Annotated in this window: 55 protein-coding genes, 1 tRNA gene and 5 pseudogenes (1 of these 61 running past the window's edge); 43 read left to right on the top strand and 18 right to left on the bottom strand. The window is 57.2% G+C overall.

The annotated features are described in order from the left end of the window. The 3 genes in view from rplV to rplP are tightly spaced (at most 12 nt apart) and all read left to right on the top strand, a layout consistent with a single transcriptional unit that may run on beyond the window. A protein-coding gene (gene rplV, locus D3P04_RS19970) for a 50S ribosomal protein L22 (protein WP_119751636.1) crosses the window boundary here: on the top strand, window positions 1–108 show its final stretch. The gene continues 273 nt to the left of window position 1, outside the view; only the last 108 of its 381 coding nucleotides appear in the window; the start codon falls outside the window, past its left edge; it ends in the stop codon at window positions 106–108. Then, window positions 108–812 carry a 30S ribosomal protein S3 gene (rpsC, locus tag D3P04_RS19965; RefSeq protein WP_119751635.1) on the top strand — a complete coding sequence of 235 codons (705 nt, stop codon included), beginning with the start codon at window positions 108–110 and terminating at the stop codon, window positions 810–812. Before rplV ends, rpsC begins: the two co-directional genes overlap by 1 nt. 12 nt (window positions 813–824) lie before the next feature. Beyond that, window positions 825–1,238 carry a 50S ribosomal protein L16 gene (rplP, locus tag D3P04_RS19960; RefSeq protein ID WP_119751634.1) on the top strand — a complete coding sequence of 138 codons (414 nt, stop codon included), beginning with the start codon at window positions 825–827 and terminating at the stop codon, window positions 1,236–1,238. 129 nt (window positions 1,239–1,367) lie between these two features. Here the strand turns inward: rplP and phaZ are convergent, their stop codons facing one another. Further along, complete coding sequence (gene phaZ, locus D3P04_RS19955; protein WP_408634411.1) at window positions 1,368–2,714, bottom strand: polyhydroxyalkanoate depolymerase; 1,347 nt, start codon at window positions 2,712–2,714, stop codon at window positions 1,368–1,370. A gap of 113 nt (window positions 2,715–2,827) precedes the next feature. Further along, window positions 2,828–3,118, bottom strand: coding sequence for a hypothetical protein (locus D3P04_RS23795; RefSeq protein WP_232845098.1), 291 nt, complete (start codon window positions 3,116–3,118; stop codon window positions 2,828–2,830). Window positions 3,119–3,218: 100 nt separating this feature from the next. Between D3P04_RS23795 and phaC the strand changes: the two genes are divergently transcribed. The 6 genes from phaC (at window position 3,219) to D3P04_RS19925 (ending at window position 11,051) form a co-directional block, all read left to right on the top strand. Then, on the top strand, window positions 3,219–4,988 hold the full coding sequence (phaC, locus tag D3P04_RS19950; protein ID WP_232845097.1) for a class I poly(R)-hydroxyalkanoic acid synthase: 1,770 nt from the start codon (window positions 3,219–3,221) through the stop codon (window positions 4,986–4,988). A gap of 190 nt (window positions 4,989–5,178) precedes the next feature. After that, the gene (locus D3P04_RS19945) at window positions 5,179–5,631 is read left to right on the top strand and encodes a Phasin (RefSeq protein ID WP_119751632.1); all 453 of its coding nucleotides are present in this window, start codon (window positions 5,179–5,181) and stop codon (window positions 5,629–5,631) included. A 153-nt stretch (window positions 5,632–5,784) separates the two neighbouring features. Further along, window positions 5,785–6,372 carry a polyhydroxyalkanoate synthesis repressor PhaR gene (phaR, locus tag D3P04_RS19940; RefSeq protein WP_119751631.1) on the top strand — a complete coding sequence of 196 codons (588 nt, stop codon included), beginning with the start codon at window positions 5,785–5,787 and terminating at the stop codon, window positions 6,370–6,372. A gap of 39 nt (window positions 6,373–6,411) precedes the next feature. Further along, window positions 6,412–6,501, top strand: a tRNA-Ser gene (locus tag D3P04_RS19935). A gap of 941 nt (window positions 6,502–7,442) precedes the next feature. Continuing rightward, window positions 7,443–9,563, top strand: coding sequence for a hypothetical protein (locus D3P04_RS19930; RefSeq protein ID WP_119751630.1), 2,121 nt, complete (start codon window positions 7,443–7,445; stop codon window positions 9,561–9,563). 459 nt (window positions 9,564–10,022) lie between these two features. Beyond that, window positions 10,023–11,051 carry a hypothetical protein gene (locus tag D3P04_RS19925; RefSeq protein WP_119751629.1) on the top strand — a complete coding sequence of 343 codons (1,029 nt, stop codon included), beginning with the start codon at window positions 10,023–10,025 and terminating at the stop codon, window positions 11,049–11,051. Window positions 11,052–11,099: 48 nt separating this feature from the next. Here the strand turns inward: D3P04_RS19925 and D3P04_RS23790 are convergent. Continuing rightward, a pseudogene (locus tag D3P04_RS23790) lies at window positions 11,100–12,242 on the bottom strand (IS66 family transposase); the annotation flags it as partial. 66 nt (window positions 12,243–12,308) lie between these two features. Here D3P04_RS23790 and D3P04_RS19910 point away from each other — a divergent pair. After that, a pseudogene (locus D3P04_RS19910) lies at window positions 12,309–13,268 on the top strand (recombinase family protein); the annotation flags it as partial. Further along, complete coding sequence (locus D3P04_RS19905; protein ID WP_119751627.1) at window positions 13,265–13,657, top strand: hypothetical protein; 393 nt, start codon at window positions 13,265–13,267, stop codon at window positions 13,655–13,657. The pseudogene D3P04_RS19910 and the gene D3P04_RS19905, both read left to right, overlap by 4 nt. 524 nt (window positions 13,658–14,181) lie before the next feature. Here D3P04_RS19905 and D3P04_RS19900 read toward each other — a convergent pair. After that, window positions 14,182–14,958: pseudogene (locus tag D3P04_RS19900) on the bottom strand (recombinase family protein); the annotation flags it as partial. 372 nt (window positions 14,959–15,330) lie between these two features. Here D3P04_RS19900 and D3P04_RS19895 point away from each other — a divergent pair. The 8 genes from D3P04_RS19895 (at window position 15,331) to D3P04_RS23175 (ending at window position 20,474) form a co-directional block, all read left to right on the top strand. Beyond that, the gene (locus D3P04_RS19895; RefSeq protein ID WP_119751626.1) at window positions 15,331–15,642 is read left to right on the top strand and encodes an XRE family transcriptional regulator; all 312 of its coding nucleotides are present in this window, start codon (window positions 15,331–15,333) and stop codon (window positions 15,640–15,642) included. Between the two features lie 98 nt (window positions 15,643–15,740). Beyond that, entirely contained in the window at window positions 15,741–15,995 is a 255-nt protein-coding gene (locus tag D3P04_RS19890) for a ribbon-helix-helix domain-containing protein (RefSeq protein WP_119751625.1), read from the top strand. A gap of 4 nt (window positions 15,996–15,999) precedes the next feature. After that, the gene (locus tag D3P04_RS19885; RefSeq protein ID WP_119751624.1) at window positions 16,000–16,311 is read left to right on the top strand and encodes a type II toxin-antitoxin system RelE/ParE family toxin; all 312 of its coding nucleotides are present in this window, start codon (window positions 16,000–16,002) and stop codon (window positions 16,309–16,311) included. 286 nt (window positions 16,312–16,597) lie between these two features. Further along, window positions 16,598–17,617, top strand: a complete 1,020-nt coding sequence (locus D3P04_RS19880) for a DUF4123 domain-containing protein (RefSeq protein ID WP_119751623.1) — start codon at window positions 16,598–16,600, stop codon at window positions 17,615–17,617. Further along, window positions 17,614–19,410 carry a hypothetical protein gene (locus D3P04_RS19875; protein WP_119751622.1) on the top strand — a complete coding sequence of 599 codons (1,797 nt, stop codon included), beginning with the start codon at window positions 17,614–17,616 and terminating at the stop codon, window positions 19,408–19,410. The genes D3P04_RS19880 and D3P04_RS19875 overlap by 4 nt, the downstream gene beginning before the upstream one ends. Before the next feature lie 16 nt (window positions 19,411–19,426). Further along, entirely contained in the window at window positions 19,427–19,711 is a 285-nt protein-coding gene (locus D3P04_RS19870) for a hypothetical protein (protein ID WP_182912943.1), read from the top strand. Between the two features lie 9 nt (window positions 19,712–19,720). Beyond that, the gene (locus D3P04_RS23180; protein WP_147391968.1) at window positions 19,721–20,053 is read left to right on the top strand and encodes a hypothetical protein; all 333 of its coding nucleotides are present in this window, start codon (window positions 19,721–19,723) and stop codon (window positions 20,051–20,053) included. A gap of 118 nt (window positions 20,054–20,171) precedes the next feature. Next, entirely contained in the window at window positions 20,172–20,474 is a 303-nt protein-coding gene (locus tag D3P04_RS23175) for a hypothetical protein (RefSeq protein WP_147391967.1), read from the top strand. 144 nt (window positions 20,475–20,618) lie between these two features. On the opposite strand, the gene D3P04_RS19865 is transcribed toward D3P04_RS23175, so the two are convergent. Next, window positions 20,619–21,119: a hypothetical protein gene (locus tag D3P04_RS19865; RefSeq protein ID WP_220475380.1), complete on the bottom strand. Its 501-nt coding sequence runs from the start codon at window positions 21,117–21,119 to the stop codon at window positions 20,619–20,621. Between the two features lie 53 nt (window positions 21,120–21,172). Here D3P04_RS19865 and D3P04_RS23895 point away from each other — a divergent pair, with 53 nt between their 5' ends. From D3P04_RS23895 to D3P04_RS19830, 8 genes are all read left to right on the top strand, one after another. Then, the gene (locus D3P04_RS23895) at window positions 21,173–21,298 is read left to right on the top strand and encodes a hypothetical protein (RefSeq protein WP_119751620.1); all 126 of its coding nucleotides are present in this window, start codon (window positions 21,173–21,175) and stop codon (window positions 21,296–21,298) included. Between the two features lie 199 nt (window positions 21,299–21,497). Next, on the top strand, window positions 21,498–21,887 hold the full coding sequence (locus D3P04_RS19855) for an MbcA/ParS/Xre antitoxin family protein (RefSeq protein WP_119751619.1): 390 nt from the start codon (window positions 21,498–21,500) through the stop codon (window positions 21,885–21,887). After that, window positions 21,884–22,585: an RES family NAD+ phosphorylase gene (locus tag D3P04_RS19850; protein WP_119751618.1), complete on the top strand. Its 702-nt coding sequence runs from the start codon at window positions 21,884–21,886 to the stop codon at window positions 22,583–22,585. The genes D3P04_RS19855 and D3P04_RS19850 overlap by 4 nt, the downstream gene beginning before the upstream one ends. 240 nt (window positions 22,586–22,825) lie before the next feature. Then, window positions 22,826–23,593, top strand: a complete 768-nt coding sequence (locus tag D3P04_RS19845; RefSeq protein ID WP_119751617.1) for a GntR family transcriptional regulator — start codon at window positions 22,826–22,828, stop codon at window positions 23,591–23,593. Window positions 23,594–23,890: 297 nt separating this feature from the next. Next, on the top strand, window positions 23,891–25,465 hold the full coding sequence (gene ggt / locus D3P04_RS19840) for a gamma-glutamyltransferase (protein ID WP_119751616.1): 1,575 nt from the start codon (window positions 23,891–23,893) through the stop codon (window positions 25,463–25,465). 37 nt (window positions 25,466–25,502) lie between these two features. Next, entirely contained in the window at window positions 25,503–27,137 is a 1,635-nt protein-coding gene (locus D3P04_RS19835; RefSeq protein ID WP_182912942.1) for an L-lactate permease, read from the top strand. An 11-nt stretch (window positions 27,138–27,148) separates the two neighbouring features. Further along, window positions 27,149–27,319 (top strand): hypothetical protein, encoded by a 171-nt coding sequence (locus tag D3P04_RS23460; protein WP_182912941.1) that lies wholly within the window; start codon window positions 27,149–27,151, stop codon window positions 27,317–27,319. 214 nt (window positions 27,320–27,533) lie between these two features. Next, window positions 27,534–30,995: an ExeM/NucH family extracellular endonuclease gene (locus tag D3P04_RS19830; RefSeq protein ID WP_119751614.1), complete on the top strand. Its 3,462-nt coding sequence runs from the start codon at window positions 27,534–27,536 to the stop codon at window positions 30,993–30,995. Window positions 30,996–31,424: 429 nt separating this feature from the next. On the opposite strand, the gene D3P04_RS19825 is transcribed toward D3P04_RS19830, so the two are convergent. From D3P04_RS19825 to D3P04_RS19815, 3 genes are read right to left on the bottom strand one after another with little or no spacing between them, the layout of a single operon-like run. After that, window positions 31,425–32,969: an ABC transporter transmembrane domain-containing protein gene (locus D3P04_RS19825; RefSeq protein WP_119751613.1), complete on the bottom strand. Its 1,545-nt coding sequence runs from the start codon at window positions 32,967–32,969 to the stop codon at window positions 31,425–31,427. Beyond that, window positions 32,969–34,021, bottom strand: coding sequence for a P-loop NTPase family protein (locus D3P04_RS19820; RefSeq protein WP_119751612.1), 1,053 nt, complete (start codon window positions 34,019–34,021; stop codon window positions 32,969–32,971). The genes D3P04_RS19825 and D3P04_RS19820 overlap by 1 nt, the downstream gene beginning before the upstream one ends. Before the next feature lie 35 nt (window positions 34,022–34,056). Beyond that, window positions 34,057–34,899 (bottom strand): alpha/beta fold hydrolase, encoded by an 843-nt coding sequence (locus tag D3P04_RS19815; RefSeq protein ID WP_119751611.1) that lies wholly within the window; start codon window positions 34,897–34,899, stop codon window positions 34,057–34,059. On the opposite strand from D3P04_RS19815, the pseudogene D3P04_RS19810 reads away from it, so the two are divergent. Next, window positions 34,808–35,596 (top strand): annotated as a pseudogene (locus tag D3P04_RS19810) (HTTM domain-containing protein). The gene D3P04_RS19815 and the pseudogene D3P04_RS19810 sit on opposite strands and share 92 nt — an antisense overlap. A gap of 107 nt (window positions 35,597–35,703) precedes the next feature. On the opposite strand, the gene D3P04_RS19800 reads toward D3P04_RS19810, so the two are convergent. Then, window positions 35,704–36,153: a hypothetical protein gene (locus tag D3P04_RS19800; protein WP_119751610.1), complete on the bottom strand. Its 450-nt coding sequence runs from the start codon at window positions 36,151–36,153 to the stop codon at window positions 35,704–35,706. Window positions 36,154–36,248: 95 nt separating this feature from the next. Between D3P04_RS19800 and D3P04_RS19795 the strand changes: the two genes are divergently transcribed. Next, the gene (locus tag D3P04_RS19795) at window positions 36,249–37,220 is read left to right on the top strand and encodes a LysR family transcriptional regulator (RefSeq protein WP_119751609.1); all 972 of its coding nucleotides are present in this window, start codon (window positions 36,249–36,251) and stop codon (window positions 37,218–37,220) included. Window positions 37,221–37,497: 277 nt separating this feature from the next. Further along, on the top strand, window positions 37,498–37,806 hold the full coding sequence (locus D3P04_RS23165; protein WP_147391965.1) for a hypothetical protein: 309 nt from the start codon (window positions 37,498–37,500) through the stop codon (window positions 37,804–37,806). 127 nt (window positions 37,807–37,933) lie between these two features. On the opposite strand, the gene D3P04_RS19780 is transcribed toward D3P04_RS23165, so the two are convergent. Further along, complete coding sequence (locus D3P04_RS19780) at window positions 37,934–39,301, bottom strand: serine hydrolase domain-containing protein (RefSeq protein WP_119751606.1); 1,368 nt, start codon at window positions 39,299–39,301, stop codon at window positions 37,934–37,936. Between the two features lie 239 nt (window positions 39,302–39,540). On the opposite strand from D3P04_RS19780, the gene D3P04_RS19775 reads away from it, so the two are divergent. The 3 genes from D3P04_RS19775 to D3P04_RS19765 are packed head-to-tail and all read left to right on the top strand — an operon-like array spanning window position 39,541 to window position 41,089. Then, complete coding sequence (locus tag D3P04_RS19775; RefSeq protein WP_119751680.1) at window positions 39,541–40,158, top strand: DUF5671 domain-containing protein; 618 nt, start codon at window positions 39,541–39,543, stop codon at window positions 40,156–40,158. After that, a complete protein-coding gene (locus tag D3P04_RS19770; RefSeq protein WP_119751605.1) occupies window positions 40,151–40,558 on the top strand; it encodes a hypothetical protein in 408 nt (135 codons plus the stop codon). Before D3P04_RS19775 ends, D3P04_RS19770 begins: the two co-directional genes overlap by 8 nt. 27 nt (window positions 40,559–40,585) lie before the next feature. After that, on the top strand, window positions 40,586–41,089 hold the full coding sequence (locus D3P04_RS19765; protein WP_119751604.1) for an anthrone oxygenase family protein: 504 nt from the start codon (window positions 40,586–40,588) through the stop codon (window positions 41,087–41,089). A 51-nt stretch (window positions 41,090–41,140) separates the two neighbouring features. Here D3P04_RS19765 and D3P04_RS19760 read toward each other — a convergent pair whose 3' ends face one another. Continuing rightward, the gene (locus tag D3P04_RS19760; RefSeq protein WP_119751603.1) at window positions 41,141–41,350 is read right to left on the bottom strand and encodes a hypothetical protein; all 210 of its coding nucleotides are present in this window, start codon (window positions 41,348–41,350) and stop codon (window positions 41,141–41,143) included. Between the two features lie 238 nt (window positions 41,351–41,588). Continuing rightward, window positions 41,589–42,518 carry a LysR family transcriptional regulator gene (locus tag D3P04_RS19755; protein WP_220475378.1) on the bottom strand — a complete coding sequence of 310 codons (930 nt, stop codon included), beginning with the start codon at window positions 42,516–42,518 and terminating at the stop codon, window positions 41,589–41,591. 244 nt (window positions 42,519–42,762) lie between these two features. Here D3P04_RS19755 and D3P04_RS19750 point away from each other — a divergent pair, with 244 nt between their 5' ends. The 3 genes and pseudogenes from D3P04_RS19750 to D3P04_RS19740 all read left to right on the top strand — a co-directional run bounded on the left by D3P04_RS19750 (window position 42,763) and on the right by D3P04_RS19740 (window position 44,663). Beyond that, window positions 42,763–43,545 (top strand): NAD(P)H-dependent oxidoreductase, encoded by a 783-nt coding sequence (locus D3P04_RS19750; RefSeq protein ID WP_119751601.1) that lies wholly within the window; start codon window positions 42,763–42,765, stop codon window positions 43,543–43,545. A 12-nt stretch (window positions 43,546–43,557) separates the two neighbouring features. Further along, a pseudogene (locus tag D3P04_RS23780) lies at window positions 43,558–44,231 on the top strand (MFS transporter). Window positions 44,232–44,276: 45 nt separating this feature from the next. Then, window positions 44,277–44,663: a hypothetical protein gene (locus tag D3P04_RS19740; protein WP_119751600.1), complete on the top strand. Its 387-nt coding sequence runs from the start codon at window positions 44,277–44,279 to the stop codon at window positions 44,661–44,663. Window positions 44,664–44,808: 145 nt separating this feature from the next. On the opposite strand, the gene D3P04_RS19735 is transcribed toward D3P04_RS19740, so the two are convergent. Both D3P04_RS19735 and D3P04_RS19730 read right to left on the bottom strand, forming a co-directional pair. Continuing rightward, on the bottom strand, window positions 44,809–45,486 hold the full coding sequence (locus D3P04_RS19735) for a GntR family transcriptional regulator (RefSeq protein ID WP_119751599.1): 678 nt from the start codon (window positions 45,484–45,486) through the stop codon (window positions 44,809–44,811). Between the two features lie 78 nt (window positions 45,487–45,564). After that, complete coding sequence (locus D3P04_RS19730) at window positions 45,565–46,503, bottom strand: 2-hydroxyacid dehydrogenase (protein WP_119751598.1); 939 nt, start codon at window positions 46,501–46,503, stop codon at window positions 45,565–45,567. 111 nt (window positions 46,504–46,614) lie between these two features. Between D3P04_RS19730 and D3P04_RS19725 the strand changes: the two genes are divergently transcribed. From D3P04_RS19725 to D3P04_RS19695, 7 genes are all read left to right on the top strand, one after another. Next, a complete protein-coding gene (locus tag D3P04_RS19725; RefSeq protein ID WP_119751597.1) occupies window positions 46,615–47,583 on the top strand; it encodes a Bug family tripartite tricarboxylate transporter substrate binding protein in 969 nt (322 codons plus the stop codon). A gap of 75 nt (window positions 47,584–47,658) precedes the next feature. Beyond that, window positions 47,659–48,414: an HpcH/HpaI aldolase family protein gene (locus D3P04_RS19720; protein ID WP_119751596.1), complete on the top strand. Its 756-nt coding sequence runs from the start codon at window positions 47,659–47,661 to the stop codon at window positions 48,412–48,414. Between the two features lie 64 nt (window positions 48,415–48,478). After that, the gene (locus D3P04_RS19715) at window positions 48,479–48,985 is read left to right on the top strand and encodes a tripartite tricarboxylate transporter TctB family protein (protein WP_119751595.1); all 507 of its coding nucleotides are present in this window, start codon (window positions 48,479–48,481) and stop codon (window positions 48,983–48,985) included. Window position 48,986: 1 nt separating this feature from the next. Beyond that, window positions 48,987–50,498 carry a tripartite tricarboxylate transporter permease gene (locus D3P04_RS19710; protein WP_119751594.1) on the top strand — a complete coding sequence of 504 codons (1,512 nt, stop codon included), beginning with the start codon at window positions 48,987–48,989 and terminating at the stop codon, window positions 50,496–50,498. A gap of 78 nt (window positions 50,499–50,576) precedes the next feature. Further along, window positions 50,577–51,341 (top strand): SDR family oxidoreductase, encoded by a 765-nt coding sequence (locus tag D3P04_RS19705; RefSeq protein ID WP_119751593.1) that lies wholly within the window; start codon window positions 50,577–50,579, stop codon window positions 51,339–51,341. Next, entirely contained in the window at window positions 51,338–51,901 is a 564-nt protein-coding gene (locus tag D3P04_RS24005; RefSeq protein ID WP_119751592.1) for a gluconokinase, read from the top strand. The genes D3P04_RS19705 and D3P04_RS24005 overlap by 4 nt, the downstream gene beginning before the upstream one ends. 369 nt (window positions 51,902–52,270) lie before the next feature. After that, on the top strand, window positions 52,271–52,693 hold the full coding sequence (locus tag D3P04_RS19695) for a hypothetical protein (RefSeq protein ID WP_232845095.1): 423 nt from the start codon (window positions 52,271–52,273) through the stop codon (window positions 52,691–52,693). 158 nt (window positions 52,694–52,851) lie between these two features. On the opposite strand, the gene D3P04_RS19690 is transcribed toward D3P04_RS19695, so the two are convergent. The 4 genes from D3P04_RS19690 to D3P04_RS19675 form a co-directional block, all read right to left on the bottom strand. After that, a complete protein-coding gene (locus tag D3P04_RS19690; protein WP_119751591.1) occupies window positions 52,852–53,421 on the bottom strand; it encodes a hypothetical protein in 570 nt (189 codons plus the stop codon). A gap of 59 nt (window positions 53,422–53,480) precedes the next feature. After that, window positions 53,481–54,776 (bottom strand): hypothetical protein, encoded by a 1,296-nt coding sequence (locus tag D3P04_RS19685; protein WP_119751590.1) that lies wholly within the window; start codon window positions 54,774–54,776, stop codon window positions 53,481–53,483. Continuing rightward, complete coding sequence (locus D3P04_RS19680; RefSeq protein WP_119751589.1) at window positions 54,776–55,876, bottom strand: DUF4123 domain-containing protein; 1,101 nt, start codon at window positions 55,874–55,876, stop codon at window positions 54,776–54,778. Before D3P04_RS19680 ends, D3P04_RS19685 begins: the two co-directional genes overlap by 1 nt. A 157-nt stretch (window positions 55,877–56,033) precedes the next feature. Then, a partial coding sequence (locus tag D3P04_RS19675; RefSeq protein WP_147391964.1) for a transposase occupies window positions 56,034–56,261 on the bottom strand: 228 nt, incomplete at its 5' end.

Below are 56,261 nucleotides of genomic sequence, written 5' to 3'. Positions count from 1 at the left end.
CTGGTGATGAAGCGCGGTCGTCCGCGGGCGCGTGGCCGGTATGGCCGGATCATGAAGCCGTTTTCGGAAATCACCATCAAGGTGCGCGCAGTCGAGGAGCAAGCATAATGGGTCAGAAGGTTAACCCCATCGGGATGCGCCTCCAGGTCAACCGCACCTGGGACAGCCGCTGGTATGCGGATGACAAGGAATATGGCGATCTGTTGCTTGAAGACCTGAAAATCCGGGACTTCATCAAGAAAGAGGCCAAACAGGCCGGTATCAGCCGCGTCATCATCGAGCGTCCGCACAAGAAATGCCGCGTGACGATTCATGCGGCGCGTCCGGGCGTGATCATCGGCAAAAAAGGCGCCGATATCGAAGAACTGCGCAAGAAGCTGGCGAATTACACCAGCAGCGAGTTGCACCTGAACATCGTCGAAGTCCGTAAACCGGAAGTTGACGCTGCTCTGGTCGCGGAATCGATCGCGCAGCAGCTTGAGCGTCGGGTATCGTTCCGCCGTGCCATGAAACGCTCGGTGCAGAACGCGATGCGCATGGGTGCCTTGGGTATCCGGGTGAATGTCGCGGGCCGTCTTGGCGGTGCCGAGATTGCACGGACCGAATGGTATCGCGAAGGCCGTGTGCCGCTGCACACGCTGCGTGCCGATATCGATTACGCGTTGGCCGAGGCTTCGACCCCTTACGGGATCATCGGCGTCAAGGTGTGGATCTTCAAGGGCGAGATCATGGAACATGATCCGCAAGCCCGCGATCGTCGCGCTGCTGAGGCTCAGGAAGGGCCGTCGCCGCGCGGTCCGCGTGGCCGGTAAGGAGAACAGGAAATGCTGCAACCGAAACGGACGAAGTTCCGCAAACAGCACAAGGGCCGGATTCACGGTCAGGCCAAAGGCGGCTATGACCTGAATTTCGGTTCTCATGGTCTGAAAGCCGATCAGCCCGAGCGTATCACCGCCCGCCAGATCGAAGCGGCCCGCCGCGCGATCACCCGTCACATGAAGCGTCAGGGCCGGGTCTGGATCCGGGTCTTCCCGGATGTGCCGGTTTCCTCGAAGCCGACGGAAGTGCGGATGGGTAAAGGTAAAGGCTCGGTCGATTTCTGGGCCGCCCGCGTGCATCCCGGCCGCATCATGTTCGAGATCGATGGCGTCTCGGATGAGATCGCGAAAGAGGCGCTGCGCCTTGGTGCGATGAAATTGCCGATCAAGACCCGCGTCATCGCGCGTCAGGACTGGTAAATTAGGGCTGGGTGGTCCCGTACCACCCGCCACAAGATCATTTGAAAAGCCCCGGTCAATTTGTCCGGGGCTTTTATTATATTCGAGATTGATGCCCGGCCGCGACGGGCGATCCCCGGGGTCAGGCAATCAGACGGGGATCTTGCGGCTGTCGCCGACCGGATCGTTGATCCCGCAATCGGATGTTTTATCGTTCGACTTGCGACGCTTGTGCCGGGGCTCTTTGGGCAGCGCGGAATGTTCGTCCATGAAGTCCAGTACGAGTGGGCGGATATTCAGGCGCCAGGACTTGCCTGCGAAGATGCCGTAATGACCCGCACCCTCTTCAAGATGCTGGGCCTTTTTCTCGTCGGGCACGCCGGAGCATAGATCCAGTGCGGCAACGCATTGACCGGGGGCAGAGATATCGTCATTCCCACCCTCGACCGTCATGATGGCGACATCGGTGATTTTGCCGATATCCACCGGTTTTCCATTCACCGTGAAGCGGTTTTGCGCAATTTCGAGTTTCTTGAAGATTCGTTCCACCGTGGACAGGTAAAACTCGGCAGTCATGTCCATGACGGCCAGATATTCGTCATAGAAGCGATTATGCTTGTCACCTTCGCTTGCCATGCCGCGGGATTCGCGGAAGATCTGATTGATGAATGCGCCGGCATGAGTTTCGGCATTCATGGCAATGAATGAGCTTAGCTGTGCCAGACCCGGATAGACCATCCGCCCGGCGCCGCGATATTTGAAACCGACCGACTGGATCGCCAGATGCTCCAGCTCGCCCATGGTCATGCGATTGCCGAAATCGGTCACCTCGGTCGCGGCGGCGTCGGGGTCGACCGGTCCGCCGATCAGTGTCAGGCTGCGGGGCTGCGCCTTCGGTTCTTCCCCGGCAAGAATGGCAGTCGCGGCCAGCGCCAGCGGGGCGGGCTGGCAGACGGCGACGACATGCGTGTCAGGGCCGAGATGGCGGATGAAATCGACCAGATAGAGGGTGTAATCCTCTATATCGAACTTGCCTTTGCTGACCGGAATGTCGCGGGCATTGTGCCAGTCCGTCACATAGAGATCGCAATCGGGCAGTAGAGAGGTCACGGTCGAGCGCAGCAACGTCGCGTAATGACCCGACATCGGGGCGACGAGCAGCACCTTGCGCGGGCGCGGTTCGCGCCGGGCAACGCGGAAATGGATCAGATCGCCGAATGGACGTTTCAGAACCGGCTCGACATAAACGATATGATCCTGTCCTTCCTCGCCCGCGATCGGGGGAATTTCCCAGTCGGGCTTCACGATCATGCGGGAAAAACTGCGCTCGGTCACCTGACCCCAGGCACCCATCAGCCGGAACATCGGGTGTGGATTAAGGGCGAAAACCGGGTTCGATGCAAACGCCCGCGCGGTTGCGCCAAGCCATTCATTCGTGTTCCGAATCGTTTCCATCGTATCGTATGATGCGATACCCTTGATGCCTCTCATGGTCATAATGGCCAACCTTTGCTGCGTTGCGGCAATTGGCACAAGGTCAGACTTGCGGTTCGAAAATCGCAGAAGCCCGGTTTACGCTGTACCAATTCTACGCATATCATCGAACAGTATTAGGGGGAGAAATGGGTTATGGCAAGGCGCGCGAGTAATAAGAGTAAATTGACTGTTGCCAATCGGGTAAGTTCCGAAAAGCCGGAAACAGTCTCCTCCGGTGATGCGAAGAAGGTAGGGGCATCCACTGCTCGCCGCACTGCGGCGAAGCCTGTGAAGCCGGCTTCCACGATAAAATCTACTGTGAAGCCTGCGGCAAAACCTGCCGCGAAAACGGCCCGACCGCGCAAGGCTGTGGCTTCCACCCGGAAAACTGCGGCCGAGAAACCTGTAACCGGCAAGGCAGCCACCCGATCGCGTCCAGCGGAACCCGCAAAGCCGGCACCGGAGGTCGATGCCGGTGCCCGGGAAAATCTGGACGCCGCCCGGACTAAACGCGACGCCGATCCCATGACCGCGGCGGAGGCTGCCTCGGCGCGGAAACTGGCCGAGAATATCGAGAGGATCGAGGCGCTCAGCCATCGGCTGATGAACGCACTGACCGGCCGCGACGCGCATAATCCCGGCGTGGAGGGGCCGGGGGCCGACCTGTATGTGACCGCCGCGAATGCCTGGATGAAAACCCTGACCGAGCAGCCGACCCGGATCATCGAGCAGCAAGTGAATTTCTGGGGCGAAACGCTGAAGAATTACGCCAAGGCACAGTACTCGCTGGCGAAGGGGACGTTCACCCTGCCCGAAGAAGATGCGCCTGCCGACCGCCGCTTCAAGAATCCGCTGTGGCAGAGCCATCCCTATTTCAACTTCGTCAAGAAGCAGTATCTGATCAATGCCGAGGCGATGAAACATGCTGCTGACGGGTTGGAGCTGCCCGATGACACGGCGCGCCGGCGTGTCGGCTGGCTGACCAGTCAGATCATCGACATGATGGCGCCGACGAATTTCCTTGCAACCAATCCCGATGCTCTGGAAAAAGCCATCGAGACCGAGGGCGAAAGCCTTGTGAAAGGGCTGGAGAACCTTGTGCGCGATGTCGAGCGGCATGGCGGCGAAATGATCGTTTCGCTGGCCGATCGGGATGCGTTCACCGTGGGCGAGAATATCGGTACAGCCGAGGGCAGGGTGGTCTATCGGACCCCGCTTCTGGAACTGATCCAGTACAATCCCACGACCGACAAGGTGCATGAGATACCGTTGCTGATCTTTCCGCCCTGGATTAACAAGTTCTATATCCTTGATCTCAAGCCGCAAAACAGCCTGATCCGCTGGCTGGTCGGGCAGGGGCACAGCCTCTTCGTGGTCAGCTGGAAAAATCCCGATACGAGCTATGCCGATATCGGGATGGAGGATTACGTCGCGGCTTATCTGGATGCGATGGACAAGGTCCGGGATCTCACCGGGCAGCGAAAGCTGAATGTGGTCGGCTATTGCATTGCTGGTACGACATTGTCGCTGACGCTTGCGCTGTTGAACAAGCGCGGCGACGACCGGGTGAACAGCGCGAGTTTTTTCACGACGCTTACGGATTTTTCGGATCAGGGTGAATTCACCACATTCCTGCAGCATGATTTCGTTGACGGAATCGAGGCTGAGATCCGGAAATACGGACTGCTGAAGGCGCCGCTGATGTCGCGCACCATGAGTTTCCTGCGTGCGAATGATCTGGTCTGGGGGCCGGCGATCCGCAGCTATATGATGGGCGAGGCGCCTCCGGCCTTTGATCTGTTGTATTGGAATGGCGACAGCACGAATCTTCCGGGCAAGATGGCGATGCAATATCTGCGTGGTCTCTGCCAGGCGAATGATTTCGCAGGAGAGGGGTTCGAATTGTTCGGCCAGAAATTGCGGCTTGCCGATGTGCAGGCGCCGCTATGCTCGGTCGCCTGCGAAAGCGATCACATCGCGCCATGGACGGATTGCTGGCGCGGCGTTGCGCAGATGGGATCGCGGGACAAGACCTTCATCCTTTCCGAATCCGGGCATGTCGCGGGCATCGTCAATCCGCCGGGCAGGGATAAATATGGCCATTACACCGGCGGGAAAGATTTCGGGAATGATCCTGCGAAATGGCGCGAATCAGCCCGCATGAACATGGGAAGCTGGTGGCCGTCATGGGGTGAATGGCTGTCTGAGCGCGGCGGAAAACTGATCGACGCCCGTCATCCCGACGAGGGGCTTGCCCCCGCGCCGGGCAATTATGTTCACGAAAAAGCGCTTTAACCTCCTGAAACTATGAAATTTAGCTGGATCGCGCGGCAGGATGTGCAATGCGCCTTGCGATTTTTTGCTGCAGCGCAGAAAAAATTCTTGAAATGCCGCGCTGCAGCATTCATATTGCTGCTATGAAAATAAGATAGCAGTGGCCCATCTCCTCCCCCCAATGCCACCGCATCGCAAAGGAGCATTTGACATGGTTACCAAGACGCCCGACTTCACCAAACCCTTCCAGGATATTCTGGCGAACTTCCCGATCGACACCTCGTCCTTTCAGGAAGCCGTCAAGTCGCAAAACGCGCTGAACGAAAAGCTGGCCAAGGTCACCCTGACCGCTGCCGAGCGTTCGACCGAGATCTCGGCACAGTGGGCCAAGGACACGATCACCCGTATGGGTGAACTGACCGCCACCAAGGAAGAGCCTTCGGATTACGCCAAGGCCGTCACCGATTTCGCTTCGGCTCAGGCTGAAGTCGTCGCCGAGCACATGGCTTCCTTCGCCGAAGTCGCCAAGAAAGTGCAGATGGACACCGTTGACCTGATGCTGACCGCTGGCAAGGATATCGCGTCCGAAACCCAGAAGGCCACGCAGAAAGCCGCCCGCGACACGCAGGCCGCTGTCAAGAAAGCCACCACCGCCGCGAAGTAATCTTCGCTGGTACGGTTTGCGTGAAGGGGCGGTTATCCGCCCCTTTTTTCATACGCGACGCTTTGGCCGGCGTGCGGACGGGGAATTTTTTTCTTTGCCTTTTCGCTGCACTGCAATCATCATTCGGGAAACGGACCAAGAAAAGGGCCCCCAATGGCCACAAAATCTGCTCCTTTGCTGATCAAGCGATATGCCAGCCGCCGGCTCTACAACACTGAAACCAGCGACTATGTCACGCTCGAGGATATCGCCGCCTTCATCCGCGACGGACGCGAGGTCAAGATCGTCGATCTCAAATCGGGCGACGACCTGACGCGGCAATATCTTCTTCAGATCATCGCCGAGCATGAAAGCCGGGGCGAAAATGTCCTGCCCATCGACGTCCTGACCGATCTGGTCCGCAGCTATGCGTCGAGTACGAATTCCGTAGTTCCGCAATTCCTTGCCGCAAGTTTCGAGATGCTGCGCGAAAGCCAGTCCAAGCTGATGGAGAACATGGCGTCCATGCCGAACCCGATCGGCACGGTTCCCGGCTTTGAGGCGATGCAGCGCCAGCAACAGATGTTCCTGCGCGCGATGATGGGCGGCTGGTCCGGCGCCTCTGGCCCGGAACCCGAGGAGATGCCGGAAACCGGCGGCAAAGACGGTGAGTCAGAGCAGCCGGCAGCGGACGACTCCGACGACATGGCCGAGATCCGCAAGCAACTGGCCGAGTTGCAGAAACGAATTGCCAAGCTGTGACTTGCACAGCGCGCCGCAGCAGGTTAGAGCAGCCCTCACGGAGCGGTGGCCGAGTGGTCGAAGGCGCACGCCTGGAAAGTGTGTAGGCGGGGAACCGTCTCGAGGGTTCGAATCCCTCTCGCTCCGCCACTTGCCCTTGAGAAACGTTTCTCCCGATCCGGCTGCGACCGGATTTTCTTGTTGTTTTCGAGGGTTATGCGGGTGGGGCTAAGGACTGGCCTTGGAGCGGCGAGGCCCGGAAACGATCTCTCAGCGCCGATATTCTCTGGACCTGATGACTGTGCCGATTTAGTGAATTTCTGCAAGCCATTGAAATATATTTGATTAATTTTCAGTTAGCTGAACACTTCGATTTCAGAGACGCATGCCAAATGAAACAGGGATCAAACTTTCGTAGTTTGGCTTTCTAACGTGGAGGTGTCGCAACGCAACAACCGTCGGCGTCCGGCAGGATGGGGCGGATTATGTTGAAAAACTCTTTGCACCGTTCCGCACCGTCAAAAATGCAGAACATTGTTCCTTCTCGAGGCATTACTTGCGCGATTTCCGACTACAACGGGAGTAAAACGGAGCATCATTCCGCAAAGTTGACCCATGAGGTACGGTTGCAGAGTTTTTTCAACACAATGGACGGAGAGCCGCCTGACGACGGTGCGGCGTGGCAGTTGCGGCAAAACTGGCAAAGCCGCCGTTCGGGAGAACCGCAGCGAGAGGGACGATAAACCTGCTAAGGAGGGCGGAGAGCCGACTGACGGCAGTGCGGCAACGCAGCCGCAGCAACACCGAGATAGCGGACGCTCAAGCAGACTGCAGAAGCCACCCAGCCGAAACCGCCTGAGGCGCGGAAAGCAGTCGTTCCCTGCGTCCAGGACAAATAGCGGCGGTGTGCAGAAAGTGAGCTTTGCAAAATTGTAATCGCCGGAGGCACTGCATCGACTTGCCCCGGTCCTGAGCCGACATTCCGGATGCATCGTTCGAACGTCAGTTTTCGGTCGCCTCGGAGGTTTCGCTGGGAAATTTACTACAAATGCGTCTATGTTTAATAACATTACAGTAATTAACGGATAGACATGCCCTCAAACCTTACTCGCAGCGCAGCCCGCATTTATGGAACTCTCAGCGGGTTGGGAGGAAATGCGTCGGATGTAATAGGGCGCCTGCTCCCTTTTTTCGACCCAATTCTCCGCCCGAAGCAGGGTCATCCGTTTGATGTTGAAGGTTTCGCCCGTGAAGTCCGTGACACTTACAAGTGGAATTTTAACTCCGACGTTGTAGAGGTATTTCTGCCTCGCCTTGTCGAGGCTGGGTGGTTGACCGCAGATGATCCCAGCACCGAGCCTACAACCTTTCACATCACGTTGCCAGGTCTTGAGCAAGTTGACACCGCTGACAGCACCGCGAATCAAGAGCTTCGCTCGTTGGCAGAAGAATTCAAGGTGTTCTCCGAAGGGTTATCGCCACTTACTGCAATACCTAGGGAAGTAGAAGAGTTTGAGGATATCTTGATTGAGTGGCTTCTTTACGTTGAAGCTTTTAGCGAGAAAAACATTAATTTTTCAACACGAATCGAAAAGTCCCCAAGTGGGACTATGCGTCAGTTGGTGGACATACCCAGAACTACAGACTTGACCTCTGAAGAGAAATTCCTTTGCGCGCGGTTTGTAGATGAGGCAATTCGTTCAAGGCCAGAAACAGGAGATCGGTTAGCGCGTATCGCTTCAATTGGATTGCTCACAGAAGTCGTTCAGGACTTTGTAAAGCCGGCCACGCCTGTCGAAGCTTCGAATTTGGTAGTTTACTTAGATGCTCCTGTTGCGATGGAATACTTGGGAGTGTCGGGAAAAGCTGCGCGCGAAAACACAGTACCGGTCGTGGACGAGCTCAAGCGCATCGGGGCCCGGGTTCGGGTATTTGGTCAGAGTATTGAGGAAATAAAAAGGAATCTCGGAGCCGTCCTTCAAAATCCTCGCCCGACAGGACCCACGGCACAAGCGTTGGCGAGAAATGAAGTTATGCACGACTTCGTGATTCAAGTGAACGCAGACCCCGAGGCGATCCTTACATCACTGGGAATAAGCGTTACTCATCGGACGCTGGATCAAATACCTTCCGAGCATCAGTATTTCCAAGAGACGCATTGGACCGAAATTTATGGCGCTCTGACTTTTCAGCAGAGACCCGATGCGCGCCAACACGATGCAGACGTAACCACGCTGGTCATGAGGCAACGTCATGGGCATGAAGATCGAGACATCTTTCGATCGCGCTTCGTTCTCGCTACAAGAAATGGTCTTGTTGCTCAACTAACTAGAAAGAAGTGTGTTGAGCTCGGCCTCATGTCACCAAGCGTGACACCACCGATTGTGCATCGTAGGTACCTTACAGCTTCCATCTGGTTGCGAACTGGTCTTGGCAAACAAGACTTTGAGATCCCAAAACGTCTTTTGCTCGCAAATTGTGAAAGAGTATTGGCGATCCGCCCTGGTGTCGTTGAAGCAGTCAAAAAGCTCACTGATGACCTAGGTGATCCAGAGAAAACGCGGCAATTAGACCTATTGGTGTCCCAACACCGAAGTGCACAGGCATTGATGGATAAGACGCTCGGCACTGCCAGCGTTGTCACGTCAGATAATGTGGCGGAACTCTTTCAAGAAATGGTCCACCCGCACCTTGAAGAAGAACGCAGGCGCGGGGCTGAGGCTGTTCAAGCTGAAAAGACTAAAAGCAAAAAAGCGCTCAAAAAAATTCAGGAAAAACTTGGTGAAGAAAAGGCATTAAAAGAATCATTTCAGAGCCTCATAGATTCGAAGTTAGCAGAGGACAGAGAGGCAATTGAGGCCCTATTTCAATATGTTGAGGGAAAGCTGTCAACGAAAAGAAACGCACGCCGAATTATCGGAATGCTAATTGCCGTACTTTTTTGTGCTCCAATGCTTTTGGAGACTTCGAGATTGGTTGCATGGGTTTCGACTCTGATTGCAATTGTTCTTGGTTATCTAACGATAACGGGAAATCAACTGATTGGCACCAGCACTTCGGCGTCACTTGCCTTCGAAAGGCTTAAAAACGAGGCTTGCCTTCGTCGACTCAATAAGAAACTTTCCCAATTTGAAATCGAGTGGGATGGTTCACGCTTTTCGCTTACTCACCCAAACAACTCTGAGGGAAAGCCGCCGGATCAACTCTTGTAGGAGAACATCCCGTGGAATATTGGGCCGTCACGATAGCGAAGTGCGGTCATTTGCATAAAGCGTAGCAAACGACGACTGTGTGAACCTTCGGGCCAGGGCTCTGTGTCCTGCTGCCCACAGCATGAATGTCGTGAAAGGGCTGTGGGAAACGGCCATCTGCCGCGCCTAGCGCGAAGGCCTGCTTCGGGCCGACAACCTTGGCGTGCCCTGTCGCACGGCAGAAGGCGCCCGCCTGGAGCCGTTGTTCGAAGCCCAGAACCGACTTCTGGGTGGCTTCCTCCTTTCGTCCGCTTGCTACCCTAATAAGATCACGTCAAAGAATTTGCTCGATTGCCCAAAGCGAATGTCACATAGAGCGAAAAATGTTCGCCGATGGGGCTCAAGGCACTTGGCGAGTTGGTTTGAACTTGACAAATAATCAGCCACGCTTCCTCGATCCGTAATTGTTAGGTTTCCGACATGACCGTCACCTTGGACCAGCTGAAAGACCGTGCGGCATGGATGGAAGCCAGGTGTCGTCAGCTTGAAAAAAAGGCAGCCAGCCAGAACGGAAAGGTCTCACTGCACGAAAGTTGGCGCCATGAATACGTGTCATTCCCCTACCTACTCGGTGCGCCGGACGACCGTCTGGCTTCTCGGTTCAAGGATATTTTTAATAACGTTACCGAGTTAAGTGAAAAATCGAAGATCGTGCCGCTGCCGATCAGCAGCGAGCATGCGTTCATGGAAAAGTTCACTCATATGCTCGAGGAATATGGGATTCGAACAGGAGGAATGCCGGAGAAATCAATCCTTCAGGAAGCTACAGCCCCGGCGGGCAAGTATTTTTCGAATGGCGCACCGGTCGCAGCCAAAATCTTCGAAGGATATTCAGCTCCGCCCGAACCTTTCACCGTCAAATATGGCCAGCGCCAGCATCTTGAACCCATGCTTCAGGCAGGGCGAGTACGTATATCACCTGCCTCATATTACAACGATCACGTCCACAATCCCGCGGTTAGGGATGATGAAATCCACCGAACTTTCTTCATCCCAACCTTCCGCGAAAGGCTCAAGGGAATCCATCACACCACTTTTCAGGGGATCCGGTTGGAATATGGAGACGACGATCTTGTGTTGCCGATTGAGGCCCCCAATTACTTTCTGCCCAGCCTCTGTGACGGAATCCATTACCGTATGCCGACCGATTTCAACGCTGATGCCGCGCTTATAATTCGCGATCCTCAACTCTTCGCGCAGCGCGTGATATCTAGTTTTCTTGCACGATATCCCCGATGGAAGCCGCACTACGGCCCTGTAACCTACTATGATCCCTATAGGGATTTCAATAAGGTACGGGTCCACCAGATGTCCAAGCACTTCGGCTATGCCTATCAACGCGAAGTGCGTATTGTCATGGAAGCCTACGACATGCCTCGGCAACCGATGCAGCCTGAATTCCTCGAAATTGGACCTATGTTTGATTATGCTGAACTGCTAACCGCATAAAGTCGCCCCTTGAAGGGTCATCAGGTGTAAGCGGGCAGCTGATGCCGTTCAGGGCGTGTAGTTCCAAGGCATGAGAGCGTCGATTTTGGCGCTCGGCCATTGGTTGGCGATGCGTTCGAGGGTCTGCGTCAGCCAGGCCGTAGGATCGACGTTGTTCATCTTGCAGGTCTGCAGGAGGGTGGCGATGGTGGCCCATGTGCGGCCACCGCCGTCCGAGCCAGCGAAGAGGCTGTTCTTGCGAGTGATGGTCTGGGGCCTGATGGCCCGCTCGACGATGTTGGAGTCGAGTTCAATCAGGCCGTCGGTCAGGAAGCGCTCGAAGATGTCGCGCCGGGCGATGGCATAGCGGATGGCCTCGGCCAGCTTCGATTTGCCCGAGATGCGGGGCAATGTCTGCTGCCAGAGGGCGAACAACTCGGCGACGATGGGCACGGAGATGGCCTGCCGCGCGGCGGCGCGGGCCTCGGGGCTCTGGCCGCGGACGTCGGCCTCGAGCTTCCACAGATCGGCCAACCGTGTCGCCGCCCGAACAGTAGGTGTATTGTCCTTCAGTCGCTCTGAAACGGACAGGAACGCTTTACGGAGCGCGCGGTTGTCCTTCCCCTTGGAGATGCCGGCCAGCAGCTTCGCGGCGTCGAGGACTTCTCCTCGCCAAGCAGCCGCGTCGTCGAGGCCGCGGCTGATGCCGCTTCGCAAGGCGGGCATCGTTTCGATGACATCGCGGACCGTCCGCACCATCCCCGATACGGCGATCTCCACATCTGTGGCCTGTCCTGCGATGTCCGAACGAATGCCGACGATGATCACCCTGTGGCGACGCTGCGGGACTCCAAACGCCTCGGCGCGCACGATGAAGTCCGAAGGTTGTGTCGCATCCCGCAGGCTGGCTTTGCCATTCTCGACCCGGACGGCACGAAGTTCGTAGTGGTGTTCGTGACCCGTGCCGAGCGAGGACAGATCTTCCATCAGCATCTCGAAGACAAGTCGGCTCTCGACTGTAGACGAAAGCATGCCTTTGACGTTTTCCATCACGAAGGCGGCCGGACGCAGCTTATCGAGAACCCGGATGTATTCGCGAAAGAGGTAGTGCCGCGCATCCTCTTCCGGAATATAGCCGACCTTTCCCCTGGAGCGGACGCGCCCCACCAAGGAATAGGCTTGGCAGGGCGGGCCGCCGATCAGGATCGTATCGTCGTACTTTCGTTTCAGCGTAGCGATAGCGCCATCTATGGCTGTCGCCGCAGCCTCGGTGCCGAGCTCACGCAAGCCTTCAACACCACGACGTCGATGGGACGGCTAACGCTGAACATCCTGCTGTCCTTCGCCCAATTCGAGTGCGAGGTCACGGCTGAGCGCATCCGCGACAAATTCGCCGCTTCCCGGCGCAAGGGCCTGTGGATGGGTGGGGTGCCGCCCTATGGCTACCGGGTCGAAAACCGGAAACTTCTCGTGGACAAAGAATGTACCGAAAGTGTCCGCTGGTTCTTTACTCGTTTTCTCGAGATCGGTTCATGTACGGAACTGGCGCGGGAAGCTGCCGCGCGTGATATCCGTACTCCGCGCGGTAATCCAATCGACAAGAAGTACCTCTACCGGATGCTCAACAACCGCACCTATATCGGCGAGGCGGTCCACAAGGGCGAAAGCTACCCTGGCGAGCACGACGCCATCGTCGACCGCGAGACGTGGGACCGCGTCCACGCCATCCTGCAAGAGAGTCCCCGCAAACGTGCTGCGCGAACCCGCGCCGAAACCCCGGCATTGCTGAAAGGTTTACTCTTCGGACCGGACGGTGTGGCCTTCTCGCCAACCCACACCCGTAAAGGCGGCAGACTCTATCGCTACTATGTCAGCCAGACCGTGCTGAAGCATGGCGCGGGGGCATGTCCGGTCGGCCGGGTTCCAGCAGGCGAGATCGAGGCGGCGGTCATTGACCAGCTACGCGCCGTATTCCGCCAACCCGAGATCGTCGCGGGGACATGCAAGGCAGCGCGGGCGCAGGACGGCGACATCAGCGAGACCGAGGCACGTGCCGCGCTGATCCAACTCGACCCGCTGTGGGGCGAACTCTTTCCCGCCGAGCAGGCCCGCATCGTGGCGCTGCTGGTCGAGCGTGTAGACATTGACATGGAGGGCCTGACCATTCTGCTGCGCGCCGACGGCCTCGCTGGGCTTTCCTGCGAGATGTTGGCCGGAGACATGGGAGCGGCCGCATGACCCGCAGGTCGCCGATCCCAGAGACAGTGACCCTCCATGTTCCGTTCCGCATGGTGAAGCGCGGCGGGCGGAAGGAGATGCAGATGCCGGATGGCGCTGCGCAGCCGCACCGAACGGACAGCACCATCGTCAAGGCGTTGGCGCGCGCCTTTCGGTGGAAGCGCATGCTGGAGTCGGGCGAGTTCGTCACCATCGCCGAACTGGCCGAGCGAGAGGGGATCGCGCCTTCCTATATGACCCGCATTCTACGATTGACGCTGCTCGCGCCCGAAATCGTAGAGGCTATCCTCGACGGGGAGCAGAGCCCGGACATGGCGCTGGGGCGGGCGCTGGAGCCGTTCCCGGCAGAGTGGGCAGGGCAACAGAACATGCTCTGCGGACCCTCGTGAACGGCCCATTGCGGATCTTTGCCATGCGTAACTGTCGCTGCAGCGCAGCCCGTCAGACCGGCCATTCGCTGCTTGTGCAAAATTTTGAATGTGGCGGCCTGGTGGTCTGCGGGAAGAAGCAGCCAATGGCTTTAGCCAACGACCCGATTGAGGGTTCTGAGGCCTGCCTTGCCCCGGAAGTGGGGTTTTCGGTAAACGATCTGGCCATTGCGGGCGAGAAACATGTGGCCGCGCACGTAATGCAGCGCCCTGGGTGACCCCGTTCCCAGCTTGGAGCGATTGCCCGGAACTCGGTCATCTGGATTGCGCAGGGAGATCAGGATCTCCTCGTTCAGGTGCATGGTCACGACGCTGATGCTCCGTCTTCCGGACACCCCTGTGACTTCTGTGCTTGCCTGCTTGCGCTTCTTGGCCGACCCGCCGGCTTTGCGCGGCAGGATGACCGGCCTTGGCGTCTGCTCGGCATCCTTCAACTCCAAGACGGCTGCCATTGCAATCGCGGCCTGAAAGATGCCATTGACCTCGACCATATTGCCGATGTATTTTTCGTTGGTCAGCACCTGATGGACGGTTGCTCGTGTCCAGGGCCGATCGAGGTCGGTACGCAGTCCGTCGGCATTCAGGATATCCGCAATCTCTCGCTCGGATCGGCCTTCTTCTACGAACATGCGATACATTCGCCGTACGACATCCTGCTCCTGTTCGGGGCCGGGAACGAGTATGACCCTGTCGGTCTGGAGGCTCTTCTGTTCGCCGCGTGACAACTCGCCCTTGGAGTTGCCGTGTTCGTCGATCAACACCCGGCGCAAGCCGTATCCTGCCGCGCCACCTTGGCGATATCCAAGCTCGACCAGGCGGCACTGTCCGGCAAATACCTTGACCGAGAGCTCGCGACTATATTCGCCGGCCATGATCCGCTTGACGGTTTTCAGTAGGTTCGAACTGATACTGCCGTCATTCTCGAACTGCTCGCCGCAGTAATGCACCCGTATCCCGGCGCGGGAACAGACGTGCTCATGATACGCTCCCCCGTCGGCATCCTGGAACCGGCCCCAGCGACTCACGTCATAGACAAGGATCGCCTTGAAATCGGGCTCGCCAGACTGGACCTCAGCCATGAGGTTCTGCAATGCCTCACGTCCATCGAGCTTCAGTCCGGAGCGCCCTGAGTCCTCGAATACCCGCAGAATCTGCAGGCCGCGAGCGGCGGCATAGCTGCGGATGACATCGAGCTGGTTTTCGGTCGAATATTTCTGAAGGTCAGTCGACATTCTTACATAAGCGACAGCTGGCACATCCATTTCGGAGGCATCATCGCTCTTGTCCGAATTGGTCGCTTGGGCAGCCCTCACAAATCCATCTCCCTGCCATTCCGGACAAACTTCTCCAATCCATACGAAGCGGCGGTTGAATGCTCGCGTCGATGTAAAGCGAGGGAGGCTGGAATGTCGTTTCCGAAAAAGGGCAAGTTCTTTCCAACCTGTTCGCGCTGGTGCCGCGCCCTTGTTCTGCATTCATTCGCGCATCCGTGCGCCTGCGTTACCTTTCCGCAGTTCATATCCGTCACCTTCACATGATGGGGTGGCTCCGAGAGGCGGACCAAATCGATCTGCTACGGAAACAGATGAAGTCTGCCGTTTTGATGTCTCTCCAAAGGTTTAACGGAGAGAAACATGAAGATGCGCGTGAAGATGGGCACAGTTTTGCCGAAGATGGGCACAATTGTGTACCTGGAGGACGTTCCGGCCGATTATCGCGCTGCCATAGCCATGGCCTTACACGCAGAACTCGGCTCGACCCATCGGGCAATCAAGTCTGCGATGCGATGGACGGGCGCCAGTGAGCGAACCGTGAAATATTGGTTCGCGGGTGAGAGAGGACCGAGTGGTGAACATTTGGTTTCCCTTGCGCGGCATTCCGATGCCGTGTTGTTCGTGCTGCTCGCAATGGCTGATCGGCAGATTGTGGATGACAATGAGGAGTAGATTGGTGCGCTGGTCGACGCGCGCAGGGTTTGTGCCACCCTTGTTGCGTGTGCGTTTTTGGTTATATTGAATACGAACGTCATGAAAGGAGCACCATCATGCCCCGCACGACCACGATGACCGTCCGTCTGAGCGGGCCCTTGAGTGATTTCGTCGCCACGAATGTGAGCGGAGACGGCTCCTACGAGAATGTCAGCGAATACATTCGTGACTTGATCCGCCGCGACAAGGAAAGGGTGGAGCGGGAAGCTTTCTACCGGCTAAAGGCGGAACTGACCCACGCATTTGCAGCACCGGAATCATCGTACAAACCGCTCACTGCAGCCGAGGTTATCGCCCGGAACCGGACCTGAGGGCATGGTAGCCGTTCGCGTCCAGGAGGCGGCATCGCTGCGCCTCGATGATATCTATCGCTATACCAGGGATCGATGGGGGATCGAACAGGCTGACCACTACATCACCGGCATGTTCGCAGCCTTCGAGAAGATTGAATCCCGAGGTGTCGTCTCGAGGCCCATCCCCGCCGAGTTTGATGTCGACGGGTTTTTCTTCCGCTACGAGCACCATTTCGTTTACTGGCGCAGGCTTTCGAACGGTGACATCGGCATCGCAACTATCCTGCACGAGCGGATGCATCAGATCGATCGGTTCCGGGAGGATTTCGGTTGAATTATGTAACGAATGATCCGCTCTATGAGGGAGCAGCTTTCTTTGCGGTGGCGTATTTCAAAGTTCTGCGATGGTTTTTGCTCTCACGATCTTATCGGTGCAGGACGGAATATATCGGCTTCGGTGTATAGGGTTCATCCTTCGAGTGTCCTCCTCCTGGTAGGCTGGCGGCTGTTTCACCTGCAGCCAGCCCACCAAAAACATTAGGATGACAGCAGCCAGACGAATAATATAAAAGCAGATAAGGTACCTTTGAAGATTTTGGATATCAGCGTGAGTTCTGGGTATGGAGAGTAACGCCGACGATAAAGTTTGGGATTTGACCTTCTCGTCCAGTGTCAGTTCAGTTCCGGCGATCGAAGTCGACTTTGACAACGTCTCCAATGCGGTGACTGACCCAAGCTTGATCCCACTGCGCCAGTATGATCCCGATGGTTTGCGAACATATCTCGTTCTTGATCCGACCATGCGCACGGCTGTGACTGGTTTGTTTGATTTCGACACCCTTGATATTCCCACCCAGTCGCTTTTCGACGGAAGAGCAGCCGAAGAGAACGCAGAGGTTGCCCCCTATCTCGTGGAAGCAACGGTGGCGTCAGATGACCGCGTTCCCCGATTCAACAGGGACTTCCTGAAGCGGCATTGGGGGCAAAACACGGGTATCATCGTCCGATCACATGCTCCGTTCGACGCGGTGCGCAAACACTTTCGTAAATTTACGAAGTTGCGGCGTGAGAGTGGTGGCGGATGGTTTTTCTTCCGGTTTTGGGACCCCAGGATCGCGTCAATTTATCTCCGGACAGTTCAACATAGCGGAGAACGCGCTGAGCAATGGTTCGGACGTGGTCTGATCGACAGCTATATCGTTGAGGAAATGGATGGCCAGCAAGCGACAATTTTCCGCGCGGGCTTGCCGGTCAAGCCATCAAATACTCCCCTTCGTTCCGTGATCCTGGCAGAGTGGGAGTTACAGCCCTTCCGCAATTCTGCCTATAAACGCGATATGGAAAAGATGGCACAGGCACTCAAGGCAGACTTCAAGCCCGAGTTGAAAGCATATACGCCAGAGGCAATCGTCTCCATGATCCGACCAACGCTTGAACGTTTCATGGGCTATGGATTTCGTCGCAAAGAGCATCTGCATGTGATTGCAGCGTGGGGACTATTTTTCGGGATAGATTTCATCGCAAAAGATCCCGATGGTGTGTTGGAGCAAATCTGTAGAACGCAAACTTCGGAAGCGGACCGGTTCGCAGCATTAAAAAAACGCATGGCGCAGTTCGGATTGCCGGAGAGTACCGCATGAGTTTAACGCCCGATCAGATCACAGCCCGCTCCGAACATACCGGCTTGGCAAATGCGGGTGAAATGGGATCGGAATGCAGACCCTGTGCTCGCGCGGCCGGAGTACAGTTCTTTTACGACGATCCGCTGCAGACGCCCATCACGGACCTTGAAATACGGCTTGCTGATGCTTCGGGAGCCACTTTGATCGATGGCGTCAAAACCGAAGCACCCGCCACTCGCGGTGCAGAAGATGCCGCGCCAGGAACAGGCGAGTTACGTGCATCCTTGGGCGGGGTAAGGCACGGCGACGTCCCGGTGGCGGCTGGCGCCCTCACCGCGCACACCAATCCTTCCCAGAATATCCCTGCGGTTATCGAGGACGCATGGCGGATCGAGCAAGACATCGTGGCGGCGCTTGGCGCGTTCGAGAATTCCATGAAGATCAAGTTCCAGCATTATGTGGATGAATGGCAGAAAGACGGCATGATCGGTGCCGCCGCCGATCTGGGCGAAGGGGTGATGCGCGGCATCGGCAAATGGTGGGATGGGGAGAAAGACTTCTGGGGTACGGCATGGGGGGCATTGAAGTCATCGGTCGCGTCCATCGATGCTTATATCGGACAAGCAAACGAAGAGGGCCTGCCTTGGTGGATCCCTGGCGCTTCTGCCGTAAACCTCGCCGGAAAACTCGGGCGCGATCTCGGCTCGGGAATTGTCGCCTTCTTCAACGATGAAGGCGTGGTCGAATTTCTGAGTGATCTCGGCGAGGTGATGCGGGGCTTCCTGGCAGGCGATATCGACAGAATCATTCGCAGTCTTCAAAATCTGACCGGGATCGAGGATCTGGCCGGCACGTTGGGCGAATTCGGCAAAATGATCCGCGAAGCCCTGGCCGATGGTGTGGACTGGATGCGGGATATGGTTGAAGTTCTGCGACGCACGCCGGTCCTGAACCTCATGGTGAATACCGCGATGCGGTGCCTGCTCCTCATGACGCCCAACTTCTGGGCCGGTGTTCTGGGGGAAGGTGTCGGCTTTATCATTCCCGAACTACTGATCTGGCTCATTGCGACGATCATTGCGGCTCTGAGCGCCGGAGCGGGTGCAACCATGCTTGCCGCTCGTTGTTTGCGGATCGCCAGCAGTCTTCGCAACGCCATCCGCGGCTCACATCACGTCGCTAAAATTCTGTCGTTCCTTGATGAGATTAAGCCAATCTTCGATATGATAGGCGATCTTGCCAAGAAGCTGCGCGAAAGCATCGAGGAAGTCGGCGAACGGATCATGGATCAGGCACATCGTGTTGTCCGGTCTTCGCGATACTGGCGGCAGAGGCTTGATGAATTGGCGCGCCAGGGGCACGGACCACAGCGGCATGAGGGCGATGTCACAGATCGCCAGTTATATGATCGTGTGCATAAGGGTATTGACCCCATGACCGGGACGCAATGGGACGGTGCCCGGAAAGGTCCGAATGGGACGCTTGTTCTTCATAAAACGGGACGCCATGCGACGAAATTCAACACGCCAGCAGATTATGTGCGTGCTTATGATGAAATACTGAAACAGCCAGAATATGCTGCCTTCGCTGGCGGGAGAAAATCAAGCGTGGCTATCGAAATCCAAATGTCGCATATTTTTGGCTCAACCTTCAGAGCGCGGATAAAGGGTTATTCGGTCGCTTCCGGAACGCCGGGCCAGCGGCCATTAATTACTGCGACTGATTTTCCAAATGATACGATCGTAAAAGCTATCTTTCGGAAAAATGAAAATGGGCAGCCGTATCTTCTAACTATGTTTCCAAATTTTTGATACGATGGAGGGTGTTTTGATTTTATCAACGGACACGAAAACTGTTCTCTCCTTCTGGGATGCCAATGCTTACTATCCGGAAGATGCTTTTGACTATGTCAGGTGCCTTCGAGAGAGCGAGGTAATAATTCTTCAGAAAGAGATTCAGGCGTTGATGCAGGCCGACGATATGACGCGGATCATTTCACGGTTAACCGGCTTTCAATTTAAATCAGCCGAAAACACTAGGAGCTTCCTAAAAGCACTCAAAGGCCACCTGTTTTCTGCGCAACCTGTGCCGGAAATTGCAGAATATTTATGAATCACTAAGGTGGCATTTGATCTAGTCCAGATGCTCGGTAAGCTCATGGCAGTACGTTCTACTCGTTTCATCACTTTGCTTGGACTTTTTGATGCGAATGTTTCGCTTAGTGACGAGGTCGGGGTTTATCTTGATAGCTTTTCTGCGACCGATAGAGAGAAGCTGCGGCAAGAATTTGAAACCTGTCTGCGGTCGGGTATTTTAGGGATGGAAAGATTCTACAGTTCTACATCTTGTTACGCAAAAGATGAAACCACAGCCCGGCGTTTCTTTAACGACGTCTATCGGTATGCATTCGAAGGGGGAGAGGAACCGTATGTCCCGGACTACTCGGCATCGTGACGAATATCTTCAACGCAACAATATTCGGATCCAACAACAAGATCATCGGGATATTCCTGAAAAATGCTTCCGGCACGCCGCAGCTTGTAACCCTGTATCCTGATCCATGAGGTCAGCCATGACACTTTCTGTAATTTCATCTGATCTGACCACCTTGCTTGGTCATTTTAATGTAAATATTGCGTGGAGTGACGAAGTCGCAAAATATCTCGATAGCTATCCGGCAGCCGAAAGGCAGGCTTTGCGAGAAGAGTTTGAAACTTGCCTGCAGCTGGACACTCTCGGGATGGAACGGTTCCGCAGATCTACGGCTTGTAACGCTAAAGATGAGGCCACAGCCCGCCGTTTCTTTAACGACGTATACCGGTATGCTTTCGAGGGGGGAGAGGAACCTTATGTACCAGACTACGCGGTATCATGATGAACATCCACGACTCACCGAGATATGCCGGGTAGAACATAACAAGCATTACCACCTTCCATGCTGGTGCAGATGGAGTTCCAACGTGGGACAATTCGAATCCCAGCAGTAAGAAAGTAATCGCGAGGTGGAGAAGGTTCGATGTTAGGCCCGTCCCCTCCGCCATTTCAGTCCCTGAGTGGGCATTGAGTTTACGCCATCGCCCGCGACCAGCGTCTGAAGCAACCGGGACCTTGATCCCATGATCCTCACTTCGCCGGTATCGACCTCGACGCGTTGCGCGAGTGCTCGCAGGTAGTCGCGACGATAACCTCCCCCTTTGAGCCGGATGCGCTGACAGGCCGTGCTGGCGAACTTCCGCAGCATCTGCGGCGTCACGGCCTTCTTGCCTGAGTGCTGAAACATGGCTTGCGCGCGCTCGGCGTCCGCTTTCGCCTGATCGCGGACAGTTTTGAGCCCATCAATGCATCCAATCGCCGGGAAAAAGGTTCCCCGGACCTTTTTCTGGCCCGGCTCATATCTCGACGCGGCTTCGGCGGTGAACCACGTCGCTTCAGGGCACAATGATAGGATGACCAGTTCGTGGTCTTGTATTTCGTCGGGATCCAATTGCTCATGCCCAAAGGTATCACGCTGGATACACAAGATGAATCCTGTCGGCCATTTGCGCAACAAAGCGCGGTGAACTGGCCGAGGCAATGATGCAGGCGATCAACATGAACCTTGCCGAGCGCCGCCACCGCCACTCGGCGCTTCTCGAGGGGATCATGGAGCATGATGTCAATTGGTGGTCGTCGGCCTACCTTTCGGTGCTTGGCAAGTGATATTCTGGCACAGGCAATAGGTTCCGCGGGAGCAGGCTTCCCGCAAGACTGTCGGTCAGTGCAAGGACATCGTTGACCGGAACGATCTCGTGGGCGCGAAGGGAAACAGCTTTGTTCGGTCTGGTTTGATCACCTGATTGGACCATATGAACTTTACATTGGGATCATATGGCCTATATTGGGTTGAAAGGAGATCGAGATGCAAATTGCCGCCAAAACCCGCGAACCCGCTCGGATCAACGCGGTTGCACTGCAAGCCTATGCACGCATTGTCGATGCCTGGGCCCTCAGCCTGAAAGAGGCGGCGGGTCTTGCGGATATGTCGGAAAGCACATGGAAGCGTGCCAAAAAACCTGATTTCGCAGGAGAGTTGACCAAAGATCAACTGCTGCGCCTCAGCGCTGTCATTGGCATCTACAAGTCGCTTGAACTCTATTTTTCCGAACCACTTGCAAGACGCTGGTTCACGCGGCGGAACGCTGGCCCCCTGTTCGGCGGCAGCAGACCTTTGGACACCGCAATCGAGGGCGGTCTGCCCCAAATTCTTGCCGTCCGGACCTATCTCGATGCCTTGCGTGGCGGCGCATGAGGCAAATCGAGATTTCCGATCGCGGTCTTATTCGTCTCTTGCCCGCCACCTATCACAAGCCACCTGTGCTCCGGGGGCTCGTCGATACCGATGGCGAACTCGAAATCCTTGCGGAGATCGAGGGGCTGACCAGCGGTCGCCTTCTGGCTGAGCGGGGCAAAAACCCTCATCTTGACCCGCGTGAGCTTGCCTGGCACCGCCGGAGTCGCGACTTGCGCATCTACGGCGACACACATGTCAATGCCGCCTTCACCTATACACGAGCGGGCGGAAACCGCTTCAATTCCGAAGAGCGTGGCGCCTGGTATTGCGCCTGGGACGTCATGGTCTCTGTCAGCGAAGTCGCGTGGCACCGTACGCGGGAACTTGGCTACACCGGGTCATTCGTGGATAGCGCCCGCTATGTCGAGTTGTTGGCGGATTTCATCGGCGTATTCGATGACATCACCGATGAACCGCATCACCCATCGCTCAACGCGGATCCGGACATCGGATATCCCGAGGGTCAGAGCCTTGCTCAACATCTGCGGCGTGAGGGCTCGCGTGGGCTGATTTACCCATCTGTGCGAGCGCCTGCGCCGGGTGGAAACTGTCTGGTTTGCTTCGAACCCCGCGCAATCCAGAATGTCCGCCCGGGCACATCATGGGATCTCGTTTGGAACGGTACGCCAGACTATTCGATCATTGCAGTCGCCTGACTTTCATTTATTCCGTCGAGCCATTCTGACATCGGAATGCGAGGGCCGAGGGCACGGGATTGTTGTAAACAACCATATTCATCGGGTCCTGGCCGAGATGGGCAATTCGACGTCCTCCGCGATGGGAATGGCTCTCGATGAATCCTCCGGCTCCGTCCCGGGCGAAAATTAGCATGCCGGGCGAATGATCGGGTAATACACAGAGAAGGGATCGCGTTGGGCAGGGGAGGAAGCAGCCGGATGACATCAGGCAGGAAGATTGAAAAATCGGCAAAATCAGCTGCTGCCGGCAGCAACGACGCTCTTGCCGGGGCTACGGCATCACGCGGCATAAGCCGGGTGGAAGGCCCCGCCCCGAATGAAACCCAGGCCAATTTCGCCTACCGGCTGATTGAAGAAATGATCGTGACGCTCAAACTGCCACCGGGGACGCGGGTTTCGGAAAAATCCCTGAGCACCGAACTCGGCATTGGTCGTACGCCAGTGCGCGAGGCGCTCAAGCGGCTCGCACAGGAGCGGACAATCACGATCCATCCGCGTTCGGGTGCGGTGATTTCGGCCATAGACGTCGATGATCACTTCAAACTGATCGAGGTGCGCCGGGAGTTGGAGCGTATTCTGGTCGGCCGAACCGCGAGACTGGCCAATCCGGGAATCTGCAAGGCATTTTCGGATCTTCAACTGCGGTTCGAAAAAGCCGCCGCTGAAAGCAGCGAGGCACTGTTCATCGCCGCGGACCGGGAGTTCAATACGCTTGTCGCAAGTTCCGCGGATAATATTTACGCAGCGGATGCCATGGGACCGCTACAGGCGCAGACACGGCGATTCTGGTTTCTGAATTTTCAGCAATTCGGCGATCTGACCAAGGTTTGCCGGTTACATGCAGCTATCGCAAAGGCCATTGCGGCAAATGACGAACGCACTGCCCGCAAGGCTTTGGACCGACTGATCGACTATGTCGAGGAATATACCTATCAGACCCTGCGCGCGATTATGAAGCGCAGCTGAATCAGCAGTTTTCCGGGGCCGGACAGACCGTTCACGCTTCAGGGAATCAGTGAAATAAAGCCCCCCGAACTTTTCGTTTTTCGCCCAAGGGCTGCGTACCCGTCTTGTGGTTGGTGAATTTCGATCTGACATGCATTGCATTGAAATTAAAAATAAAATCATCTCAATTTATGGGAATTTCATATGATGCGCAAATAGGGCGCATAGTTTTTCTTGTCATAACTGCCATGTCAGTTATGGTATCTGTTATTCCACAGAGGGAGGGGAAAAGCTTTGAAAACGTCACGCCCCACGACAATGGCAACGCGAGGAATGGTTTCCTCGCCTCATTACCTGGCATCTCTTGCAGGGCTTTCAGTGCTGCAGAATGGCGGTTCGGCGGTTGATGCGGCAATTGCGGTGAACGCGACGCTTGGCGTGGTTTATCCGCATATGACGGGCATGGGCGGCGACGCCTTCTGGCTGATCTACGATGCCGGAACCGATGCCTTGCACGCTCTGAACGGATCGGGTCGTTCCGCTGCCGCCGCAACCTGCGAGCTTTACCGCAAGGGGGGGCATGAGGTGATTCCATCGCGCGGAGCCATGTCGGCAGTGACTGTGCCGGGAGCTGTCGACAGCTGGTGCATGGCGCATGAGCGTTTTGGCAGACTCAGCCTTGCGGATAATCTTGCGGGGGCAATCGCCTATGCCCGCGACGGATATCCGGTTTCCGCCGGGCAGGCTGCTTTCACCACAATGACAGCTGATGTCCTGTCGAAGCACAAGACGACCGCGCGCATATTCATGCCCGAAGGGCGCGCGCCCAAAACCGGTGAGATCATGCGTTTTCCCGCCCTTGCCGAAACGATGGAGGCCGTCGCCCGCCAGGGACGCAAAGGTTTCTACGAAGGGGCGGTTGCCGAAGAAATCATCCGGTCTCTGGATGCGGCGGGAGGATACTGGCAGGCAGAGGATCTCAAGGGGCATCGCGGTAGCTGGGATGATCCGGTCGGGGTCGATTACCGCGGCTACAGCTGTTTTCAGCACCCGCCGAACAGCCAGGGCTTCGCCCATTTGATGATCCTGAATATCCTTGAAAATTTCGATGTGGCGGCACTGAAATCCGATCCCGCCGCTTATGTCCATCTGGTGGTCGAGGCGACCAAGCTCGCCTTTGTCGATCGCGACCGTTACCTGACCGATCCCGAACATGCGGAGATCCCGCTTGCCGACTTGTTGTCAAAGGAATACGCAGCCGAGCTGGCCAGCCGGATCAACATGAATTCGGCGCATCCGGCGCAGCCGGTACCGATGGGACAGGACACAACGGCAACGGTGGTAGTGGATGGCGACGGAAACGCGGTTTCGATCATCCAGAGCCTTTATCACGAATTCGGCTCTGGCCTCGTCGCGGGCGATTCCGGTGTTCTGCTCCAGAATCGCGGCTCGTTCTTTTCGCTGGACGAAGGGCATGTGAACCGGTTGGAGGCTGGTAAACGCTGTTTCCATACATTGATGCCCGGCATGATGTTCCGCGAGGGCAAGCCGCTGCTGGTCTATGGCACGATGGGGGGCGAAGGGCAGCCGCAGACCAGTACGGCCGTGGCCACCCGCTTTGTCGATTTCGGCGATGATGTTCAGGTCGCGATAGACAGCCCCCGCTGGCTTTACGGCCGGACCTGGGGCGAAGACACCCGGAATCTCCGCGTGGAGGCGCAGTTCGGCGATTCCGTCACCGCCTCGCTGGGGCAACTGGGCCATCCGGTGGAGGTCATCGAACCCTGGAGCGATCTTGTCGGTCATGCCGCCGCAATCAGGATCGACCCGGATAATGGCGTTCTGTCGGGCGCAGCAGACCCGCGCGGAGAGGGGATCGCAGCGGGCTGGTGACGCCAAAGGAGGAGGCGTCAAAAAATGGGAGGAAATCATGGAACTACCAGTTACCATAATCAGCTGGTTAACAGCGGCACTGCCGCTGTTGATCCTGCTTGTCCTGATGCTTGCCGGCAGATGGGGAGCGGCCGAGGCAGGCCCGGTCTCCTGGCTGATCGCGGTCGGGATGGCCTGGTTCTATTTCGGGGCTTCTGCGGAAACCATCGGCTTTGAAAGCGTCAAGGGCGTGTGGAGCGCGATCACCGTGCTTTATGTCGTCTGGGCATCGATCCTGATTTACGAGGTCAGCGACGAGGGCGGAGCCTTCGAACGATTGCGCCACGGGATTGCCGATGTTCTTCCCGATCCACTGGTGCAGGTGATGGCTTTCGGCTGGGCCTTTGCGTCGTTCCTGCAAGGTGTCACGGGATTTGGCGTGCCTATCGCTGTCTGCGCGCCTCTGCTGGTGGGCATCGGCGTGCGCCCGCTTTATGCGGTCATCATTCCGCTGATCGGTCATGCGTGGAACAACACGTTCGGCACGCTGGGCGTCGCCTGGCTGGGACTCAAGGAAGTCACGGCGATGGAGCCGCTGCTGGCGGCGCAAACCGCCCTTTATGCCGCTGCTTTCATCTGGATCCTGAACGCGCTTGGCGGCATCCTTGTCTGCTGGCTTTACGATCGCGCGCGCGGGGTCTGGCACGGTTTGCCGATTATCGTGGTCATGTCCGCGATTCAGGGCGGGCTGACATTGGCGCTGTCGCAATGGAACGATGTCCTGAATGGCTTTGTTGCGTCCAGCGTGGCTTTCGCGGCCCTGTTCGTTCTGGCGCGTCTGCCGCGCTATCGTGCAGAGAAACCCCGCACCAGTAGCGTCTTCACCAAAGAAGCCCGCGAGGGGACGGGGCATGACGGTGGCGGAACAGGCTCCGATCCGCAAGATGCGGCGGCAATCGCTTCGCCCCGCGCCCTGACATTGAATCAGGCGTTCATTCCCTATTACGCCTTGGTTCTGATCACTTTCGCCATTCTGCTGGTCTCTCCGCTGAAGAACTCGCTGAGCGCCTTTGCATTTGGCGTGGATTTCCCGGAAACGGTGACGGATCTGGGATTTGTCAGGGATGCGACATCGGTCTCGATGGCTCCTTTCACGCATGCGGGGTCGTTCCTGCTGGCATCCGCACTGATCGGTTATGTCGCCTTTCGCCGCATCGGCGTCATGAAACAAGGCTCGTTTGGCCGGATAGTGCGTAATACGGTGGACAAATCGATCCCGTCGACAATTGCCGTCATCGCACTGATTGCCATGTCGAACGTGATGGCCGGCTCGGGCGCCATCGAGGTTCTGGCGCATGGGGCTGCGGCCGCCACCGGACCCGCCTATGGTTTCCTGGCTCCGGTGGTTGGAGGGCTGGGGGCGTTCATGACCACGTCCAACCTTGCCTCCAACCTGCTGTTCGGCACGTTCCAAAGCTCAACTGCCGATGCCACGGGCCTGCTGAAACCGGCTATCCTTGGCGCTCAGACCGCCGGAGGTGCTGCGGGCAACATGATCGCACCGGGCAATGTTTTATTGGGAACGACGACTGCGGGAATCCTTGGCCGGGAGGGTGAGGTGCTTCGCGTAACGATTCCGCTGTTCACCATCGTGGCGCTGCTTATCGGCGCCGTTGTCTTTCTCGTTGCATAAGGAGAAACAGGATGTCGAAATCAATCATATGCCAGGTTATCGCGGGGATCGTCGCGATCATCGCAGTTCCGCTTCTTTATGTCGGGCTGATGCATAATGTGGCGATATTGGCTGCGGCAGGCTTTCTGCTGTTCACAGCCAGCATGCTGACAACCCCGATCCTGCGATTCATGGCGAGATGAAGGGCTAAAGGTAGCCAGATTCGGATGCTGCCCGATGTTTGCAGCCCGTGGCAGGAGTTTCCGCTTCCTGCAAACGCCCGCCCAGTTCTTCTGGGTGGGCGTTTGCAAAATCTGTGTCGATGACGGTTTCCGCCGCCCTGTCACATGGTGGTTGCGTAAGACGGTTAGCTTTGCAGTTCAAGGGCGGTGAGCCACTGCAACGGAGGAGAGTTTCATGGCATCGAAACTATGGCAGGATGGTAAGGCGGATACGGCCTCGACCGAAGTTGCCGCGCTGGACGAGCGTTTCGACGCCGCCGCGGGATTTTCGACGTCAACCGACTTCTTTTCGGACGGCAGTGGCGATTACTTCGGCATCGCAGGCAATGATCCGGATGATTTCGGCTCGGATACGACGCCATCCGGGCTGAAGTCCTATGAAGGGGAGGATGGCGGCTATCTGACCGGGCAAGATCTGGACGGCGAGGGCGCGTCGCCTTCGATCAGTGCGGAATGGAACGGCATTGATATAACAGGGCTGTCGAGCCTGACATTCCAGGGCAGCTTTGCGGAATATTTTGATGATCCCGGCGATATCGACGCCGAGGATTACCTGCGCATCGAGGCGCGGATCGACGGTGGCGCGTGGCAGACCTTGCTGGCCTTTGCCGGCGCGGATTTCAGTTCGGACAGCTATAACGGCAATTTCCGGCAGGATACCGATCTGGATGGCGGCGGCGATGGCGCTGCTCTCGGCAACGCATTCCAGGAATTCTCTGCCGCGATCACGGGCAGCGGCCTGGTGCTTGATCTGCGGTTTACCGCCAGTGTTGATGCCGGAGACGAGGATTTCGCCGTCGATGACTTCCGCATCATCGGCACATCGGGCGGCGAGGCTACGCCCGCCGTCATCGCCCGGGCCGGCGACGGACTGGCCGTATCCGAAACGGGCATGACCACCGACAGCTTTACGCTGGAACTGGCGACTGTGCCCGCCGCACCGGTGGAAATCACGATCACGGCCCCGGACGGTCAAAGCGAGATCAGTCTTGACGGGATCAGTTTCGGCGCTTCGGTTACAGCGGTTCTCAATGGCGCCGACCCGGTGGGGATCATGTTGCGGGCGGTGAATGACGAATTGGACGAAGACACGACGCATACCGGTATGCTCGGCTTCGAGGTCGTGAGCAGCGATCCCGATTATGACGGGATCACCCTGAGTGACCTGACTGTCGCGATAACAGACGACGATGCAGCGGTAACATTGATTTCGGCAGTTCAGGGCGGCGGTGATCACTCTGACATGACCGGGCAGGAGGTCACGGTTGAAGCGGTCGTAACGGGAATTATTACCGACGGTTCGGGCCGACAGGTCGGTTACTACCTGCAGGAGGAGGATGCCGATCAGGACGGGGATGCGGCGACGTCCGAGGGGCTTTATGTCTATTCCGGCGGTTCCGTGTCGGTCGGGGACAAGCTGCGCCTGACCGGGAATGTCTCGGAATATGGCGAACTGACCCAGCTGGAGGATATCCGCGACCTGCAGGTGCTTGAAACCGGCGCCGCTCTGCCTTCGGTGACGCAGATCACGCTTGGCATGCGCGATGGTTTCGAGGCTTATGAAGGTATGCGGGTCCAGTTGCTGACCGGGTCGGAGGAACCGCTGACGGTGGTGACGAATTTTGACCTGGACCGTTATGGCGAGATCCAGGTGGCCGAGGGCAACCTGATCCAGCCGACGCAGATCTATGACGCTCAGACACAGGCAGCCGAGATCGACGCGCTGGCGGCGCGGAATGCCGCTGCGCGCCTGACCATCGATGACGGCTCGACCGGGCAGAACCCGGATCGGGTGACGATGATCGATTCAGGCGATGGTACGCCTTTGGAAGCGGGTGATCCGCTGACCGCCGAAGGGCCGACCCTGCGGCTTGGCACGCAGCTTTCCGGTATTACCGGCATCATGGACGAACGTTATGGCGGCTACCGCGTGCAGGTCGATGCTCCCCTGGAGGTCATCGAAGGCACCGGAGAACGGCCCGACAATGCCCCTGATGTCGGGGGCGATCTGCAGGTCGCCAGTTTCAATGTGCTGAACTATTTCACCACGCTGGGCGCGTCCGGACGGGGGACCGGTCCGGATGGTGATCTGGACCCGCGCGGCGCGACCACGGCCGAGGATCTGGCACGGCAGACCGACAAGCTGGTTGCCGCGATCACCGGGATGGATGCCGAGATCATCGCGCTGCAGGAGATCGAGAATAATGGTTTCGGCGAAGGCAGCGCCATCGCGGCTCTGGTCGATGCCCTGAATGGTGCGACCGCGCCCGGGACCTATGCTTTCGTTGATCCGGGGATGGATTTCGTGGGCACGGATGCAATTACCACGGGCATCATCTATCGTGCCGATCAGGTTACGCTGACGGGCTCGGCAGTTCTGGAATATACCGAGCACACATCGGCGGCGACCACTGCAATCGCCGAACGGATCGAAGAAACGACCGGCGAGCAATTGGACGATTACGACCGCAACCGCCCCTCGATCGCCGCGACATTCGAGACAGAGGGCGGTGCCGAAATCACTGCGGTAGCCAATCATTTCAAATCTAAGGGAGACAGCGGGTTGCAGGGCCTGATGGACGCGGCCGAGGCTGCCGGCGCCGATCCCGCATTGATCGAGGCGCTGCGCGATGATCCGAATTTCGATCAGGGCAACGGACAGGGTTTCTGGAATGGTGTCCGGACCGAAGCCGCCGCGGAACTTTCCGAGTGGCTCTTGGGTAATCCCACCGGTGCGGAGAGCCTGGAAAATCTGCTGATCCTTGGTGATCTGAATTCCTATGCCGCAGAAGATCCGGTGCAGATGCTGGAAGAAAACGGGCTGACCGATCTGGCGGGCAGTCGTCTGGGCACAGACGCCTATAGCTATGTCTTCGATGGTCAACGCGGCACTCTGGATTATGGCATGGCCAGCGAGGGATTGCTGGACAAGGTGACCGAAGTCGCCGAATGGCATATCAATGCCGACGAGCCGGACCTGTTCTCCTATTCCTCGGAATATAACAACCCGTCTTTCTATCGCGAGGATCCCTATGCAGTATCCGATCACGATCCGCTGCTGATCGGCCTGACGCTGGATCCGGAGCGGCAGCTGGTGTCGACCCGTGCCGAGTTCGACGATTCGCGGCTGCTGTTCAATCGGGTGACTTATTCGGAGGACGGCGAGAAGGTTTCCACCGATACCGTGCCGGTCCTGTCATCCGAACTGAAGATCGCGGGATCGGATATCACCGTTTCGGCAGAGGGTCGGGGACATTTCAACCTGCTCAACTTCGCAGGTGACGGTTTGAGCGTCTATTCCCCCTTCATGGACAGACCGTTCGGCAGCGATGCAAAACGGCTGGACAAGCATGAAGCGGTTCGTTTCTCGATGGAGGATGGTGGGCGTTTGACCGATGCGCTGGACGTGACGCTGGAACTGGACTCTGTCAGCGGTTCGGGCAATCTGCATCTGTCATTCTTTGACGATGATGTTCTGGTCGACGAAATTCTTTTGAAGCCTGCCGATGAAAGCATTTATGCCGACCCGGGTATGGTTTTTGATGAAATGGTCGTCAGTGCCGATCAGAACCTGGCATTTGAGATCGCGGCAGTGGATTTCACGAGGATCGAAGATGACGGGTTTACCTTCGTCTGAACCTTGTCAAACAGCTGGCCCATCACAGTAACCGGATGCAGGCATGCACCTGAGGACTGGTGACCGGCATCGAATTAAGCCCGCATTGCCGTAAGTCGCGTGACCCTGATCTCAGCCGACCGGTTGGACAGGATTTCGCAGTAGTCCCCTGTCCTTTGGAGCTATTGGAGCTTTGTTGATCGCGTGGATGCCCCCTCCCGACGGCATCGTAATGTGCCAACGTGATGTTTGCTGAAGGCATCATAGAAGGAGAGAGCATCCACGCCATCAACAAAGTCACCACGCACAGCAAGCTACCATAGGTGCTGTTCGACAGGGTGAAGGCTGTGCGGATATGTGTCAGATAGGCCCTGTCCTGCTGTTTGCCAGCGTCTCCCGCGACATCGACCGGTGTCAGGCGCGTGCAAATTGCCCGGCCTGACCGCTATTTCAGGTGCGACCGATGACACCACGCTGGAACAAAAGCGTCGCGCCGCAATGATTGGCCCAGTTCATTATTTGATCCCGCGCGCCTGAGTCGAGTGTGACGATCTGGCTTTCCACCAGGATCAGGCGGGGTTTCAATTGTCTTGCCCGTACCAGGCTGACCAGCGCGCGCTCGGAAAACAACAGGTTTTGCCCTCCCTCGGACAGCTTGCCATCCAGGCCGCCCAAACGGGACAGCGCGTCTCTCAGCCCGGATGCTCTGGCGAGCGCCTCAAGGCCCGCATCGTCCAGACGCCGCGATACACCGAAGGTCAAAGCCCGACGAAACGATCCCTGAAGGATCGGCGGCTTGGCACTGATGGTCACGACGCTTCGTCGCAAGCTGCCGCGGCTAAACCGTCTGAGGCATACACCCGAGAGGGTGACAGCACCTTCAGGTATCTTTTCAAGACCATTCAATGCGCTGAAAAGAAAAGAAGAGTCCAGATCGTTCAACTCTGTCGCGCCGACACTCGTCGCCGCCAGCTCAAGATCGAGCCGTTTACCCGAGGGCAAGGCGAGGTCCGATATGGCGATGGTGGCCGCCCCGCCGGGAAACGAACATCTATCCGTATAGGTTTCGCGCTGCTGCCGGGACAGCGCTGCATCCGCCTTGATCGCGGCCGAGCGCCAGGCTGAGTGAAGGTTCCACACCGTCGCCAGGTCACGCATGGGCGAGATCAACAGCCCGAATGCCGCAAGCCCGCCCGCGATCACGCCTGGACTCTCTCCGGTGCGAAACCCGCCGATGAGGATGAGCATCGCGGCCAGACCGGCGATCGCATCGGGAACCGCCTTCAGGGCCTCGGCCAGCCGAAGCCGCGCGACGGCGGCCCGGATCATGCGGCCGATCCGGTGGTCGAGCTGACCCATCTCGGTGCGCCGCCGGCCCAGCCTGTCCAGTTCAGGCGCAAGCGGCATGCGTTCGGCCATGTCGACGGCGATCCGGGCACGGCGCGCACGCAATCGCCGGTGCAGCGGTCGCAGGCGCAATCCGCCAAGACCAATCAAAACAAGCGCCAGGGTGACCAGCGGCAATGTCAGCCACGCGAAAACCGGAGCGAGTGACCAGAGTACGGCCAGCGTCAGCGGGATCAGAATCGCACCTGCGACAAGGCGGGGAATCCCCAGCCCGATCCAGTTGCGAAACGCGGTCATGTCCCCCACGAAACGCAGGCTCATATAACCGTTGCGCCGCCTGGCGACATCGCTTGCCGCCATCCCGGCAGTATGCTCGAACAGTGCAAGGCGGATATCGCGCGTATAGGACTGCCCCAGCCACTCACCCATGACGCGTGCCGAAACACGCGTCGCGGCTATTACAAGGCCGGAAGCCGCCAGCGTCACCAGCAGGACAGCCGGGAGAGGCGCGGCACCATGCAGGGCCTCGAACAACCCGCGCGTGGCAAAGGCGGCGGCACCGGCGGCAGCACCTCGGGCAAGTGTCAGCCCGCTGACGGTCAGCAATCCCCTCCCTCGACCATTCGATAGCAGTCCGGGCAGCGCCATCAGGCCGCACTCCGCCACTCCGCCCCTGACCGGAGCGCGAAGGCATTGGCCTCTGCCGGATCGGAAAGGTCGTTCTTTCCAAGCACCGGAACTCCGGTCGCCCCGAGCGCCTCGGCCGAAGCCATCGGAGAGCAGCTCAGCATGCCGGTCAGAACGTCCGGCGTGACGCCGTGGCGCCGCATTTCGGCAACGCCGCCGGCGGCGGCAACCGCATCGCCGCAGGCAAAGACAAGCCCGGAAATACGCCGCTGGAAAGCCGGATCAGCCAGAAGCTGCGCCGTTTCGCGCTGAAACAGGCCATCGGCTATTTCGAGAACGGCGATCTCGCAGCCTGCATCCTCGGCATGCGCCAGCAATCGGTTGATACCGGCGCGGACGCGTTCGAGCGGTTCGCGATAGGTGGAAACCATGCCGGCATCCGTGAAATCGGCGACCACATGCGCGCCGGTATCCCGGTATTCGTTGAAATCGCCGAATGCGCCCGTGCCGGTGCCCTTGAGCGCGGCCACCCGCCATCCCGCACGCCGCAACCCCAGGGCAAGCTGTGCCGTCGCAACCGTCTTTCCCGAATTCATGGCGGTACCGAATACGGCAATCACCGGGATCCGATCGCCACGCGCCGATACCCGCACCGCAAAATCATCAAGATTCAGGGCCGCGCCATCCGCCCGCAAGAGCCGCCCCTCGGGGATAAGACGCGTCGCCTGCTTGATCCGTTCGTTTCGCGCCACCATCCGCCCGATGCAGCCGCCGCCTGCCAGAAGATCGGCGCTTTTGGGCAGTATCTCGGCAAGTCCTTCGAATTGATCGGGCGCATAGCGGGCCCCGCAGGCAAGGACCACCGCGTCACCGGGGTAGATGTCAGAATGCCGTCCGGATTCAAGCTGTACCCGCCTGTGCTGCCCGATCTCGGAAACATACGCCAGTATTAGTTCACCGGGACGGGCTTTCTCGAATGCCGTATCCATGCCGGTGGCCAATGTGCGATCTACCCGGCGCGTGGAAAAGGTCCATTTGGCGCTCGCAAGTTGGGTTTCGAATGCAGTCGTCATGTCTTCTCTCCTTGAAATTATGAGATGCGCCGGTCTTATCCGGCCGCGGCAAGTGCTGGTGTCATGTCAGAGGTTTCGGCCACCATCCGTGCCAGCCCGGCCTCGGTGATCGCCAGCTCGAAATCATGGCCGCAGCCCGGCAATTCGATCAGGGCGATATCCGCCACACGCCCGTGGCCGTGGGCAGCGGCGCGCACCGCATCCACATAGGTCCGGGCCCGGTCGTGACGGTTCCGCCCCTGCCGGTCGTCCAAAGCGGAAGAGACGCGCAGGGCGGGATCGCGCTCCGTGTCGCGCGATCCCACATAGACACGGATTTCCAGCTCGAGATAGGCTGCAAGACCCGCCTGCTTGCGCCGGATCCAAAGCGCCGCGCTACGGGTATTGCTTTCGCCCAGCCCGTAGGGATAGGGCATGGACATGTCGGGCAGGCAATACCAGCCGGCGGCCACAAGGCTCAGCCGGGCGATGCGCTGCGGGTAAAGCATCGCAGTGCGGTGGGCAAGCTGCGCGCCGCCGGAATGACCGACAAGATCCACGCGGCCCCCACAATCGGGAAAGCGAATGGCTAGCCTGTTCAAAAGCTCGACCAGGGCCTGGTCGGCACGTGCCGGGTGTCCGGGACGCTGGAAATGCGGCCAATGCGAGGCCGTGAAATGGGGCAGGACGATCAGGCGTCCGCTGTGCTCGGCCTCGGCGCGGAAATGCCGCACCAGCGACCGGGCATTACGTGAAATTCCATGCAATACGACCAGCGGGCGCGACGATACCATCCGGCGGGGCGTAATGACGAATGTCGCAAGCGGTCCGGCCTGCGTTGCGATATTGATGCGCTTGACGGTGCTATCGGTGGTCGGGGCTTCGAATTCGAGTTCCATGACGGTTCTCCTTGAGTCGTGTTCCGCATCTATTACGCGGCAGCCTCCCGAGTATTCCCGCTGTCTTCAAATTTTCATTTATTCATCTTGCCAGTACGGTCTGCCTCGCAACGCCGGGTTCGGACAAGAACCTGAAGGATACTGGAATACTCGGGGGGAGAACGGGTTCGGCTACTTCTTCCTGCTCGACAAGGCGGAATACCTGAACCATTTCTACCTCATCCTGCTGTTCCTGATCCTGATATGTTTTTTGTTTCCACGGGAGGCTGTCGCTGAACGCGCGGTTGTTTCCGCTGTCTTCGCCATCCGTGCGCAGACGGAAATCATGCTGCTTTTCGCGAGGATCATGAAAGTGACGCCGGACTGGCTTGCGGCCGAGCCGCTTGGGCTCCGACAGCGCGATCAGGCGGATCTGCATCCGCTTTGTTTCCTCTTTCACGATGACTGGGTGACCCTTGCCGGCGCATGAGGCATGGTGGCACTGCACCGGGTCGGAATGCCGCTGCTGTTGTGGAAGAGGACGCGGCTCTGGGCCTTTGGCATTTACTGCCTTTTCCGCATGGCCAATTCAGGTTTTTTCCGTATCGGCATCTTTCTCTGGCTGACCACCGCGCTCCTCGACCGTCTCACCCGTCCTGCGGACTGCGACATCGTCGAAACCGGCAATGAGAGCTGGCGCTTCAAGATCCGGGAATGACGCCCCGCATCCCGCTGGCGCGATACGGCTGCGCTGTATGAGGACTACACCGCATCGGGCCAGCTACCCGTGCGCAAAGGGGGTCAATTTGGGACGCCGATAAGGAGTCACAGTTGGGTGCCGATTGACAATTTCGGTGTTCCGCTAGCTGCTAGCGGTTTGAAACGATCGAACTGGACCCACAGGGTCATCCCGCCTGTTACCGCCAATATGACTGCGAGCGGTAGTCCGCTGGGATTCAATGCCACATGAAACAGCACTATCACCGCCATCACGGGCGAAAGCAGTGCCAATCCTAGTGCAGGTGCTCGATTGCTCAGCAACAACAAGGCCCCGATCAGTTCGACGGTTTTCATCAATGGCCAAATAAATCCGACCTCCTTGAGAGCGTCTTCAAAAGCCTGACCATTTACTGAAGTTGGCGGGTGGATGAGATGCGATCCGGTGAATATGTACGAAAATCCATCAATCGCGCCCAGGAGGAAGATGCCTCCTAGGAGCAGCCTTGGTCCGGTATCGACAAATATAACCTTTGCGTTTGGCAGTGAGAGCGCCATCGTGAATTCCTTTCAGATGGGTATTGATTTTTAACCAATCCAGGGGCATTTACGCTGGGAATCTGGTGCCGGAAAGCAAATAATCTTCATGCCGAATGAATGAAATTCAGATTAAAAACCTGGACCTGAACCTGCTTATGGTCTTCCGCGTCCTAATGGATGAGGGCAGTGTCAATCGGGCCGCAGAACAACTCGGCCGTACGCCTTCAGCAGTCAGTCATGCTTTAGGTCGGTTGCGCGACCAGCTTGGCGACCCGCTTCTGGTGCGGGTCGGCGGAATTATGCAGCCTAGCCCAAGGGCTCTCTCACTTTACCAGGAGATACAGCCGATCCTCGCCCGGATTGAACGTGCCGTGCAGCCGCCAGCGGAATTCAGCCCAACGACAAGCACACGTATGTTCAAAATATCCGGTCCGGGATTGGACATTGTGGCCACCGAAATCGTCAGACGAATGCACATGGAAGCACCGGAGTCCGGCCTTGCATGGCAGCCCTTGTCAAAGGAAACCATGGGTCAGATCGTAAGTGGCGAAATAGACATTGCATTTGGAAACGCGAACTTCCCACTCCCGGCAGGATTGAAGGCTAAGGCTCTACCCCCATTAAAACGCTATGTCTTCGCTCGTCATGGGCACCCAGCTTCAAACGACTGGACAACGGAAAGTTGGATGAGTTGGCCTCATGTCGTTGTGCGCGTTCCGGGATCAACAAATGGAACCGTAGAAGAGCGGCTTGACAGCCTTGGTCTGAAACGCCGGATTGGATTACACGCTGCCAGCTGGTCGGGCATTGGTGCGGTCTTGAGTAATACCGACATGCTGGGCAGCTTTGTCGCGCTGTGTCTACTGGAGGGGATGCAGAATGAACATATTCACGTATTCGAGCCTCCCGAACCCTTGCCTGACGTGTCTTTTCGGGTGATCTGGAAATCTGAACTTGATGGTGACCCCGCCACCCGGTGGATACGCGATATTGTTTTGACGACATTCGATGCGCTAATCACCGAGGCCGACCGGCGCCTTGCTTCATTTGACATCATCAAACCGCACCAGAGCGGTCATAGGTAGCAAGACACGGCTGACGAAGTGGGTTGTCGGGAGAGAGTCCTGTATTATCATGCTGTTGCTACGGGTTGGTGTGGTGAGGCCGATACTATGCCGTACTACGAGGCAGCCTTCTGGCCCTCGCCAAAGCCGACCGCTCCAGAAGAGAACGATATGCCCAGAGAAACCGCTATTTGAGAAGGTTGCACGCTCCCGCAACCAACACTAATTGCGATCCGCCCGCCCCTGAGGCGGTTTTTTTGCGTTCCAGCGCAATCGTCAGAATGCCAGCGAGGTCACCATGGACCTCGATCTGAAGTTCGTGGCCCTCCATGTCGGGCGTGAGTTCGATCTTCTGGACAAGCGAGCGCAGCACATCGGAATAGCTGCCGCGATCATGTCGGTTCCAACGATTTCAGACGAAGCATTCTTTGGGCGAATTCACCGACGATTTCATCACCCACATGGTGATGTCGATATCATCTGCTGTCAGCCCACGAGCGGATTGCTTGCGTTTGATCAGGGCCGCTTTCACATTGGCGGCCACGACGCCCATGCCCTCATCCGCCCGGACGCAGATATTGCCGGACTTTATCTCGATGCCGTCTGATTTTCGGGTTGCCCGGTAATGATATCGCAACATGCTTGCCTCCATCACAACAAGTCGGCCGCGATATCATACCATGATTCTGGCACGGTTCTGTTACAGGATGCGTGACTTGTCCAACCTGCCGTGTTCAGGCAGCCTGATCGATCACCTTGATGACAGCCTCGACAAGGGCTTGCGGCTTGTATCCGTGCTTCGACGGGGTCAGGCCCATGCGGAGGATAACAAGGTTGCGTGAGGGTATGACGGCGAGGGACTGCCCATCATGACCCAGCATCCAAAAGGCATCGGCCGGGATGTCATAGCCGATATCGGGATCTTTTTCCTCTGGCTCATTGACGCGCGGTCCGTGAAGCCAGAGGCCCCGCCCATATTCGCCGTCTGATGCTTCCGTCGGTTCGCGCATCCAGGTGACCCAACCTTCCGGCAGGATGCGCTCGCCATGCCACACACCATCATGGAGCAGGAGCTGACCGAACCGCACCCAGTCCCGCGCGCTGGCGTAGAGGTTGGACGCGCCGACGAATGTTCCCGCGGCATCTGTCTCCAAGACGGCCGATGACATGCCGAGCGGACCGAACAATGCCTGCTCCGGCCAGACGAGGGCAGCCTGGGGATTATCGAAGCTGTTTTGCCAGAGCCACGACAGCAGGATGCTGGACCCACTCGAATAGCTGAACTCTTTGCCCGGTTGAGCAACGAGTGGTTGATTGGCGGGGACCGACACCATGTCCGGCGCCAGGTAAAACATGCGCGTGACATCGGTAACGGTGCCGTATTCTTCGTTGAACGCCAGCCCGCTTTCCATCGCGAGCAGATTGGCGATGGTAATCTCCGCGCGAGTATCATCCTCCCATTGCGGCAACAGGCCCGCATCCTTGACGGATAGACGGCTTTCACGGACCAATGTCCCGATAAGGGCCGCCGTCAAGGTCTTGGTCATCGACCAGCCGAGCAGCGGTTGATCGGCATGGCTGTCATGGCCATAGCGCTCACCAATAATGCGCCCATTCCGGAGCACGACGACCGCGCGCATGCCGGGTCCGGTGATTGCCGGATCATCCAGCAAGGCCGACAGTGCCAGGTCCTCGGAAACGATCAGCTTCTGCCCGTCAACCTGATCATTTCCGGCGGTCGTCATGTGCATTTTCGCGGAAGCGATATCGCCGTCCGGGACGGCGGCACATCCGGTTCCCTGGCGATAAACAGCAAGCCCATCACCCAATAACCCGAAGAGACCTGCGCGGACGGTGCCTTCGCTCCGATCGACCTCCACCCGCATCAATCGCAACAAGGGATTTCCTGGTGCCTGGACATCTTCCGCCAGGACTGTTTCCGGGTCGCGCCCAGCCACAAATACATTGGAGCAGACGATCTTTGCCGTGTAGTTGGACCCTGTGCGGAGAATTTGAGGGGGCCACACGTAAAGCCAGGTGAACAGGCCTATACCAATAATAACAACCGCGCCGGAGATCCACCGCGCGGCAATCGCGACCATTTTCACCTGAACCCCCGATTAATAGATTACTTGCAAGGCTGGCCTCAGGATTGCATTGGTTGCAAGGAGTTTTCACTTACGTAAGGCAGAAAAACAATTTCATATGCCTGTGATATTTCGGTACCGAGATCGCAGATCGGATGGATTGGCCTGCTATAGACGATCCCTGTAACCTGAAGCAATATGCCGGTGATTTGATTCCGCTCCAACCGGAACCTGCCTGATTTACGGAGGTGATCTTGGGATCGAAAGATTTGCTGGAAGACTTCGTGAAGGAGGCGCTCGTCGCAGGGCAGGGGAAGGACGATATCGCCGTGGCCTTGGCCGATGCGGGCTGGTCGGAAACCGAAATCCATGATGCAGTTGACAGCTGGACTGGCGCGGAGCCCGGCATGCCGCCGGTTCCCCATCCCAGGCCATATGTCTCCGCGCGGGACGCGATCCTCTACGGGCTGCTGTTCATTTCCCTGGCTGTCCTGTGCTGGCATATCAACCAGCTTGGATTCGGAATCATCGATCACCTGGTTGAGGACGTGGCAGATCGAACGCGGGGTTCGAGTTACTTGCGCTGGTCGATTGCCGTCCTCGTGCCTTTCCTCCCGCTGTTTCTGGTTCTGGATCGTCGCATCTACCGCCAGACCCGCGAGGATCCCGGTCAGAGACGATCGCTCGTGCGCCGCTGGTTCGCCTCGATCACCTTGCTTCTGGCAGTGTTGGCTTTGCTGGGAGATTTTTCGGCAAGCGTCTATGCCGCCCTGTCCGGAGAACTGACGCTTCGATTCATTCTGAAGGCTTTACTGGTCGCAATCACGGGTCTCCTGGTGCTGGGTTACTATCGGGGCGAGATCAATGATTGAGCCACGCCGGAACTGGGTCATCTGGGCGATTGCGGGCTTGACCCTGGCGACGATGGTTGGCGGCCTCATCGTCACGGGCGGACCTGGCCAAGGTCGGAAGGAACGCAGAGATCATGTCCGCTTGAATGACCTGGCGGCGCTCTTCGACCAGGCCCGCTGCATAGGAGCCTCCGAACAACGCAATGACGGAGACCTGTCAGCAACAGCCCAATGCCCGGATGAACCGCGATTGGCCGATCCCTATACGGATGAACCCTATCGCATTGAGCCTGTAGAGGATCGGCATCTGCGGTTATGCGCAATTTTCGAGCTCCCGGCAGATGGCGATCGCCCCCGATATGGCGGCCCACATGGCGAATGGGACGGTCATTGCGTCGTCATTCAGCTGAAATATGACTGAGCCGATTTACCCGCAGAGGTTTCTGCCATGAAGATTTTGACCATCACCATGATCTTTCTGTCCCTGACGCTGAACGCGGCCATCTTCGGCTTTTTCTTTGCCTGGGTCTGTTCGACCATGTGGGGGTTGGATGCGGCCGACCCGCGTGTCGCGATTGAAGCCATGCAGGCAATGAACGCCTCGGTGCGGAACGCCGTATTCGCGCCGGCATTCTTTGGCACCCCGGTTGCGTTGGGGCTCACGGCTATATTGCTGTACATCCGGAGTCATCACCTGAGCGCTGCGGCATTTGCCGGTGCGGCGGTGACTTATTTTTGCCTGGGGCTCGTGCTGACAATGATGGTCAACGTCCCGATGAACGAGGCTCTGGCTGGTGTCACCGTGTCGGGTGACGCCGAGGAAGCCCGCAGGATCTGGTCCGATTATTCCGGCAGATGGCAGGTCTGGAACCAGATCCGGAGCATAGGTTCCCTCACGGCATTCCTCCTGGCACTTGCCGGTGTATTGCGCATCGATCCGCGTAGCATCTGAGAGTTTCCGGAAATTGCCGGACAGAAACCATTCCAACCAGGCTGACTCTTGTTAGCGCGTGCACTGCGATAGGTCAGGCTGCGGTCCATTCTCGGGACAGAAGACCTCCTGTCGGGGAAAACCGATGCTGGTATCGGGAAATTCGATGGTGAAACCACCATTGGCCCATCCCCGGCACCCTTCGCCGAGATATTCAGAAGAGGCATCGCAACCCGATCCAAGATAGACGGTTTCGATCTCGATCGCCTGACTTGAATTCACGCCGTTTCCCTTGAATAGACCAACGGGATATTCAAGGGAAACGGCGGGATCACGTCCGGTTGCTATCCAATGGATTGCTCACGACGACATACGTTTGACTGCCACTGGGACAAATCCGCCATCCGCACAGGTCTCGCCAAACGGCGGGATCAACCGTCAGCTGCCATTCGCGAACGTCGTCCCATTGGGATCGTGTTTTGGGAAAATGGGCCTAGTCGTTTATAAGTTGGGCGGAGCGTCATGCCAACGCAGCGAGCCTGTCACGCAGCCAGCTTTGTGCTGGATGGTTGGTCGTGCGTTCGTGCCAGATACTGGCGATGGCGAATCCGGGTATGTGGAGCGGCGGCTCCAGCACCTGCACCCGGTCTGACCAACCGTCTGCGATTCGGCGTGGGATTAGCGCGATCATATCGGATCGTGACACGATCTCCGGCACGATCAGGAAGCCCGATGTGGACAAGGCGACGGTACGACGGCGGCCGATCGCCTCAAGAGCCGCATCCGTGGGCCCGGCAAAGCCGCCGCCCCGAGTCGAAACGACAACGTGGTCCAGCGCGCAGAACAAGTCCAGATCAAGAATACCCCGCACGGCCGGATGGCCCTGTCGCGCGACGACCGCATACTCCTCCTCGTAGAGCCGGCGCTGGCGCATCGCCGCCGGCGCGGTTTCGGGCCTTGCCAAGGCCAGGTCCACCTCGCCTCGCTCCAATTGTGTCGTGAGTGCCATCACGTCGAGTGCCCGCCAGGCGATGCGGATCATCGGCGCCTCGGCCCGCAATGCGACCGAGAAGCGTGCCAGCAACGCATACTGGACGTAGTCGCTCGCCGCGATCACCACGGTTGCACGCAGGGTCTCCGGATTGATCGGCGCTCCTTGCTCCACGACGCGGCGAACACCCTCCAGTGCCTCGTGCAGTGGCTCCATCAGCTCCAGTGCCCGCTGGGTCAGAACCATCCCGCGCTGGCCCGGGATCAGGAGCGGATCGCCGAGTGTATCGCGGAGTCTTGCCAGCCGTGCCGACAAAGCAGGCTGGCTGAGGTTCAGCCGGCGCGCGGCGCGTGTGACGTTGCGCTCCGCAAGCAGGGTCTCAAGCGTCACGAGAAGTCCGAGATCGAGGTTCCTGGTATCCATCGTGTCGATAGCAACACGTAAAACGTTCGATTTCAATACTCAAGGTAAGCGCGCTATTTAAGCTGGGAGCAGGTCAGATCCTGCGGCGCCACAATCGACGACACGGATACCAGTTCGCCTATGAAAGCTATCCAGGCTTATCCGCACCAAGGGCTCGACGGCCTGACGCTGGTGGACTGGCCGAAATCGCGGACGCCTTCCGGCTCCATGAATCTGGCGGCCATTTCGGCAAGATCGTCGTCGAATTCTAGCAACCCCCAACTATCAGGAAGAGATCATCATGAAAGTTCTCATTGTTTACGCGCATCCCGAACCCACTTCGCTGACACGGCAGTTGGTCGATGTAACTGATGAGACGTTGTCGGCAGCGGGACACACCGTGGTCCATTCGGACCTCTATGGCATGAAGTGGAAGGCAGTATATGACGCCGATGACTTTCCAGTGCGCGACAACCCTGAACGGCTGTCGTTCATCATGGAGTCGGGTCATGCTTACGCCAGCGGACATCAGACGCCCGACGTGATCGCCGAGCAGCAGAAGCTGCTCGCGGCCGATACTGTGATCCTGCAATTCCCGCTGTGGTGGTACGGCGTGCCTGCGATCCTGAAGGGCTGGATAGAGCGGGTCTATGCCTTCGGCTTTGCCTACGGCTATCAGAATGGCTCCAACGAGTTCCGCTTTGGCGAGGGCATCCTCAAGGGTAAGCGAGCGCTGGTCAACGTGCAGGCCGGCGGACCAGCGGCCGACTATGGCCCGCGGGGTATCAACGGGCCGATCGAGCAACTGCTGTTCCCACTGACTCATGGCGCGCTGTTCTACCCCGGCATGGATGTGCTCCCGACGCACGCGGTCTATGGCGCGGGTCACGTTTCCACGGCGGAAGAAGTGGAGGCGATCAAGGCAGCATGGCGTGTGCGTCTCGCCGGGCTTTTCACCGACACGCCGGTTCCGTTCCGGTCGCAGAACGGCGGCGACTTCCCCGATCGCCACACCATGGCCGATCACGTTGCGCCGGGCCAAACCGGCCTCGTCGCGCACGTTGCCGATCCGGACGACGCATAAAGAGCAACGCCGATGTCGCCTGCATTGATCGCGCTTGCCGTCGCGGCCTTCACCATCGGCACTGCGGAATTCGTCATGATCGGGCTTGTCCCGGATGTCGTGCGCGATCTTACGGTAACGATACCCCAAGCGGGTCTGCTTGTGACTGGCTATGCCCTGGCCGTGACCGTTGGAGCGCCGACGGTCACGGCCCTCACTGGAAGGCTTCCCCGCCGCGGGCTTGTGGTTGGACTGATGGGCCTGTTCACGCTCGGTAATCTGCTTGGCGGCGCTGCGCCGTCTTATGAAGTGCTGCTGGCCGGGCGGATCGTGAACGCGGCGCGCGCGTGGTGGCGACGAGGTTCGCGGGGCTCACCCTTGCAATGGTCATAGGTGTCCCGTTCGGCACAATCTTCGGACAGAGCCTTGGGTGGCGTGCACCGCTGCTGGCGGTGGCTGTGCTCGGATGCGTCGCGACAGCGCTATTGCGACTTTTGTTGCCGGGGGAAATCCCCCACGCTCGGCCCGCCGGATTGCAGTCGCAGTTCGCCGTATTGATGAAGCCCCGCTTGCTGGCGCTCTATTTCATCGCCATGACCGGGTTCGGCGGATCATTCGTGGTTTTCACCTTTCTCGCGCCGCTGCTGATCGAGGTACCCGCCCGTCGCTGCCTTCCTATAAACGAACCCTATGCGGGCAGCCGGTGACTGAATAGGCGGGCACCCGGCACGCCGCATTATGGGGACAATCCAATGGCGAAAGATGAGCAAGTGGAACGGGGCAGAGCAGGGGACATGCCTATGGGCGAGCGGCTTTTCCGCGTCTGCCAGCTCCTGGACGCAATTGAGGCATGTAAATGGGAAGATACCGAGCCGGTGATCGTCGCCATTCTGGAAGAGGCCCGGATCGGCGCGCCAGATGTGCCCTTCGGGGATGTCGAGGCAGATGCCGACTTCTGGGCCGGTCTCGCGACATATGAGGAGTTGCGGGCGTATTTCATCGCCTCTGGCCGGAAACTGGTCAATCAGCAGTTGGGCCAGCGCGGCCGGATGCGCTTGATCAAGTGCATCTTGGCGTCGATGTCAGCCGATGAACGGAGGGAAGCATTTCGATACCTTAACCCCTCTTCACCATTTTAACTGAGCAAGATTGCTATCAGATATGGATGGCTGAAGAGTCTCAGAGACCTAGATCATGTCACTTGACGGCGCGTCCAAACCTGTCCTTGATATCGGAAAAGATTATCCGGCTGTCGATGGCGTGAGCGAGATAGAGGGAACAGTCTTAGCTGCCGACAAGCTTCAAGAGCTCATCACGCGCACTGTCGCAATGGCTTTGGGAGATGCCGCGCGCGGCAACTTGATCATGCGCGCAGATGGCATCGACCAACTGTCGGTGCTCAGCAATGATAGCATCTATCCGAGTGCCGCCATATCCGGCTCGGACACGCAGCGTTTCAATAAGCAGCCGACCCCGATTTAAAGTGAAAATAGCTTCAGAATTGTTTGGAATACAGTTTATAAAATTATGGAGCTTGAAGTTCGCTTGGAGAAGTTCTTGGGGCGTAGCGATCTTGGCTTTTTCTTCGAAGGTTGTTGCGAGATTTCTCAGCGTGACGGCATCCTCGCTCTGAATCATCTCAGCGCATTTTCCAGCCAGCATGGCCTCTACGGCTCCTCGCACTTCTAGGACGTTAGTGATATAGTGCGAGTCAATCGTGCGTATTTCTGCGCCGCGTCGAGAATGAACGATTAAGATTCCCTCTGCCTCGAGGTCCTGTAAGGCGGTTCTAACCGGCATGTGGCTGACACCACACAAGGTGGCTATTTCATCGATTTTTAGCCTTTGACCAGGCACCAGCTCCCCTAAAAGGATGCGACGCCGGAGATCTGCAACGACCTGCTCTGCAGTTGTCATGCCGATTCTGGGAAATTCGTTCGCGGTTGTCCCGTCAGAAGCCAACAGAGTTCCTCCCCTTTTTTGTTATCCCGGGTCTTATTGTTGTCGCACGAATCTACGCAACAATTCGTGTTCGGCGTCTCACGCAACAGGCGTGAGCAATGGACGATTGTCGAAATATGCAGCTATGTTGTCGAGAACGCATTGCCCCATGGCAATACGAGTATATTTTGAACCGCTGCCGATATGTGGCTGCAAGACGACGTTAGGTGCTTTCAGCAAAGCATCAGGAACTAGAGGTTCGTTGGCGAAAACATCTAGGCCAGCTCCCGCGATAGCACCTTCTGCGAGGGCTCTAATAAGTGCTTGTTCGTCCACCACAGACCCACGCGCAACGTTAAAAAGATAGCCATCGGCGCCCAAGGCTCTCAACACCTCCGACGATACAAGCCCCTTCGTTGCCGCGCCGCCCGGCACAGCAATCACCAAAAATCGCGCCCATGTCGCGAGTTCGGCTATGTCAGAGAAATAGCGATGTTCAATATCGGCTTGGCGGCTGCGACCAAAATAGCCGACGTCCATTCCAAAACCGCCAGCTCGCCGCGCGATTGCCCGGCCAATGCCGCCAAGGCCAATGATGCCTATACGCTCACCCCATACCTTGCTTCCCAAATCGGGTTTTTCCGACTGCCACCTTCCTTGGCGGACAAAAGCATCGAAATGAACAATCCGGCGCACTGTAGATAACACTAGTCCGAAAGCGAGATCGGCAACGCATTCCGAGACGACGCCGGGCGTGTGTGTAACGCTGATACCTCGGCGACGTGCCGCGATAACGTCGATGCCATCGTATCCGGCTCCAGAGGAGGCAACCAATTGCAACTTGGGCAATTTGGCAAAGACCTCATCGCCCAACTGGTAGTCGCCTCTTGTCGCGATGACCCGTGTGGTGGAGGCAATACAATCTAGGAAGGTCGATTTGTCTTCAGCGCGATCATAGCGGTGGACCTCGTAGTCCTTGGTCAGCGCTGCTTCGGTTTCCGAGAGCAATGGCCCTATTTGCAAGACAGAATGGATCACTTCTTTGCTCCACAAAAATGACTCGATTCAGGTTATTGATATTTGATCAAAAATACAATAGTGCTGCTTCATCGCTCTTGGAAGAGGGAGCCTGATGCTTTGGGAGGCATTATGAAGTCAGCAATAGCAATCCTATCGGCCATATTGGCCGCCACATCCGTCGGTTCGGCCTCTGCGGACGACACCTATCCATCAAAGGTGATTCGCATGGTGGTGCCCTTTCCACCCGGAGGCACTTCAGATTTTGTGGGGCGTGTTGTCGCCGAGCAGCTTAGCAAAGATCTGGGACAGACAATCGTTATCGAAAACCTCCCTGGCGCAGCTGGAACAATTGGCACCGTCAACGTCAGAGAAGCTAAACCAGACGGATATACCCTGCTATTGACCTCGTCTGATGTGACTATCGTTCCCAGCTTGCAAGCAACGCCGCCATACGACCCGGTGGAGGATTTTGAACCGGTGGCACTGCTTCTGCGCTATGCGCACTTTCTTGTTGCTAGCAAGGACTTCCCCGGAAATAGCATCGCCGATGTTATCGAGTTATCCAAGGAAACTCCCGGATCCATTAACTACGCCTCTGGCGGAATAGGTGGCAGTAATCATCTTGCGGGTGAACGCTTTCAAAGCGTTGCACAGATCGAAATGACACACGTGCCCTATAATGGGAACGGTCCCGCCATCACCGATCTAGTTGCCAATCGCGTGCAGCTATTGTGGACTTCTCTGGCACCTGTTTCAGGTTTCATCGATACTGGCCAACTCAAATTGATTGGCACATCAGGAACTGAGCGCTCAGGAATAGAACCCAATATTCCTACATTCAGCGAAAGTGGGCTGCCCGGTTATAGCCTGCTGAACTGGTACGGAGTTCTAGCGCCCGCTGGCACCCCAGAACCCATCGTCTCGCAGCTGAACGCAGCGCTGAACGATGTCTTGTCCAATCCCGATGTACTCGCAAAACTTGCGCCTATCGGTGCGACACCTGCGGCTGAAACTCCGGCTGATTTCAGCGCCCTCATCGGCGAAGAAATCGTTAGTTGGCAGCAAATCGCCAGAGAAGCCGATTTGATTGCGGATTGACCTCTTTCCTTACTGCTGCTGCCCACCGCGATCAGCGGGTGCGCAGGAAAACGGCGTCCCACGCAGGAGACCTTGATGAGACAGAATATGACCCGTGCCGCTGCCCTGTCCGGCACACCCGCATTTGGCACGATGAGTAATCTCGCGAGCCCGCTCGCAATCGAGACATTAGGTCATTCAGGTTACGATTTTCTTGTTATCGACCTTCAGCACGGCGAAACCGGCCTGCAGTCTCTGCAAACCCAGATGCAGGTTCTTAGTACCACGCCGACGACGCCGCTCGTCCGCACTACCGCTAACAATCCGTCAGAGATTCAGCGCGCACTCGACCTTGGTGCTTATGGTCTGATTATCCCTTTCGTCAATTCGGCGGACGAGGCTGAAGCTATCGTCACCAATGCCTTATACCCGCCCTTTGGGCAGCGCAGTTTCGGCCCTACGCGAGCTGTAATGTATGCGGGCTCCGACTATTTCTACAAAGCTGCCGACGAGCTCCTGATTCTACCGATGATCGAGACGGTCGAGGGAGTGCGGAATGCTCGCGAGATTCTCTCGGTCCCGGGTGTCAGTGGCTGCTTCGTCGGCCCGGCAGATCTAAATATCGCTCTTGGTCACGGTCCAGGCACACCGACGACGGAGACAGAGAAAAGCATCGCTGAGGTAGTCGCTGTCACAAAAGAACTTGGTAAAGTCTTGGCGATCCATACTACTTCAGTGGCCGACGCTAAGGCGCGGATCGACCAAGGTTTCAACTTAATGACGGTCGCAGCTGACACGCGCCTCGTTCGAGCCATGTCTGAGCAGAACCTTAAAGAGTTGCGCAGCTGTTAAGTCGTCCCTGAATTGGTCCGCACTGACAGTGCGGTTCCCAGATCAGCAACATGCGGAGGAGCGGATGCACTTAGAAATTCACAGCCGCCAAGATTTCTGGTCCGGTATAATGTTCGTCGGTTTTGGCGTTGTTTTCAGCCGGATCGCCATTGAATATGATATGGGGAGATTGTCGGCGATGGGACCGGGGTGGTTTCCATTCGCCCTTGGCTCTCTACTGACGGTGATTGGAGGGTCTCTCGTCGTCACCGCCATTCGCTGGAATGCTCACAAGCGTAGCGCCGCAAGTGCCTTGTATGAAATGGGCGAAGACGAGCTTCCTCCGGTAGGGTGGCGGGGGCTGTCGCTGGTTCTAACGGCCATTGCCGTATTCGCAGCCGGCCTTCCTCATCTCGGCGTGCTGTTGGCCGTTTTTATAATGGTCATTATTGCGGGTACAGCCTCGACAGAGTTGCGCACCGTTGAACTGCTGATGACAGCGATTGCGTTAAGCGCATTGTGCTATGGTCTTTTCGTACGCGGCCTCGGCGTGCCGCTGCCGGTCTGGCCCACGTTCGTCATAGGTGGTTGAGATGGATCTTCTGAACAATCTCGCCCTTGGCCTGCAGACAACCGTGCAGTGGCACAATCTGCTTTATTGTTTCGTTGGTGTCTTTCTGGGCACCGCTATCGGCGTGTTGCCAGGGTTGGGACCACTAGCCACCATCGCAATGTTGCTGCCCCTGACGTTTCAGATGAGTAGCCCGGAATCCGCATTGATCATGTTGGCAGGCATCTACTACGGCGCTCAATATGGTGGGTCGACAACGGCAATTCTGGTGAACCTGCCCGGCGAAACCTCGTCGGCGGTCACTGCCCTTGATGGATATCAAATGGCTCGGCAGGGTAGGGCAGGGGTCGCCCTTGCGATCGCAGCGTTGAGCTCTTTCTTCGCTGGCACGATCGCGACAATACTGATCGCGATCGCCGCAACGCCAATGGCCGCTCTCGCATTCCAATTCGGACCTGCCGAGTACTTTTCTCTGATGATCCTTGGCCTGATTGCCGCAGTTGTTCTTGCGCATGGCTCCGTGTTGAAAGCCCTTGGCATGGTTATCTTGGGTCTGCTGCTCGGCATGGTCGGAACAGATGTTAATTCGGGCGTGCCGCGCTATTCTTTCGGCCTCCCGCAATTGGTCGACGGACTCGAGATAGCCGCAATCGCCATCGGCGTATTTGGCTTTGCAGAAGTCATCTCGAACCTAGATGAAAGGCGGAGCGGGCGTCCTGTCACCGTCCCGGTTGGACGCCTAATTCCACGGCTAGCTGAGTTGAAAGAGGCACTTCTTCCAGCGATACGCGGCACGATCTTCGGCTCTATCCTCGGAGTTCTTCCTGGCGGTGGAGCCACGTTGTCGTCATTCACCTCCTACGCGACAGAAAAGAAACTTTCAAAAAAACCTGAGAATTTCGGCCGTGGCGCCCTTGCAGGTGTTGCCGGACCCGAGGCCGCAAACAACGCAGGCGCACAGACATCGTTCATTCCGATGCTGACGCTCGGCCTTCCATCGAACCCGGTGATGGCGCTGATGATCGCCGCCCTGATGATTCATTCGATTCAGCCAGGGCCGCAGGTGATGACGTCCAATCCAGTGCTGTTCTGGGGCCTGATTGCCTCGATGTGGATCGGAAACCTGATGCTGGTGATCCTTAACCTGCCACTTGTTGGCCTGTGGGTCCGGATGCTGCAGATTCCCTATCGTATCCTCTTTCCATCGGTGCTGATGTTCTGCGTCATTGGCGTATTCTCGATGAGCAACTCTACCTTTGATGTCTGGATCACGTTGCCTTTCGCGGCGCTCGGCTATCTATGGAGGCGCCTTGGGTGCGAACCAGCGCCACTGCTATTGGGTATGGTTCTTGGGCCGATGATGGAGGAATATCTGCGGCGGGCCATGATCTTGTCGCGAGGAGACTGGACCGTTTTCGTCACTGAGCCTTTGTCCTGTGCATTGTTGCTCTTGGCGGCTATTTTGATCCTGCTTGTGATGCTGCCCTCGATCCGGCGCACGCGCAAGGATGTCTTCGCCGACTCTGACGATTAGAAAACTGATAGCCGGGGTAAACGCACATCCCGGCCAATCTCATTGATTGTTCCCCATTAAAGCACACAAGGGTTCGACATGGACGATCTGTTTGATATTTCTGGCAACGTGATCCTCGTCACTGGCTCCACTGGAGGAATAGGCCGTGCACTAGCTGAGGGTTATGCTGAACGGGGTGCCAAAGTCGTAATCAATGGACGTGACGAAGCTCGGGTCGCCTCCGAGACCGCGCGGCTTACGGCACTTGGCCACTCCGCCACAGGTGCCGTATTTGACGTAACAGACCCGCAAGCAGTGGATGAAGGGGTGAAAAGCATTGAGGCTGAGATTGGTCCAATTGCCGCTCTTATAAACAATGCCGGTATTCAGCACCGTCAGGCGCTAGAGGACTTCGACAATGAACGGTGGGATGCACTTCTCGCAACGAATGTGTCCAGCGCTTTCTATGTCGGAAAAGCGGTTGCCCGGCACATGATTTCCCGTCGGTCTGGAAAAATAATCAACATCGCATCAGTCCAAACCGAGTTGGCGCGTCCCGGTATTGCACCATATGCGGCGACCAAAGGCGCGATACGCAATCTTACACGGGGAATGTGCGCCGATTGGGCGCGTTATGGCTTGCAGGCGAACGCTATTGCGCCCGGCTATTTCCGAACCGACCTAAACGCGGCGCTGGTCGCCGATCCCGCTTTCACGAAGTGGTTGGAGGCACGCACCCCTGCAGCTCGCTGGGGTAATGTTGGCGAGTTAGTCGGCGTGGCCGTCTTCCTTGCAAGCAACGCGTCAAGCTTCGTGAATGGGCAGACCATCTTTGTGGATGGCGGTATCACGGCTTCGGTATGACAGCTTCCCCGTCTGGTAAGTTCGCTGTTGTCGTAATGGGCGTAAGTGGCTGCGGAAAATCCACGCTCGCAGTCGCATTAGCTGACGCGCTGTGTGCACATTTCCTCGAAAGTGACTCGCTCCATCCAACCGTCAATATCGCTAAGATGTCGGCGGGCAGGCCACTAACCGACGCGGACCGTGAACCTTGGCTGGAACATGTGGGCCGAGAAATATTGCATTTGAAAACTGACGGTGTCGTTGCTAGTTGTTCGGCACTACGCCACGCATACCGGGACAAATTGCGTGAAGTGGGGGGCACTGACCTAATTTTCGTACATATGGTGGGTACGTTCGATTTGATCAGAGACCGAGTAACCGCTCGCAGGGGTCACTTTATGCCTGTTTCTTTACTCAGAGATCAGTTTTCTGCTCTGGAGTCACCAAGTCGTGGGGAAGCCGTCATCGAAGTGCCGATAGCAGCTAGTACTGAGGAGCAGACCAAGATTGTGCTTAATGGTCTCAGACAATTCCGCTGCAACAACGATACAGCGCCGGGCGAGCATCATAGGTTACGCTGAGGATACGCTCGGATCCGTCGGTTAATTTATCAGAAATTTCGTATGCCGCCCAGCATCAGCTGGGCCGCACGAGGGGATACCAGACCTTCTTTGCGGCCATTGCGGCAGCGCAAGCTCGCGCGTATTGGCCAGATTGGTCACTTGTCAGTTGCGCCAGTAATGGGAACGGTATTCCCCCGGTGTCGCCCGTCCATGATTTCCGCCATGCCGGGTTCAGGGTGCACTGGCTCGCCCAGGCTGAGATGTCGGGCTGCGCTTCGTAAAGAACGGGCTCAATCCGGCGAGATGAGCGCCCGCTGGATCGTGGACACTTAATCTATCGCGAAATGACTGGTTTGGCATTAGCCGCCCCGCTTAAGTGGAAGATGCGTGCTGGTCGCAACCTTCTCCGCCAGGAAATCGATCACGGTGCGCACGGCGGGAAGCTGTCCGGATCTCACGCGCGAAGCGGCGACAGGCCAGGTCCGGCGTGCCGTCCGGGCGTTGCAGCTGGAAACCGAGCTGCGCACGAGTCCTGAACGCCGCGCGGATCGCTTCGTGAGCCGCTGGCAGGCACTCGACCGGGCTGTTGAGCAGAGATATGCGGCGGGCGATTATTCCGGCTATCACGCCGCACGGAAGGAGATGAGCGAGATGGCCAGGAGCCTGGAGCGCGATCCGCAGCTGGAATCCATTCTCGCCAATCGCAAGCGGGAGCTCGGCATTACCTTCGAATCGGGCCGCCGGCTTGGTGCGGAACTGGCCTTCCACCACGGCATCGATCTCGGCCGGGGACGCGGGCTCGGCTTGTGAGACCCTCCGATTTGCCGTCGTTTTCGGGTCATGCTGCGATAGGCGATGAATCCTCGAGATTTTGACCTATAGATATCAGACTGGGCGATGCGTAAAGCCGCACCCGGCGCTTTCCCGCCCGGGGTATCAAAAAACACCAGATGTATTTTACTGTGAAATTATTTTGAATGCATTACCAACAGTAGCGGCCTGATCTGTGGTGAAAACCCGCACGACAACCCTAGGAAACCTACCGACAATGACAACAATAGCCAGTCGTCACGGCCAATAACATAAGTAATAATAATCCCAAGCAACCCAATCCCGGCCAAACCAAACGACACCCAGACCGACGGAATGCGATCCATATTGCGAAGCGCAGCATATTTCTTGGAACTTCCAATCTCCGCCTCAGAAATAATCGCTGATACATCGGCATCGCGTCCCCGCGAAATCCCGAGATGCCTGGCTATATGAATATTTAACCCCAGTGTGGATAGCCAGACGATAACCATGCCTGCATATCCCCAAACCGGCATCAGGGCACTCAGTGCGCCAAAGATTAATGCACCGAAAAGCCAAACAATATCTCCTACACTAAGATAGCTTAGTAATAGGAGAGACCAAGTACTTCCTCGTTGGGTAAAGCGATAAAGCCAGAAGCACAGTGCTTCAAGCAGCATGACAATCACTGGCAACAGTGCAAGCAAACTCAAGCGCGCGAGGAGGAAGCCAAATGGTAGATACATTACGGTCGCACGGATTAGTATTCCGCTTGACCACACCGTCCGCGGGTTCGGTGCCCTGTTCATGGCGCTGTCATCATCCCCCGATAGATTTCATCACGTTCGCCATTTGTGTTGCGTAAAGCGTTCTTCATACTTTCGCGAAGACCCATATAGGAAACGGCCTTTCCGAGTGCCCACCCGACCGCAACCGATACACCGATACCGGCAGCAACAAACAAGACTACTGGTGCCGCAACAGTAGATGCGGCAATCGCGGCCCCGGCAACAATTGCACCAGCGACCGCACTGACAACGGCCATGGAAAGGTCAAGGATTAGATCCACCAGAAGATCGCTCAGTTCGCGTTCGTGTTCAGGCTGCGAATAATGCGCCGCAATATCGACGCCGGCCACGAACACCAAGCCGATCACACCTGCCTTCTTACCGAGATTTTTCACGGCGCTGGCGGCGTTTCCTGCGGGAGTCTGGAACGCGGTGTTAAGGAGCGTGACGTTTTTTCCGGTCAGTCCGCCCATGCCATAACGTGTGCCGGTGATCATACTGCGCAAGCGATTGTTCCCGTGGAAAGCAACCATCCGCGTCCCGTTGGCCATGCGATAAAAGCGAGCTTTAGTGAAGCCCATCTCGCGCAAAAAAGTTCGATGCTCCTGCACCGATAAAATTACGCCTACTTTTATGGCCACGCCACCGATTCGCTTGACATAGGATTGAACGGTTTCGCTCAGCCAACGGGTGTCGCCGTCGTCGAGTTCTTCGACGTTTTTCGTCCCGTCACCGCCGGGAGGGGCTCCAAATTCCGGATCAACCTCAATCGCAGTGATGGCATGTTCATTCGCTGCTTCCCGGTTCTCAGCGTATTCATGCTGACGCAATTCGGACAGAACGTCCAATGCGTTCATTTCATGTCCTCGTGGAATCGAACCCATCTGCCCCGGCAGCCGTGCAGACGATACTTGGCCGATTGGCACATGCGGGACGCCTTCACCACGTGCGCGCGCCATGGCTTCCGGATCCGGCTGAAAAGGTGGAGGTGGTGCTGGAGGGGGTGGAGAGGCCAGACCGATCCGAACCTGCAATTGATCGGGTCGCAAACACTGCCCGAAATCCTTGCTACCTCGAAGTAGTGTGTAGGGACGGCCCTTCACATCCAGATGAACAGATTGAAGCGTCCCGGACAGGTCATTCAGCAGGGTCTCGACACTGTTCATGGGTAGATTTGGGGTGCTCGATCCGCCGACATGGCCGCGCAAATCCGGGCAGGACAAGTTTTCTGGATTTCCCACAAAAAAGATGTTGCCTTGCTGACAAGCCGCAGCAATGCCATCGGTTTCGCGTCTGGTTGAAAAATCATTCATCAAAATCCCCTTCCGTGTTGCAAGCGCGCACTCGCCTCAGTCAGAATTTTCTTGGCGCGATCAAGTTGATGATCCGAGCTGACCAGCAACTTGTTGCAAATTGGATCCCGTCTTATTCTGCCGGAACTGACCACGTCAGCCAACGCGAAATCTGCAACAGCTTTCTCAATCCGCAATCCATTAGCATTTGCAAACTTCAGTTGACTGCTACAGAGAGAAAATTGGTCATCCGCCGACAAGCGAGCGAATCCTGGGCTTTCAGCCGCGAGAAATTTTTGCAGCTTTTTTATGAAAAGATCCTCTTGATGACGACGAAATATACTTCTTTCCAGCTCTCCTATCTCGAAACCATGATTTCTTGGCTGTCTGTCACTGAACGATGGAAAGTCGAAGCAAGAAAATTCCCGTTTTTCTGCATTTCCGATCAGTATCGCTGACAAAGCAGGTTCCGAACGATATTGTCCCCAGCGGGCCAAGCGTTCGATATCTGTTGCCACCTCGACTAGATAGCGTGACATCACCCTTGGCTCCCAGAAGCGAAAATAGAACCACTGCGATTTGTCGTCGCGAATCCGGACAAATCGTCTGAAATGTTTCCACATTTCATCCAGTTTGCGACAAGATCGCACAAATATTCCCGGTTCGTTTTCCCACAAGCCATTCATACCTTCGGAACCGGTAAACAGTCGCCGGACAAAGTCATTACCGTCTTCGAGGCGAACGATCCACGGTGCGACGTCCTTCAATTCTGCATAGGCCTCGCCCTTGAACAGGCAGCGATGTTCCAGCCCGCTGCCTTCCAGAAATTCGGGCAAACCTGCCACTTTCGCCCCGTCCAGAATGGCATAAGTGAACATCGACAGCGTTGCATTCGGGTTTCTGTCTGCTACTGCAATCTCCGTCTTTGTCGGATTCGAGTGAGCGAAAATAATCTCATGTAGGGTATCCGGGACGGTTTTCTTGGGCCAGACTCCAAGCTGCCGGTCTAGGGGCTCAACATTCTCGATGATCTCGATACTCAGTTCTCCATACTCAACTTGCTGCTGAACACTATATTCCAGCATCAGCCACGGATCAGACTGGTCCGCTTCTTCAACCATTCATAGCGTCCTCAGATGTCCCAATCTTGAATAGTTTGCGGACGGGGCGGACCGAGAGTCAATAAAACAATGGAAGTGTGGTTTCCCGAGCGCGGCAACTTTCAGGCGTCCTGATACCTACTCCGCCTTACCGTTATTGGGCGCAATGCTCCCTAGGTCATGTTGACAAATGACGGAGCCAGAGGCGGATCGACGTGATGTCAATGAAGCCTAGAAAGCTTTCCGCCGTCTTGTCGTAGCGGGTCGCTACACGCCTGGCGTTCTTGAGCTTGTTGAAGCAGCGTTCGACCAGATTACGCAGGCAATACAGCGAGCGATCGACACCAATCCGCTTCTTGCGGGACTTGCGCATCGGTATCACGGGCAGCACGTTGCGCCTCTCCAT

It is taken from the genome of Paracoccus onubensis (assembly GCF_003591515.1).
GTDB lineage: Bacteria > Pseudomonadota > Alphaproteobacteria > Rhodobacterales > Rhodobacteraceae > Paracoccus > Paracoccus onubensis.
The sequence above is the reverse complement of the archived record's forward strand: the minus strand, read 5'-3'. Positions and strand labels throughout refer to the sequence as shown.

Coding starts and splice junctions, on each gene's coding strand:
- phaC (WP_232845097.1), top strand. CDS start 3,219: ATGACCGCGGCGGAGGCTGCCTCGGCGCGGAAACTGGCCGAGAATATC.
- phaZ (WP_408634411.1), bottom strand. CDS start 2,714: ATGACCATGAGAGGCATCAAGGGTATCGCATCATACGATACGATGGAA.
- D3P04_RS19715 (WP_119751595.1), top strand. CDS start 48,479: ATGCACTTAGAAATTCACAGCCGCCAAGATTTCTGGTCCGGTATAATG.
- D3P04_RS19880 (WP_119751623.1), top strand. CDS start 16,598: ATGGAGAGTAACGCCGACGATAAAGTTTGGGATTTGACCTTCTCGTCC.
- D3P04_RS19750 (WP_119751601.1), top strand. CDS start 42,763: ATGAAAGTTCTCATTGTTTACGCGCATCCCGAACCCACTTCGCTGACA.
- D3P04_RS23460 (WP_182912941.1), top strand. CDS start 27,149: ATGTCGAAATCAATCATATGCCAGGTTATCGCGGGGATCGTCGCGATC.
- rpsC (WP_119751635.1), top strand. CDS start 108: ATGGGTCAGAAGGTTAACCCCATCGGGATGCGCCTCCAGGTCAACCGC.
- D3P04_RS19680 (WP_119751589.1), bottom strand. CDS start 55,876: ATGGTTGAAGAAGCGGACCAGTCTGATCCGTGGCTGATGCTGGAATAT.
- D3P04_RS19945 (WP_119751632.1), top strand. CDS start 5,179: ATGGTTACCAAGACGCCCGACTTCACCAAACCCTTCCAGGATATTCTG.
- D3P04_RS19820 (WP_119751612.1), bottom strand. CDS start 34,021: ATGACGACTGCATTCGAAACCCAACTTGCGAGCGCCAAATGGACCTTT.
- D3P04_RS19795 (WP_119751609.1), top strand. CDS start 36,249: ATGAATGAAATTCAGATTAAAAACCTGGACCTGAACCTGCTTATGGTC.
- D3P04_RS23175 (WP_147391967.1), top strand. CDS start 20,172: ATGACACTTTCTGTAATTTCATCTGATCTGACCACCTTGCTTGGTCAT.
- D3P04_RS19925 (WP_119751629.1), top strand. CDS start 10,023: ATGACCGTCACCTTGGACCAGCTGAAAGACCGTGCGGCATGGATGGAA.
- D3P04_RS19815 (WP_119751611.1), bottom strand. CDS start 34,899: ATGGAACTCGAATTCGAAGCCCCGACCACCGATAGCACCGTCAAGCGC.
- D3P04_RS19845 (WP_119751617.1), top strand. CDS start 22,826: ATGACATCAGGCAGGAAGATTGAAAAATCGGCAAAATCAGCTGCTGCC.
- D3P04_RS19800 (WP_119751610.1), bottom strand. CDS start 36,153: ATGGCGCTCTCACTGCCAAACGCAAAGGTTATATTTGTCGATACCGGA.
- D3P04_RS19710 (WP_119751594.1), top strand. CDS start 48,987: ATGGATCTTCTGAACAATCTCGCCCTTGGCCTGCAGACAACCGTGCAG.
- D3P04_RS19740 (WP_119751600.1), top strand. CDS start 44,277: ATGGCGAAAGATGAGCAAGTGGAACGGGGCAGAGCAGGGGACATGCCT.
- D3P04_RS19850 (WP_119751618.1), top strand. CDS start 21,884: ATGAGGCAAATCGAGATTTCCGATCGCGGTCTTATTCGTCTCTTGCCC.
- D3P04_RS19930 (WP_119751630.1), top strand. CDS start 7,443: ATGCCCTCAAACCTTACTCGCAGCGCAGCCCGCATTTATGGAACTCTC.
- D3P04_RS19825 (WP_119751613.1), bottom strand. CDS start 32,969: ATGGCGCTGCCCGGACTGCTATCGAATGGTCGAGGGAGGGGATTGCTG.
- D3P04_RS19855 (WP_119751619.1), top strand. CDS start 21,498: ATGCAAATTGCCGCCAAAACCCGCGAACCCGCTCGGATCAACGCGGTT.
- D3P04_RS19895 (WP_119751626.1), top strand. CDS start 15,331: ATGAAGATGCGCGTGAAGATGGGCACAGTTTTGCCGAAGATGGGCACA.
- D3P04_RS19685 (WP_119751590.1), bottom strand. CDS start 54,776: ATGAATGATTTTTCAACCAGACGCGAAACCGATGGCATTGCTGCGGCT.
- D3P04_RS19890 (WP_119751625.1), top strand. CDS start 15,741: ATGCCCCGCACGACCACGATGACCGTCCGTCTGAGCGGGCCCTTGAGT.
- rplP (WP_119751634.1), top strand. CDS start 825: ATGCTGCAACCGAAACGGACGAAGTTCCGCAAACAGCACAAGGGCCGG.
- D3P04_RS19830 (WP_119751614.1), top strand. CDS start 27,534: ATGGCATCGAAACTATGGCAGGATGGTAAGGCGGATACGGCCTCGACC.
- D3P04_RS19765 (WP_119751604.1), top strand. CDS start 40,586: ATGAAGATTTTGACCATCACCATGATCTTTCTGTCCCTGACGCTGAAC.
- D3P04_RS19835 (WP_182912942.1), top strand. CDS start 25,503: ATGGAACTACCAGTTACCATAATCAGCTGGTTAACAGCGGCACTGCCG.
- D3P04_RS19875 (WP_119751622.1), top strand. CDS start 17,614: ATGAGTTTAACGCCCGATCAGATCACAGCCCGCTCCGAACATACCGGC.
- D3P04_RS19905 (WP_119751627.1), top strand. CDS start 13,265: ATGACCCGCAGGTCGCCGATCCCAGAGACAGTGACCCTCCATGTTCCG.
- D3P04_RS19690 (WP_119751591.1), bottom strand. CDS start 53,421: ATGTATCTACCATTTGGCTTCCTCCTCGCGCGCTTGAGTTTGCTTGCA.
- ggt (WP_119751616.1), top strand. CDS start 23,891: ATGGCAACGCGAGGAATGGTTTCCTCGCCTCATTACCTGGCATCTCTT.
- D3P04_RS19720 (WP_119751596.1), top strand. CDS start 47,659: ATGAGACAGAATATGACCCGTGCCGCTGCCCTGTCCGGCACACCCGCA.
- D3P04_RS24005 (WP_119751592.1), top strand. CDS start 51,338: ATGACAGCTTCCCCGTCTGGTAAGTTCGCTGTTGTCGTAATGGGCGTA.
- D3P04_RS23895 (WP_119751620.1), top strand. CDS start 21,173: ATGATGCAGGCGATCAACATGAACCTTGCCGAGCGCCGCCACCGCCAC.
- D3P04_RS23165 (WP_147391965.1), top strand. CDS start 37,498: ATGGACCTCGATCTGAAGTTCGTGGCCCTCCATGTCGGGCGTGAGTTC.
- phaR (WP_119751631.1), top strand. CDS start 5,785: ATGGCCACAAAATCTGCTCCTTTGCTGATCAAGCGATATGCCAGCCGC.
- D3P04_RS19705 (WP_119751593.1), top strand. CDS start 50,577: ATGGACGATCTGTTTGATATTTCTGGCAACGTGATCCTCGTCACTGGC.
- D3P04_RS19885 (WP_119751624.1), top strand. CDS start 16,000: ATGGTAGCCGTTCGCGTCCAGGAGGCGGCATCGCTGCGCCTCGATGAT.
- D3P04_RS19725 (WP_119751597.1), top strand. CDS start 46,615: ATGAAGTCAGCAATAGCAATCCTATCGGCCATATTGGCCGCCACATCC.
- D3P04_RS19780 (WP_119751606.1), bottom strand. CDS start 39,301: ATGGTCGCGATTGCCGCGCGGTGGATCTCCGGCGCGGTTGTTATTATT.
- D3P04_RS19770 (WP_119751605.1), top strand. CDS start 40,151: ATGATTGAGCCACGCCGGAACTGGGTCATCTGGGCGATTGCGGGCTTG.